This window comes from Leptospira bandrabouensis, from assembly GCF_004770905.1.
In the GTDB taxonomy this organism is placed as follows: domain Bacteria; phylum Spirochaetota; class Leptospiria; order Leptospirales; family Leptospiraceae; genus Leptospira_A; species Leptospira_A bandrabouensis.
This window is the reverse complement of the sequence record NZ_RQHT01000013.1, coordinates 1-57,671: the sequence shown is the minus strand read 5'-3', so window position 1 is coordinate 57,671 and position 57,671 is coordinate 1. Positions and strand designations below refer to the sequence as shown.

Genomic DNA, 57,671 nt, shown 5'->3' with positions numbered 1-57,671 from the left:
CCATGTCGATGCAGGGATTGACTGTGGGCCTTGTCATTGCTGCCGGAATCAGTTATTTTTCTGCATCTTGGGCTGCCTATTTTTCATTGATGGAGGCAAAATTAAATTTTTATAGTAAACAAAATTTATGCGAAGGATTTGTTTATTTAAATCGCGCACCCTCTTATCTTGAATCCAAAATTGCAGCACTACCTGGTATTTCAGATTTTGAAACTAGAATCTCAAAAGAAATAGTTTTAGATTTTGAAAATGAGGTATATCCATCTGCAGCTCAACTGATATCATTACCCGAACATACGAACACCCTGTACTTAAAAAAAGGTTTTTTACCAAAACAAAACCAAGATGTTGTGATTAGTGAAAACTTTGCTAATGCGAATCAATTGGAACCGGGTTCCGTCTTGTCATCTATCATTGGCGGGAAACGCGTTTATTTACAGGTAACAGGCGTTGGATTGTCTCCAGAATTTGTTTATGTTTTTCGACCAGGGAATCCAATGCCAGACGATAAACATTACGGTATCATTTGGATGAAACGTGAAGCTATGGAAACGAATTTTAACTTCGAAGGAGCATTCAATCAAGTTATTTTTCATTTCGCATCAGAAGGAGAAGAGAGGTTACGCACAATGCGTGATCTTGATGCTTTGTTAGATGAGTTTGGTGGTTTAGGAGCAAAAGAAAGAAAACTATTGCCTTCTGATTCTTTTTTGAGTGATGAGTTTAGGCAATTAAGAACTACTGCTGTTTTTTTACCTGGGATTTTTCTAGCTATAGCGGCTTTTTTATTACACATTATTTCAAATCGCATGATTTCTAAAGAAAGGGAGCAAATCGCAACCTTACGAGCGCTTGGTTATACTTCAAAAGACGTAGCAATACATTACCTTAAACTGATTAGTTTTATCACCGCCATAAGCAGTATTTTAGGTGTCATTGTTGGGTATTATTTAGGAAACGCGATGACTGATTTGTATGGAAGATTTTATAAATTCCCACAATTGATTCCAATCTTTCCACCCATACTTGCTTTCTTTAGTTTTAGTTTTGGCATTCTCATTGGCGGAATCGGAACCATTGTCTCATTACGTAGCATTATCAAATTGGATCCAGCACAAGCTATGCGCCCTGCTCCGCCGGGCACATATACCATTTCCTTTTGGGAAACATGGATTACCAATCTTAGAACAATACAAAGGATGGTTCTGCGAAATCTCTTCAAACGTCCAACAAGGACTGCGCTCACAATTTTGGGTTTGTCTACATCAATCATGATTATGATCATTGGAAATTTTATACAAGATACCGTTGGTACTTTGTTAGATTTACAATTTAATACAATCCAAAGAGAAACACTCACTTTAGTATTTAGAATACCTGTGGAAGATTCTATTTTATTTGAATTAAAAGAAAAAAAGGGTGTTTTTATAGCAGAGGGACAACGCTCCATTCCCATTAAAATCATAAAGGATAGAAAATCAAAAGATACGATTTTAACAGGTATATCGGAAGGATCTGATTTAAGACGAATCCTAAACCACGATTTGGATCCAATTGATATTCCCGTATTTGGAATCATGATGAATACTGAACTTGCCAATAGAATGGGAATTCAAATAGGAGAGACCATTTTAATTGAAACACTTGATGGTGAAAAAAGAAAAATTCAGGTTACTGTTTCAGCCTTTGCCAATGAAATTTTAGGTCAGGGAGTTTTTATCAATCGTAACAATCTCAATCGGATGTTAGATGAAGGAAGTTTGATTAATCTCGCACTATTAAAGACTGATTCCTTAGAAGATAAAAACTTAATCGAAGAATTTAAAGACAACCCAATCGTCATTGGTCTATTTTCCAAAACTGCCATTCTTACTGCGTTTAAAGAAGTGTTACAAAGATCTCTTCAATCGACATCCATTGTGATTTTAATATTTACAATTATTATTTCCATTGGCGTCATATACAATACGGCAATGATTACTTTATCTGAACGAATATACGAGCTAGGTAGTTTACGGATACTTGGTTTTAGTTTAAAAGAAGTTTTTGAAATTATTGCTTGGGAGCTAACATGGCAGATACTTGTTGCCATACCAATAGGATGTTTTTTCGGAAACAAAGTTGCCAATCTTATTTTAAATGTCAATGAAACGGAAGGATTCAAAATCCCTGTTGTTATTTATCCTTCCACTTACTATTATTCAATCCTTCTAGCGTTATTTACAGCAGGGATTAGTTTTATCATTGTATATCGAAAATTAAAAACAATGGATTTATTAAGTGTACTCAAGGTGAGAGAATGATATGACAAAAGAAAATATCTTAGAGTTGATTCAAACAAAAAATGCAAAAATAGCCATTGGTGTGATTCTATTTTTAGGGTTTACATTTTTAATTTTAAAAAAAGATCCAAAACCAGTGGAAATATCCATTGTCAAACAAGATGTATATAGGCAAATTTTATCCGTTCAAGGTAAAACAAAAGTCAAAGAACTTTATACTGCCTATTCTCCTGTAAACGGAGTTATGCGTAGAGTAGAGTTACATGCAGGTGACAAAGTTTCAAGAGGTATGACTCTTCTTACAATTGATTGGGACATCGTAAAAACTGTAAAAGCAAGTGCGAATGGTCAAATTTTGAAAGTTTACCGTGAAAGTGCAGGACCAGTCATTATGGGTGAACGTATCTTGGACTACGGAGATGTTTCCAAAATTGATGTATCGGCATTTGTATTATCAGAGGATATGCCTGACTTAGACAAAAAGGATAAAGTCCTAATCACCGGATTTGGTGAACATACGTTGGAAGGGCAAGTTTCTATCATTGAACCTTCTGCGATAACAAAAATTTCATCACTTGGGGTAGAAGAACAACGTGTTCCTATATTTATTGAATTCAATCCACCTCCCGGAATTGGAGATGGTTATGAATTAGAATGCAAAATTATCTTGTTTGAAAAACCAAATGCAATAGTAATCCCAACTTCTGCTTTGTTTCGTGAAGATGGGAAATGGGCTGTGTTTACTGTGGAAAAGAAAAAAGCAAAATTACGATTTGTTGAAGTAGAACATCAAAGTGAAGGTATTAGTATGATCAAAAGCGGACTCTCCGTTGGAGAATCTGTTATTTTATATCCAGGTGATACCGTTGAGAACGGAACCAAAGTTATGCCCGAATAAGCACACTCGATTCTTTAGGTAAGGTGAAGTAAAATTTAGATCCCTTACCTAATTCGCTTTCAACACGAATCATTCCTCCGTGTCTCTCTATAAACTCTCTACACAATATTAAACCTAATGCAGTCCCTCTTTCTCCAAGAGTTCCCGGCATACTAGTTTGTTTTGCATCGATTCGAAATAACTTGTTTTGAATTTCAGTTGAAATTCCAGTTCCAAAATCAGCTATGCATATTTCTAAATCATCACCAATGGATTTTGAAAAGATTTGAATTTCACCACCAGGATTGGAATATTTTATAGCATTTGAAATTAAATTTCTAAGAACAGTTTCAATCATCTTTTCATCAGCATAAACTTTTGAGTTAGGATCTACGAAGTTCTTTAGAACTATCGATTTATTTTGAATCGAAAATGATACGGAAGCAATGGAAGATTCGATGGAATGATACAAAGATATTTCCTCTGGGAAAAAAGCTATCTCACCAGTTTGTGACCTAGCCCAAGTGAGAAGATTTTCTAAAAGAGCATAAACTTCACCAGAAGATTGGAAAAGAATACTTAAATCATTTTTCGTTCGTTTGATAGGACGTGTGTCTAAGTCCTCTAAAATCATACCTGCAAAAGTATTCATTCCTCCAATGGGACCTTTTAAATCATGTGCAATAATGGAAAAAAACTTATCCTTAGTATGATTTAGTAGCTGTAATTCAGAGTAAAACTTATCCTTTTGAATTTCTGCCTTTTTCCTTTGATCAATATTTCTTGAAACACCAAGCACATTAATAGTGCCGTTGGGATTCCTTTGGAATGCAGTATTTGCTTCTATCCATATTGTAGAACCATCCTTACAATATTGTTCTACTTCGTCACTGTATGGTTTTCTTTCGCCAGTGTCTTTATATTCTTGGATACGTTCTGGGAGGATATCAAATATATACTTTAATGAAGTTGGAGTAAATGTGTCTTTTAAGGAACGGTGGATTGTTTCCTCAGAAGTAAAACCAGTAATATTAAAAATCGACTGACTAACATACAAATATTTTTGTTCTTCTAGATTTAGAACCCAAATAACATCTGTTGTGTTTTCCGCAAGCAAACGGTATTTCTGTTCACTTTCTTCTTCGCTTTTGATGAAAATATCAATACACATCATCAGAAATCCGAATGTCATCATCACTGAAGTTATGTAAAAAAATAAATAAGTAATATCTTGAATAGGACCTTTTCCAAAGGCAATCTGGTCAACAGAAACATCGGCAAAGGTATAATAAAAAAATCGGAGAAACAGAAATATCCCACATGATAAATAGAATATAGCAGAAAATCGTGAGGTCAATCGTGACTTTTGATAGGCATATAGAATGGTTTTACCAGAAAGCAGAAGTTGTAAACTAGCGGCTAACGAAATCAAAGAAATTCTATACTTAGGTGCAATGTCAGAAAATTGGTGTAATGCAAGTAAAATAAATACAAGGATTACTGAAAAAACTCCAGATCGCCACATAAGCTTTTTATCAAACATTGAAAGAATTATGTTATTATAATATACCAATGAAAGCAAAATGAGCGAGTTTCCAGCACTAATCGAAAGCCATTCTGGAATAACACCTCTTAAAGCACCCATGACTATCCAACCGAAGGCTTGAAGCAATGTAGCGATCGACCAATCTTTCACAAACCTGAGTTTTTGGAAATACCCTCTAGCTGCAAACCAGAGCCCTCCTGACATTAATATACATCCTATGATGTTAATAAATACGACTGTTCGAGGATCAATGTTCATTTTGAATAGGAGAATCAGAGAGTCTAATTTAACTGTTTTTCCCAATGTAATTTAATCAACTACAAATGGAAATTTGTTAAAGAAATTTACTAAGAAAAAGTAATGGCCTCAAAACAAGGATTAGGTGGTAAATATGGATATCCCTACCCTATAAAGTGAGTCATCTATCACCACAGGTCCCTGGAACACTGAAAACTACTATTTTTTTGAGAATTGGTCCAGAAGATAAGATAACGAACTTTCAAATTCCTTCTGATTTGATATGATTTTTGTTTCGTTATTTTTCACTTTGGAAAAAAGCGAAGCAGAGGCCAATGCATTGCCGTGAATAAAATCAATAATTACATTTAAAATGATATTAACATCAGACTCGGGAAATGATTTTAAAAAGATGTTTTGAAGTTTTTCATTTAATGATATAACAGATGGGAATCCTTCATGAGAATTTTTAACTAAAAATAAAGACATCCCTGGATATTCGACAAATAAATTCCAATAAGCTATCAAAACCTTTTTCAGATTTGTCCTAGGACTTCTCTCGGAAACTACAATTTCCTCTTGGAATCGATTAAAAATTTGTTCCACCATTGCCTTCGTAAGTTCTTCTTTATTTCGAAAGTAATGGTAAACTGCCATTGGATCTAAATTCAATTTTGCGGCTAATTTACGCATACTAAAGGATTCATATCCTTGTTTTTCGCAAATTTTCAAAGCGGTTTGTATAATTTTTTCTTTCATTTTAATCGGATTATTTCTACGGTGTAGAAATAATATGTCTACACCGTAGAGCTGACAAATAATATGATAAAATACAAAGCATTTATTGCAAGCAGTTTAGATGGCTTTATAGCAAGATCAGATGGATCTATCAACTGGTTGGCATCAGAGAAATACACTTTAGAAAATAACGACTTGGGTTATACTTTATTTATGCAAAGTATCGATTGCATTGTAATGGGTAGGGCTACATTTGAAACGGTATTACAATTTGAACCCTACCCTTTCCCAACAGTTCCCGTTTTTGTGCTTACTCACAATTCTGAATACAGAATTCAATCGAATCATCCAATTTCTATTTTTAACGGAACTCTGGAAAACTTAACTTTTGAACTAGAGAAAAGACAATTTAAATCTGTGTATGTAGACGGAGGTCAAGTGATTCAATCCTTCGTAAGCAAACAGATGTTATCTGAAATCATTCTCACGAGAATCCCTGTTTTACTCGGATCTGGATTGCCTCTCTTTGGTCACTTGGCTCAAGATCAAAATTTAAAACATATCAAAACAATTGCTTACGCAAATGGGTTCGTACAATCAGAGTATCATTTTAGTTAATATGAACTTTTTGAGAGAATCTTTCCGGAAATGCATTCTTTGCTTGAAGAAATGATGGATTTATGTTAGGGATTTTAGAACAAACCCACAAGCCCGCCTCCACCACCCTATACAGGGCGGGGGCTCTTCAGGGGCAATGAGACATAATGCAAAATATCCATTCTGCACAGGATCCTAGACTTTCCGCATACCAACTCCTAAAAGCAAAGGAAGAAACATCTGACAAATTCATAGCAGACCATGAGAAAACAGCCGTTAGGCTTCTTACGTCAAACCTCGAAGTGGAATCTGTATTTTGTATGCCAAAGTATTGGGAAAAACATAAAGGCCTAATTCAGTCCAAACAATTGCAACCTAATAAATGTTTTGTTGCCGAAAAATCAGTTTTTGAAAAAACCATCGGATTTTCTGTACACCAAGGATTCATGGCTATTGGCTACCAAAAATGGAGTTCTTTATCTGAAGTGGAATCTCCCATTTTAGCAGTAAACTATATTGTTGATAGCGAGAATATTGGATCCATCTTGCGAACAGCAGCTGCCTTTGGTATCCGAACTGTAATATTTGATTCCCAATCAGCGTCACCTTATCTCAGGCGTAGTGTCAGAGTGTCGATGGGATCTTTATTTCAAATTTCGTTAGTTCGCACTCAAAATTTAAGGGAAACTTTAATTTCTTTAAAAGCCTCTGGAAACCAAATTCTGTCGCTGAGTCTCCCAAGAGAGGGGGATAACCTTATATCCAAAACAAAATCGGTTTACGAACTGAAAAAACAAAACCATTTTGTGTTAGTCGTTGGAAACGAGGCAGAAGGAATATCACCCGATGTCTTAAACCTATCTGACCTCTTGATATATATACCAATGAAAAACCAAATTGATTCTTTAAATGTTTCACACGCACTCGCGGTTGCTTTGTCACATTTAATGATCTGAATTACTAATTTTCCCAATCCCAAAAAAAATCTTTATTTGTCATTTCTGGTTCCGAATCTACCTGGTTATTCGTAATTTCCAAAGATTGCGCTTCCAAATCTTTTTTTGCAGATTCCAAATCGAGTGTTTCTTTCAGCCAATACTCTTCTGTACCAAAATGCGGGAAAAGCGATGGAAAAGAAGGGTCTTCCCAACGTTTAGCAATCCAGGCAGCGTAATGAATGTATCTAATAATACGAAGAGGTTCTACCAGCTGAAACCAATTTTCATCAAAATCAGAAAACATAGTGTAACCTTGCAAGAACTGAAACAAATCATTTCTGCGATCAGACTCACCTAACGGGAGCAACATCCAAAAGTCTTGAACGATAGGACCCGTCAAAAAATCATCAAAATCTAAAATACTGTATCCTTCTTGCGAAACTAGCAGATTTCCTTTGTGACAATCTCCATGAATTCGTTGAAAAGGAATTTGAAATTCGTTGACTAATGATTCAAAAATTTCAAATGATCTTAATGCAGTTGTCTTATATCTTTCCGCCAAAGCACTGTTTGGTATTAGGTGTTTATCTAGAATAAAATTTAGTGATTTCAATCCATAGGAGGGAATATCTAAAATAGGACGATGGATGGAGCTAGATCTTTTCCCAACAGCATGAATTCTTCCGAGCAGTGCACCTACACGTTCTAAATCAGGACCAGAGATTTCCTCTACAATCCGACCATTACGAAGTGGCCAAATAGCAAAAAAGATCCCAGACCATTCAAACAAAGTTTTCCCTTCAATAGCAATAGGAGTGAGTACAGGGATTTCTTCCGAAATGAGTTCCTGCAAAAACCGATGTTCTTCGAGAATTTCATCCCTAGTCCATTTTCCTGGGCGATAAAACTTTACAACGATTCGTCCAGCATTTGCGGTTTCAATGTCATAAACACGATTTTCAACACTATTCAAAGGATAAAATCTTCCGGTTGGTTCATAACCCAATGATTCAAGAGAATTTAAAATTGTGTCAGGTGTTAGCTGGTAAAATGAGTGGTTAATGTCCAATTTAATAATTTAGCTTACGATACGATTTCGACCTGAGGATTTCGCCTCATATAAGAGTTTGTCTGCTGTTCTCAGTAACTCGGCTGGATTGTCTATTTCAGTAATGTCCCCACCTGCGACACCACCGCTAAAGGAAACTTTGAAATTTTCTCCTGCCTCTGATTTTAATTCTATACTAGAAACGGATTCTCTAATTTTATCGAGAACCTTTGTTGCATCATTCACACCAGTTTCTGGAAATACAATGACAAATTCCTCTCCACCGAATCGAGAAATGATGTCTGATTTCCTTAGAGATGTTTTTAATTCAAAAGCTATTCGTTTTAAAACTATATCGCCTGTTTCATGACCATAGGTATCGTTTACTTTTTTAAAGAAATCAATATCTATCATAGCTAATGATAAACTATGTTTATGTCTTTTGCATCTTTGAAACTCTTGCTCTATCCTCTCTTCCATATAGCGACGGTTATATAATCCTGTCAACACGTCACGGATAGCAGTTTCTCGCAGTTGGTCGTGTAAGGATTTCATCCTCAATGCACTGAAAATTCTTGCTAAAAGTTCAATTTCCTTTGCAGGTTTTGTGATGTAGTCAGTAGCACCTGCTTCAATAGCAAGTTTTAAGTTCTCAGGTTCTGTATGACCAGTAACCATTATGATAGGAAGCCAACCAATCGGAGAGGAAGAAAATATTTCGGAAATCAACTCAATTCCAGAACCATCAGGTAATTCCCAATCAAGAAGAACCACATCCACTTGGTCTTTGCTGATAATCTCCCTAGCATCAGAAAGAGAAATTGCTTCCAAAGGAGTGTACCCATGATTTGAAATCCAACGATTGAGAAGTTTTCTTTGTAATTCGGAATCCTCAATGATGAGAATTTTTTTTCTTACTTTCTCCATTCTTCTACGGTTTCATTTTTTCTTTTTTTTACCTAGTATTTTTTCAACTTCCCCCTCTTCTAAAGGAACTTTTACTACAGTTCCCCCTTCTTTGCGGATTTGATCCATATCCACAACCGCTCCGGTCAATAAGCGCGATGCCTTTTTGGAACCATCTTTGACTCCATAAACCACCCACTTACCTCCTTCAAGGGATAACACTAAATATGTACAGTCAGCCACAGCAAGTATAGAATGAGCTGACATATGCGACACAAATTCATAACTGAGTACAATTCCTGATCCGATGACAATACCAGAAGGAACACCCACTGCTTTTGATAATTGATAAACTCCGTAGGTTGTACCAGTACCGAAGGAAGCAGCAGTTCCAACGACACCGACTGTACCTGCAGCAACTCTTGTTGAGGCATAAGTGACCGTTTGCGCAGTGGCAGATGTACCGGCAAATGTTGCTCCGGTAACTGTCCCCGAAATGGCAAGTCCTCCACCTAATACGGTTTGTCCAGAGGTAACACCGACAAGACTCATAGGTGCTAGAATATATTTTCCAGAAGTTTCTGTCACAACAGCAGCCGTTTTTACAGAATATGCAGAAGTTTTTCTAGCAACCGCAGAAGTAACCTTTGCACCTTTCTCCATAGACTGAACTGACTCATTTAATACGACTTCCGTACTATTTAATAGTCCCCCCAAAGCAAGTTCTACACTCGGTGCTGTAATATACACGACTCCTTTCCCTGCAAGTGCAAAGGTTTCCACCAAACAATAAAGCCCTGTTCCCACAGAATTAGTTGCTACAACTGCCGGATAAATGATTCCATTCCAAGTTACATACCCAACTGAAAGCAAGGTCACTTTTCCAATGGGTTTTATGATTCCATCATAAAACAATGCTTTGGTGGTTCGGGAAAATGCCTTGAGTAAGGCTAAAGGAACACCTTCACCATCTGCTATAGATTCTATATCCGCTTTTGCTCGACCCAATTCACTTGCAGTATCTTGCCCAAAAGAAAAAATGGTTTCTTTCCAATTCCCAAAAATCTTTTCAGAAACGGAAGAACGTAAATCTTCAATCTCTGAAAACCGACTTTTCCAACTACCAGACTTGAAGTCATCGTAAGTTTCATCATAAGCTGACTTCAAAGCATTATCTAAGTCCACATAACCATATACAGTTGATTCAAAAACTTTTTGAAATTCTTGTTTATATTGATTGAATCTTTTTGTAGCAGAAGGGGAATTATCTGGTTTTTCTTTATGGTTTAGCTGCATATCTGCCCATTCGTCCCACTCTTTGCGAACAGCTTCCGAATTAGCTACAACCGCCTTATGTGTATCTAAACCTCTTTCCCAGGAAGAACCCACAAGCCCGTAAGATTCCGCAACAGAAGCATACATAATAAATAACCCAGGTTTGGTGGCATTTTCATTCAAATACTGAACTACCGCGTCACCTTTCTCGTTTAGTTTACCAGCAGTAGACCAACTCATCTTTGTCCCATCTTTAACAATGACCACTGACTCTTGAGCCTTTAATACAGACTTAGAAAATTCTTCTCCTGCAAAACCAATTCTTTTCCCCATAACAAATACGGTAGATTCATGAAATGGAGGAATAAATTTGATACTTGTCCCTTTGACGGGAAGTGCTCCTTGGTAATAAAGAGACTTATGACCTTCAATGGCTAACTTTTTTGTATTCTTTAATGGATCTTCTCCTTTTTTATCAGAGCCGGAGCAGTTAAAAAAGAATAAAGATAGAAAAACAGAAACTAAAATAAATTGGTAAATGTTTGATTTCATTTTTTTTCAGATGCCTTTGCATTTGCACGTTTTGTTTGTTCAGCGATTTCCGCGTCTAAAACTTTCTTAATAATTTTGGGATCATCGGTTAAGATTTTTACTTTGCCTGCTTTTTTTGCTTCTTCTAAATTGATTACAGACCCTGTTGGTGCATCTTCAAAGCCTGCATAATTACCTCTCACAACTGCGATTACAACTCGAGGACCATCATAAGTAATCAGTATTGGTCCATCCACTGCTGTAAGCAACAATTGGGAAGGAAGGACTGTGAGTGCCGCATAACCTAAAATCATTCCAGAACTCATGGCATAAAATCCGGCTTCGGCTGTTCCTTTAGACAAATCATATACCATCCCAGTTGCGTAAGCACCGGTATCCAAAGTGGCGCCTCCAACAGCACCAATGGTTCCGCCTGCGGTTGTGGCAGCAACAGAAGTTACTTGGTTAAAGGCGGCAAGAGTAGTTCCTACTGTATATGTTGGGATTGTGGCAGATGCCGACAACAATCCCATAGAACTAAAAAGACCAGCCTCTAAAGTGGGAGAAATCACCAGATAACCAGCCTTAGTTGAATAATAAAAAACTACTCCAGTTGATATCAATGCATTGGAAGAAAAATTCATTGTTTGAGATAAAGGAACAAATACCCCATTGACTACTAGGATCTCACCTGTATTTTTCCCTGTTTTGGCAATGGGCGAGACCAATACTTCTTTAATCGCTACGGTATACCCTTGGAATATATCCACAAGAGCCAAAAGAGAATTTCCACTCTCACCCGATTCCTCGTAATTTTTTGTAAATTCATCGGAAGCTTTTGAAAAGGAATCACTCCAAGCAGCGATTATATTTTTAGAATTTTGATTTAATGTCGAAACAAATAAATCATTCAACTTATCGGTAGTTTCGCCACGCTCATTACCAAAGTTTTTCAATGTGGAAACCATTTGTTCTGTATCAGATTCCACTTTTGGTACCAAATAAATATAACCTAATAAAAACCTGGAACCCGCTTCCTTAAAACTTTCTTTGGAAGTTTTCCATTGCGTTTGGCTCAATTGCCAACCTGCATCATAAATATCTCCCGTTCTTCCAGAAGAGTCTTTATATCCATCACTTGTCCAAGATAAAACCGACTCCATTGTATCCCCAAGTTTACCAGGGAAATCAGCACTTCTTTTTTTCATATGAACAAGTACCATTGCTTTTGCAACTCGAGAGCTCATTCCTCCATTCTCATAAACCAGATCCATACTTTTTGTTCCCGAAGGAATGACAGCCCATCCATGTTCTAAGAGATTTTTTCTGGAACCAAGGGAGTTGGCAGTAAGTGGTGCAATTTTTTTGAATGATTGTGGTTTGTTAGAATTAAATACAGATTCACCAAGAATCTTATCTGTTTTTTTAGAACCAGAACATTGCAGAAATAAGGCGACGGCTAACAAGGAGAAAAAATTTATTGAAACCAGTTTCATAAGATGAGGGAACAATATAGAAACGTTTAAATTATGCAATAGAAAAAAAACAATGTCTTGCTTAATCCATGTTTAGTGAGACAAAAACGCCACAATCTATTATTTACGTGACCCCATAGATTCAATAATAATCATTACATTATGAAGAAACTAAACATATATCTTGCACTCATTGCCTTGGTATTGTGTGTCGTCATCATCATTAGGAAAAACGATCTAACTTTAAATAGAGTGGCTACCCTAATGGCAATTTCCACTCCCCAAGAAGTATTCGATTTCAACAGCGTTGATTCAATGGCAAAACTAAAATTGAAATCAAAATTCAATCCAACTCCTGAATTTAAGATTCCAGGACTGGACGGAATCAGTTACGATGATTATAGGCAAATCGAATACAAACCTGATGTTGCTATTTGGAAAAATCTTGCTTTACCTTACCAACTACACTTCTTCCATCCAGGCCATATTTATAGCAACGGAATTCAAATTTATGAAGTGATCAATGAGAAACCAATTGAAATACCCTATGATGCTTCACGTTTTAATTTTGGTGATTTACCACTCACTGATTCTTTCACAGAACTCACCAAAAATCTACAGTATACAGGATTTCGCGTACATTATCCAATCAACCAAAAGGAAATTTTGGAAGAGTTTTTAGTATTCCAAGGTTCATCTTATTTTCGAGCCATATCAAAAGGACAAGTTTACGGGTTATCAGGTAGAGGACTTGCCATCAACACAGGACCACAAGAAAAAGAAGAATTCCCTATCTTCGAAAGTTTTTATATCAAACGCCCACAAAAAACAGACACAACTATAACGATATATGCAATCATGAATAGTGAATCTGTAGTTGGTTCTTATGAATTTTTGGTTAAACCTGGTGAAGTCACAACCATTGATGTGAAGGCAAAAATTTACCTACGTAAAAAAATCAAACGACTCGGGTTTGCACCTATCACTTCCATGTATTTATACGGAGAATCCGATAACCCCATCTTGGGAAATATTCATCCCGAAGTACATGACTCAGATGGCCTTCTCATTCAAAACAAAATGGGCGATTGGGAATGGAGGCCTTTACTCAATCCTAAAAAAACCCAACTAACAAGGATTTCATTAGATTCTCCAAAAGGGTATGGGCTGATCCAAAGAGATCGGAAGTTCAAAAGTTATCAAGACGAAAAACTAAAATACCATTTACGACCTAGTGTTTGGGTCGAACCAAAAGGAGACTGGGGAAAAGGAAATTTATATTTACTAGAGTTCACAACCAATTTGGATTCTGACGACAATATCACCACTTTTTGGGAACCATCCATTCCACCAAACTTAAACGAAGGTTATGAATTTCAGTACACTCTTCATTATACAGAAAGGTCACCAAAACAACATACACTTGGAAAAGCTTCGGCATTTTATAGAGGTGTTGACCCCCTTTTTCCAAAGGAAAAAGTATTTACCTTATACTTTACCGGTGAATATCTAAAATCCTTAGATAAAAAAACATCAATCAAAGCAGTGATTCAAAACGACAAAATTCCTTCAGAACAAATTCGTTATAAGATCGAAAAAATATCTGAGTTAGATCAATGGCGTTTACAAATCTGGTATCCGGCGTATGCAAATGAGTCCAATTGGTTTATTTTCCTTGAAAACCAAAACCAAAGAATTACCGAAACCTGGATCTATAGAGATGGGCTATCCAAATAATATGGAATACATGAATGAGTTTAGTGAAAGGGTTCGGTCCTACTTGATTTTAATTGGGATTCAGAATGAATACAAAATCTCCGAAATCTTAAGTGATTTTTTTAAGTCCACAGAACTGAAAAAGGAATTCCATGCAGATTGGAAGTTATGGCAAAGTTATTTAACCATCAAAGAGATTAATCCAAAAAACCTCTTACCGATTGCAAGTAGGTCCTGGCAATTCGGTTCAATGATTCCACAATCTGCAGAATGGAAAAGAGATACAAAAGCAAAGAAACAATCTATCATTAGCTCGTTAAAACCTTTATTCATTATTGCTTCCATCTTTCTTTGGAGCCTACTTTATTATTTAATTATCTTTAGGTTGTTATGATCCATATCCATCGCAGTTTATTTTTTTTAGTCTTTATCACTCCTGTTCTCATTGGTTTTAGTTTATTCATTGAAATTATCTCCTTTCGAGGAATTGAAATTTCAGAATACTACCAATTCATAACACTGATATTTCTTTTACCAATGTTGTCTTATGGGGCAAGTACAGCACTATTTGGATTTTTACTTTCGTTAAAAAAGAATGCAGACAGTCTTTTAAAAGCAAAACATATCCCAAAAAGTGATTTGGATTTTGCTTTATTAGAATCTATCAACGTTGCCGTAGTCATGCCTGTATATGAGGAAAATGAAATTTCTATATTTTCCAGAATCAAAGTTATCTTTGAATCAGTAGAAAAAATTCATAAACTACCCAAACTCGACTTTTTTATTCTCAGCGACACTAGAACACCTGAAAAATGGATCAAAGAAGAAGCAGCCTACATAGAGTTATGCGAATCAACAAACAATTTTTTTAATTTCCATTACCGGAGAAGAAAAAGTAACCTCAATGGGAAAAGCGGGAACATCGCAGATTTCTGTAGAAGATGGGGAAAACAATATGAATACATGATCATACTTGATGCAGATAGCCTTGTATCAGGTGACCTCATCATACAACTCATTGCAAATATGGAAAAAAATCCAAAAGCCGGGATCATTCAATCAGTTACAAAAATTTTCCGCACTACAACCGTATTCCAAAAATTAACAGAATTCTCATCGTATTTATTCAGTCCCTTTTTTATAAAGGGTGCTAATTTCTGGCAAATTGATTCTTCAGGATACTGGGGTCACAACGCCATACTGAGGATCAAACCGTTCATGGAACATTGTGCCCTCCCCCACTTACCTGAATATGGCGGTCTTGGTGGAAAAATTTTAAGCCACGACACAGTCGAAGCAGCTTTAATGAGAAAAGCAGGTTTTGAAGTATTATGTGCTTACGAATTAGAAGGAAGTTATGAAGAAAACCCACCTAACCTTATCGATACACTTAAACGGGACCAACGTTGGTGCCAAGGGAACTTACAACATTTTTGGTTTTTATTCGGCAAAAAAATTCCACTGATCAACCGAATCCATATTCTCAATGGTATTTTGTCCTATCTCAATTCACCGATTTGGATGTGTTATATCATTTTAAGTTTATGGAACTATTTGGAAGACAGTAAATATTTAAATTACTCCATGTTACCGGAAGAATATGAATTCTTTAAATCTCAAATTTACGACCCCCTCTATTTAAAATTATTATACTTATCTTTATTATTGTTATTTCTACCGAGATTACTTAGCTTCATAAGCCTTCCTCTTTTACAAATCATAAAAAAATTCCCTGCATTTCTTCTTGAGACCGTATTTTCAATATTGGTTGCACCAATTTATATGATCTATCACAGCATCTTTGTTTTTTCTGTTTTATTAAACAAACGAATCAGCTGGGGCCCACAAAACCGTGACGCCAATTCAGAATATAGTGTGTCTTATGTAGTCTCGTCTTTTTTTGGAGTGACCATTCTTGGTTTTGCTTGTGCCTACATCAGTTACGCACATTCGACTATGTTATTTATTCTAACACTGCCCATATGGATTGGCTGGATTTCTGCCATTCCTTTGGTAATTTTAACTGGAAAAGAATTCAAAAATCTTAACCAAATTTTTAGTACCTCTTTTTGGAAACCAGACATGCATTTAATTGGTAATTTAGAGGAAGAATTAAAGACTCACAAAAATAAATATCTCGAAGGTCGTGAATTGTTTTTTGCCTTAGTCCATCCTATCTTTCACAACAGACACAAACAACTTCAGGGAAACAAACTTTACTCATCCAAACTTCCTAAAACTTCCGAAAAGGATTTCACTATTTTATTAAAACAAGGTCCCGAATTTTTAGAAAAAAAATCTCTTCTAAAAATCCTATCCAACAGAGATCTACTGGATTCCTTTTATTTGAAATTTTGGACATCAAAGAAAAAAGATTGGGGGAATTATTGGAAAAGAATTTGGGAAGACATCAACCCATCTTTTTTTCCATCAACTTCCAATAATAAGAAGAACGATTCAAGTCTTCAATAAATCCACAATGCCCACCCTTTGACTCAATCACCACTTCAAGATAGGATGAAGGAGGGATCTCCGCAAATTCTTTCCATGGAATCACAGGATCATCCATGGAAGTCAAAATGGTTGTAGGTATTTTAACTGACTTAAAAAATAAATCATTTAGAGTATAAGAATTAAAGTATTCATCTACAGAAGAGAACTGCGAAGAATCCTTCACCATCTTTGCAGTTAAATGCATCACCGAATGGTAATCATCCAAATCATGGAACGAATATAAATGAGGAAATAAATTTGCCTTTTTTATTAAAGAAGATTTCCATGAGTTCAGAAAATACTTTCTTAAGAAAGGATGTTCATCCATTTTAATGGTCGCACTTTTGGGATCCAATGCGGGGCTAAAAGCAAAACAATGCTTTAATCCTGGGATTTGGTCTGTAGGTTTCGAGAGAGAGTGGCGAGCCGCCATTCGTAAAACAAAATTTCCACCCAATGAAAATCCCGCCAAATAAACGGGGCCTTTAGACCAAAAATTTTTTACTAATGCCTGCACCGCTTCATAAGTCTCCAGAAGCAAACTCCCGTTAAAGATCCCTTCATTAAGATGATGAGTATCTCCATGGTCTCGCAAATTCAACCTGTATACTGAAAATTCTTTTTTTAAAAAATGTCTAGTGGTTCGAACAATATAACTGGAATGGATACTTCCTTCCCATCCGTGTATCAAAATAACAAGTCCTTTCGGTTCGGGCACTTCATGAATGCGAGCAAGTAACGTAGTACCATCTTTTGCTTTTACCGACCTCCATTCGCCAGCAATAGAATGAGCGTACCTTTTATCTGATTTAGATTTAAAGGAAGCTAAAAAAGACTGAACCAGAGGACCAGAAAAAATAGGTAAAGGCTTAAAAAGGCTCATGGACTATCCCCACGGTAATCGGATTGCTATAATTTTCAATAAATTATCCTGGAGAGACCTACCCACATCCAAGATCGATTGACAAAGTCAAAAAAAAACTTAGGATTTAAACATGAAAAATTTTGCACCATCCCTATTATTCTTTTTCATCGCTTGCCAAAGTTATACGCCATGGAAGTCAGAATGGAGAAATAAGGACGGATTAGAAGTTTTTTATGCGGCTGTTTCTGCAAAAGCAAGCCCACAGGCCATCGAATCAGGTAGTTTAGCCATGAGAAGAAGCACCTGTGTCAATGCCACAAACCTACTTTCTACCTCTCCCAAACTAACCTCTATTCTCCTTGAACAGGAATCGATCCAGTTAGACGAAGTAGAGACTAAGGACCTTGGTCGCCTTATATTTGCTCACAAAATTAAACCCAAACAAGATTCTTGTCAATCCGAAGATACTGGATATTTTTTCGCAAGTTCAGCCTGGGAAACATGCCAATGTATCTACATCATCGAATATCCAGGCGGAAGAAAACAGTTTCGACAAGATTTAACACAAGTTAAATAAAATGACAATAATAAACTTCTAGCTTTTTCGGTCTTACCCCACTCCGCTAATTTTTACCTTGGATTGGCTTTAAACCGTTCCCAATAGGAAAGTTGCCAACCCGTCAACACTTCTGGACCGGGAAGCATAGAGAGCGCCAAACTCGTAGAGAAAGAAAGTTGTTTTTCGCTCCAAGTTAAAAACTCTTTCCAATCAGGATTATTATTTTTTTTAAAAATTGGATTATGTATACTTTTTTGTACTTCGTATTTAAGAGATGAATTCTTCTCCAAAAAAGAATCAGCCTTGGATTCAAGTCCTAATCCGCATTTGATTCCCTTACGAAACTTATCCTGCTGATTTGGATCCAATCCTGAATTAATCTTCTCTTTTACAGGCGTTAAAAAACGCCGTCTCCCATCAAAGCCAGTTTGTTTGATTAAACCTTTTTTCTTCAACTCAGAGATCAAACGCGAAACAGTATCACGTTTTAGTTTTAACACCTTTCCAAAATATTCATTCGATGCAAAACAACCTCCCTTTGCATCCAAAGAAAAAATCTCAGCATATAACCTTGTCTGGTTTGGAGTTAAATCCAAATCTTCCATCCATTGGGCGACCCAAACACCCGTTCTTTTCCATTCACTCATAACTGCCCCTTGTTTCCAACACAAGCCTTCGGCGCTAAGAGAAGAAATTCTTCTCTTAGATTCGTTACACCAAAAAGATAAACCTTCGGTGGTGTTACTTATTTCTTGGAAGTTCTTTCGAACGTCCGATTCGGAATTCATTTGAATTCCAGGTGATGTATATAAGCGGTTAAAATTGTGGAAGACCGCTTTCAGGTATGGGGACACCTCCCCCACCTGAAATCTATTAATACTAAAATCAAAATTCTGTCAAGTTTTAATGTGACATAATCCCTACACAACCCATGGATGTTACCTACCGATAAAATGGAAAAAGTTTGGGGAGAGAGTAGGGTAGAAAGGGAATAAAGAGGAAAATGATGCAAGAGGAGAAAAGTCTCTCTGAACTGCTTCCACACAATTCAGAGAGTTTACATCACCCGGTTAAAGGGGTTAAGAACAGTATAAAGATAAGCAAAAAATAGTACAAGATTTTTTTATCTTTTCTTCAGTAAAAACAAAAGCCAAGGTTTGGGCGCATCGAATGAACCCAGTTTCTCATCTCAACTGAAACGACCAGGCTCTCCGCTCCAATCTTTCCCTTCGGGAAAGGATTTCCGCTTCGATCCTTTGCGCAGAATAAATCCAAAACCCACTCCCACCATAGTTAGCAAATAAATTTTAGAAAATCCCAAAGTACGCCGGCGTACTTTTTAAAAAATATTCCAATTTCTTAATTTTTATTGCACCAAGAAGCAGGAATTTCAAACTCATTTTGCAATGAAGATCATTACTGTTGCCAATATTAAAGGTGGTACTTCCAAATCCACTACCGCCATCCATCTAGCACTAGCACTTTCAAAAAAAGGGTCCACGTTAGCTATCGACATGGATCCACAAGCCGATCTTTCCGACTTTTTTTTCCCAGAAGAACCCGTTGAGTTTTTTGATTCTGGCAATACCCTCTCTGTATTAAACGCAGAAACTACCCTTGCGGAGTCTGTAAAAAAATCCAACAACATAGACGTCCTTCCATCAATCATCGAACTCTCCGATTTAAGTTATTTAGCATCCAAAGATTTTTCCATGATCCCACGCCTCAAAAACATCCTGTTTAAAGCCAGTTACGATTACGTTATCATTGACACACCAGGATCGGGCTCATCAGAAAACATAGCTTCTTATCTCCCAGCCTCCGTGATTCTTGTTCCAGTTACCCCTTCCAAATGGGCAGTCAGAACAGTAGCTCAAGTTTTAAAAAAGGTAAATGAAGCAGAAAGATTTGATGAACAATCGAAGAAAAAATCTGTAATGATCCTCCCCTCTCAATGGGGAACTTCTCAAAAACAAATGGATCTTCTTCAAAAATTAAACACAATAAAGTCTTTAAAAATTCTAGAACCAATCCCAAAAAATGACAGTATACGGGACCGTACTGAAACCGGCAAACCTCTACAAGAAGGAAGTGCTCCTTGGAAGGCTTTCGAAACTCTAGCGGAGAAATTAAAATAAAGTACGCCGGCGTACTTTCATCATGACCATGAAAAATAAAGCAAATTATAACCCAGCAGATATTTTATCAAGAGCAACAGCAAGAACTTCATCCCTTAATCCATTTCTTAAAGAGGAAAGCACCACTCATCACAATGCAACAGAGATCCCAGTCGAAGAAATATTAATCGAAAACAATCCGCGAAAAACTTTTAACGAGTCCACAATCAAAGAACTTGCAGACTCCATTTCGCAATACGGACTTTTACAGCCAGTAGTTGTAAGAAAAAAGGCAGGGAAATATGAACTCATCAATGGAGAAAGGAGATTTCGCGCCCACAAACTTTTGAAAAAAAAGACGATTCTCGCAATCATTAAAAATGTCGAACAAATTGATATTTCCAAATTACCTGAAATCAAATTAGTTGAAAATCTACAAAGAGAAGACCTTTCCGAATCCGATTTAGCACTCTCTCTTCAAGAACTTAAAAACAGACATAAAGAAACCAATGAACAACTAGCAAAACGAATCAATAAGTCGGGGCAATGGGTAAAAACTAAAATCGCACATGCGGAAATTTTAAAAGAAACAAACATCAGCACCACATCAGACAAAAATCATCCTATCTTTCAAATCCCAACAAGTTTATTCACAGAAATTGCACCCCTAGATGTTTCCAACAGGAAAAAGGCAATCGACTATCTTTTAAAAGGTCTAGAAAAAAAAGGGGACTTCCCTTCCCGAAATGATCTTAGGGAATTTGTACGTCCCCTAAAACCCAACAAACAAAAACAATCCAAACCAAAAGTTAACAACTTAGAACTCAAAGACCTAAAAAATAAATTACTAAAAATTAAAGAAAAAATCTCACAGCTTCAAAATGAAAAAACAATCATTGAAGAGGCCATTCGAAAGTATAAAAAATGACTCCCTTGAACAGACACACCACCAAAGCAGGACTAAAAAGTTTTTTCCTATTTGAGAAGAAAAAAACTTGTACTCATTTCGATTGAATCCTATATTGATCTTAATCCTTAACCGGGTTGAACAATAAAAGCCCTAGGAAGTGTGGTAGCGACCTGGGGCCATTTCCTTTCTCCCATCAAATCCAGTTTCCAAAAATCCAGAATCGGACCAGCCAATGAGACAACCCCAGAATTATGTCTCATTTTTCTCTTGACTAAATTTCAAAGTCTGTACAAGTAGGGAACGTTCGGGTCACACAACCGGACACGGCTCTACCACAATGCCGTTGTTGTTCAAACCGGAATTTAAAAAAAGTTCCGAAGGGACGTTCGAAAGAACTTCCAAATTTTCTTATCTCTCGTTTGACCGAAGGTTTACTTTCAACAAAAGTTAAATTTTCTAAAACAGGGTAGGGGAGTTATACCATTAGGTATTGGCAAAATCTAACCAAACGCTCGTAGCCTGAGATGTGTTCGTTTGGCAGAAGGAACCTAAAAATGAAAACAAATCGCACAGGAATATGGATTCCCGTTTGGATAGAGGAATTGAATCTTTCCCATAGCCAAACAAAACTTTACGCTGAAATTGTATCCTTACATGAGAAAGGTGGGTGTTTTGCATCAAACCGCTATTTTGGAGAGTTACTGGGTCTTAAGATGGATACAATATCGAGGCTTATCACTTCTCTCAAAAAACTAGGTCTCTTAGAACAAACTGGATTTGATGGTAGAAAAAGATATTTAAAACCTTTATTCTCAAATCCGATGGCTAAAAAGATAAATGTAACCGAAGAACCATTGGAAAAAAATCCTATAGTATCTCCGGCAAAAAAGGTAGTAACTCTCCCAAGCAGCCTGCCTAAAAAATCCAATGCAGGTTTGGAAAAAATTCAGCCTTCTTTTTATAGTACAATAGAGGTACAAAAGAAAGTACAAAAGAAAAATTCATGGGATGAATTTAAAATTTGGAGTGAAACAACTTTATCAAAATCAACTCACCATCAAATTTCAAGATTGGCTTCTCCGGAGTTTTTACAAGGGACTTTAGGTTTGATTTGGAAAAATTGGATAGAAACTCAAAATCTTCAATGGGAATGAGGTAATCAGTGTTTTTTAAATTTCAGAAATCTTTTGAATTGGATGGACCTAATGTTGATTTATAAACATAGAAAAACTGGTAATTTGTACCTTAAGCTTGGTGAGGCCAAAAATTGTACGAATGCCAATGACGGTCAACAGATGATTTATTATTGTGAATATGGAAAAGAAAATCCAATGAGTTTCGTTAGAGAAAAGTCCGAATTTTTGGAAAAATTTGAAGTAATGGATCTTCAAAACTGAAAGATAATTTTCTAAATCGCAAACCTTAAGATGTCTTCAGCCATTTCCAATTTTGATTTTTTTAGAGTTTTGCTTTCTGTGTCTGGAAATTCAGTTTCAAGGCATAAATTGCTATACCCGTGAACGAGAGACCAAGCCATAAGTGCAAAACTTCTATGATTCTCTTTCTTACGTTTTGTTTTTAGGTAAAATCTACATCCTCTAACCAGTATAGCATAAGATTTTAATTTAGATCGTTTTAAAATTAGAGATTCATTTGATCTTTTGGTCTGAAACATAAGCCTATAATAATTCGGATTTTTTATCGCAAATTGAATGTAAACTAACCCCAATTTGACAAAATATTCGTCAGGATTGGTTTTATTCTGTGGTACCTTTTTTTGTAGTGAACCAAGCTTATCAAATCCGATTGAAGATAAAATTTCTAAAACTTCTTCCTTATCTTGGAAATGCCTGTACAACGCTGCATGTGAGACTCCAGATAGATTTGCCACCTCACGGAGAGAAAAATCAGTAGCACCCTTCTTTTGTAATAATTTATGACAAGTTTTGATGATTGTATTTTTTAGATTACCGTGATGGTAGGAAGCACGTTTCACAACTTAAAATTATAAATTAAGTTACCGGTGGCAACATTTTTCTTGAAAAATATTTATATAATGTTACTATTGGTAACATAGAGGGGATGGTTTTATGCAGACACTCACAACCGAAGAAACACAAAAAATTTTAGATGATATGACAATCAATTTTAATCACGGGGGGCGGAAAATTACGGTTCCTCCTCCGATTTTTGTCGCAATGAAGGCGGAAATTTTGTCTTACACAAAAGGAAAAAGTATAACTGTCTCCTTTCCTGTATCAGAAGACCAAACCAATCCTATGGGAATGATGCAAGGTGGAGTAATCGCTGCAGCATTTGACAATGCCTTTGGCCCACTTAGTTATCTAGTGGCAAAACGTCCCACAACTACAATTGATATGAATATCCAATACATCCGTGGTGTGGCAGTTGGACAAAAAGTAATCGTAAAGGCTTCTGTAGAAGCAAAAGGATTTTCCACCATACATATGGTAGGTGAAATGCGAACAGAAAAAGAGAAACTTTTGGCAACTGCCTCAACAAATCTTCTTATTCTAAAAATACCCGGTGGGTTAGGGGAATAAATTTAATTTTTATAATCGTATCTTTCTAGGACCATTTCAATGATCGTTGGCGTACAAGTCGTTGTGTCATTAAAATGTTGGCTCATAATCACACCATGGAGAAAGGTTTTGATAAGGATCATCTCTTTGTCGGGATCTTTGATTCCGTAGGATCTGAACCTTTCTTTCATTGCTTCTTTAAAAGGGGCAAACCGTTTCTCTACATTTTCTACCATCTTTTTGGAAAGAGAAACAGAACCCGGTTGGAAAAGACATACCGAAATCAAAACCATTGTTTTTCTTTCTTCTTTTGCGAATTGGATGGAACGGTTAAAAAATTCCCTCACATATTCTTTTGCAGAAAGATTGGGTGGAATGTTACTATAAAATTTTTCTTGTTTGGCGAGATGAGAATCGATGATTTGTTCAAAGATTTGGTTTTTGCTTTTAAAATAATTATACGCAAGGCCCTTGGAAATTTTTGCATGATTAGCAATCATCTCCATAGTCGTTTGTGAGAACCCATGTTTTGCAAATAATGCAATGGCAGAAGCAAGGATCCTTTCGATAGATTTTTCCCGGGCTTGCTGCTTTTTGTTCTCTGATTTTAGGGAAGTCTTTCTGGGCACTGACTTCACCGTTCTGGTATTTCCGAAATTCGCAAACACTTTTTAATGGCAAACCGACGAGATTGGCGTTTTGGAATTCACTTGGAAGACAGAGACTAATCTATTTTTTGGTCTTTATGAGTTCATTTACATCCGTAACAGTACTAAAACCAGCCAACATTTACTTCAATGGGAACGTCACAAGCAGGACTGTTTTGTTTCCAAACGGGGAAAAGAAAACTTTGGGAATCATGATGCCTGGAGAGTATGAATTTGGTACAGACCAAAAAGAGATTATGGAAATCCAATCGGGGAAACTATCAGTTCTTTTACCAGGATCCGAAACATGGCTCCAAATCGACGGTCAGTACGTATTTGAAGTCCCTGCAGGATCCAAGTTTAAACTTAAAATTCAAACTGTAACAGATTATTGTTGCTCTTACGTTTGATCGACTATTTCCGCTGATCCGGCATTGTTCTTCACGGAAGCAATTCCGTTTTCACATGCTTGTTTAGAAGAATATCCTTCGCTTGATGCGATGATTTCACCATTGGATGCTTTGAGGCGAAAGCGGAATTCGCCTGCTTTGTCTTTGTAAATTTCGAATTTTGCTGACATGAATCAATCTCCTTGAATTTCCATGAGTATTGATTGTTTCGGGTTTTTGGCAATACGTTTTCTTTTGAAAGTCGAATTTGAATTTCACCCGATATTATCTATTAGAACACTGGCAATAGACCTGTTAATTGCCAATGACCCTAATGCCTAGAATTAATTTATTTTTATTCGTTCTGGCTCTTGTCTCCTGTGGCAATCAATTGCCTAAACGTCCACTCATACAATTCACCTTCGAAACCAAAACTTTGGAAGAAGTTTTATCTGAAAATGTAGTTTGGTCGAAAGCTCATGAAATGAAATACCATTTCGGTTATTGGAAACCATCTGTTTGGGTAAAATTTGAGATAACGAACGCTAAAGAAGAACGGAAAGATTATATTCTCGAGTTAGAATCTCCATGGGTAGATGAAGTCCTTATTGGTTGGTTATCAAAGGGAAAAATTATCAAAAGAACTTTTAATGGATCATCTTCTTTTTCTGAAAGAGAAATTCCGCATAGAAGTCCCATTTATAAACTCACACTGGAGCCGTTCGAAACAAGGACAATCTATGCTTATATTAAGAATTCGGGTATATTGAACGCACCATTTCGTATATGGGAAATAAATTCTTTTTTTGATCGGATCGAAAGAGATTATATTGCAAATGGGGTTTATTTCGGAATTATTTTTGCTCTTTTATTGTATAATCTCTTAATTTACATTAGCGTACGCGAAAAAGCATATATTTATTACTGTTTTTATTTGGCCACATTAATGATTAATTATTTATTGTTAGGTGGTTTTTTTAAGCAGTTATTGGTCCCTGATTTAGAATTATCAATTAAACCTTACCTATATGTATCTGTAAATTTGTCTTTAATGTTTGTGGGTTTATACTCTCTTACCTTTTTGGATCTGAAAAAAATAAATCCACTATTAGATCGTGTGATTCTACTGAGTGTGGTTTGCTTCGCTTTCATGGCACTTTTATCTTTCCTATTGCCGTATAATTGGATGGAAGTGTCTTTTATTTATAGTTTCCCATATATGTTCTTGGTTCTAATGTCTGCAGGTGCTTATTCCTATTTAAAAGGAGTAAAGTCGTCTTCGTTTTTTTTATTAGCTTGGTTCACTTTATTTATAGGGGTAATTTTTGATTCTTTAACAAAAGCGGCACTAATCCCTTTTTCTACCTTTGGTAGATACGGAGTACAAATCGGTACGGCTTTTGAAGTAATTCTGTTTTCTTTGGCTCTTGGTCGGCGTCTTCGTTTTCTATTGGAAGAAAATTTAATATCTAAAAATGAACTAACAACGATTAAAAAGGATCTGGAAACAGCTAGAAAAATTCAAATGCGAATTTTGCCTAATAAGTTACCTCAGAACCTAAAACTTACAATGGAAGTGTCTTACCTCCCTCTTTATGATATAGGAGGTGACTTTTATGATTTTTTTGAATTTTCGGACGGTTTCGGTTTGGTCATTGCTGATGTAACGGGTCACGGTGTAAGTGCTGCACTCGATTCTTCCACTGTGAAAATAGCCTTCCGAAATGCCAAAGAGTATAAAGAGTCACCGAGCGAATTGGTTGCTGCAATGAACCGCTTCCTTTGCACAAGCCTTCATGCTCGTTTTGTAACAGTTGCGTATTTTTATTTGGACCTTGTGAAAATGAAATTACATTTTAGTTCGGCAGGCAGCCCCCCATTTTTGATTATTCGCAACAGAGAAATAGAATCATTTGAATGTCCTGGTCTTTTGCTTGGTGTTAGATCCAATTTTGAATATGAAGAAAAAATAGTTCCCTTACAAGAAGGTGATAGGTTAGTCATTTTTACAGATGGTTTGTACGAAAACTTAAAACCCGGTGCAGATTTTGCTTCCATTTTATATCCGGAAATTTTACCCATTGTTGATCTTTCTCAGAATGAATTTCATCAAAAGCTCCTTGATCGATTATCAAAGATGCGACAAAATGCAAAGGATGATATTACCTTAATTTCTCTTGATCTACATTGATTTTTTGTAAGGACTTTCTATCGTAAGTATAAATAAAGTCTTGCTAAATAGGGTTAGGTTCGTCTAATTACCTGCTAACGGATGGTGGATCTAAAATTTATTTTTATAATATTACGGATAAATCGTTTTTATTTGGGAGTACTAGCATTTTGTCTTCTCCCACTCCTGCTTGTTGGTACATTCCCCGATTATTTTTACAGAGAATACGGAATAGGTTACTTTTTAGTTTTTCATAATGTAACTGAAATCTTTAGTGTTATCGTCTCTTTTTCAATATTTGGACTGGGATATTATTCCTATACACAGAGCCGTAATGCCCATACCTTATTTTTGGGAATTGGATTTCTCGCAGTGGGGATGATTGATTTTATGCATACACTGTCTTATGCAGGAATGCCTGATTTCATTACTCCAAATTCTGGGAACAAGTCTACCCAGTTTTGGATTTTTTCACGTATCATCACTGCTTTAGTTCTGCTTTTGGCTATTTATATTAAACCCAACGAACGGTATCAATGGGGTAATGCAAATCTACTAATGTTTTTAGCAATGTTATTGGTAGGCATTGTTTTCCTTTTGGTAGTATATCTAAATCATTGGATACCTCGAACTTATGAGCATGGGAAGGGATTAACACCATTTAAAAAAAATGCTGAATATGCCATTATAGCCATACTCTTTATTTCCCTGCTTATTTATCGAAAAGTTGGTTTTTATACTTCAAAGAGGCAACTTCAATATTATTTATCTGCCTTCATCGTTTGTATATTTAGCGAGCTGGTTTTTGCAGTATACACTAGTGTATTTGACGTTTATAATGTATTGGGTCATATATATAAAATTGGTGCTTTTTATTTAATTTACAAAGCAGTCTTTATTGCCGCAATTAATGATCCTTATGATAAATTGATACAAACTAACAAATTGCTCTCGAAGGAAATCGAGGAAAACCGTACATACGCTGAGATGATTAAAAAATCATTGCGCGAAAAAGAAAATTTGATTGGTGAAATTTTTCATAGAACAAAAAATTCCCTGCAATTAGTTCGATCAATTTTGATGATTCAGGCATCGGAATTCCCAGAAAACAAAAACATACAATCAATTGTTGAAGATACATCGATTAAGATTCAGACGATGTCTCTAGTACATGATCATTTGTATGCAAATAAAGATTTAAGTGAAATAAAGGTTTCAGAATATTTACTTTCATTGGCAGACATGATCCAACAGAGTTTTCCGCCTGAAGGAAAAGATATTCAGGTTCACTTTCAAGTGGGGGAAGGCACATTATTGTTGGATACTGCTGTTCCACTTGGACTTATATTTACGGAACTACTTTCCAATAGTTTTAAATATGCATTCCCCAAGACAGATGTTGGAAGTATACATGTAGGGTTCTCAATTGAGGATAATATTTGCCATTTTGAATATAGTGATAATGGCGTAGGTTTGCCTAATGAGTTTAATTCAACCCAACAAAAGAAGTTGGGTTTGAGTTTAGCGAAAATTATTGCAGAAAAGCAAATGGGAGGAACCTTGAGTATTGAAGGTACTCAAGGTTTTCAAATGAAACTCGATTTCCCAAGTAATTTATACAAGAGAAGAGTTTAGTTTATCCCTTTTGGTTGCGTATCGGCGTGTTAGCTGATACCAAACATCTGATTGAGGGATTCCTGGTTTTCTTTTTCCAAACATTTGTAGAATTAGGTTGCCTTCTTTATCAAACACTTCTACTGAAGTAACCAATCCATCTTTTGTTGGTTTATCAACAATCCATACAGATTCAATATGGTCTGTGCGTAAGTGTAAATTAAACTCTGGGTCGAGAACATTAAACCAAGGACCCATTGGCTCTAATTTTTGAATTTTCCCAGTATGGATTTGAATCATTCCTGGATTTCCAACAAAAATCATAATCTCCATTTCAAGTTGGCTTACTTGCTCCATTAAGCTAAGAAAGTTCTCTTTTGAAATTTTAAATGAAAATTTGCCATCTGCTGCCACTAAAGAAAATTCACGTGAATAATTGAATTTTCGAAGTAGAGAAAAGAAGTCATGAGTGTCTTCGAGTTTACTCCAGGCCTCTAAAAAATTAGGAATTTCTTTTGAATCGTTGGTTTCTGTTTTCTGTTTTATTTCTGTGGAAGGAGTTGTAAATGTTTGAGTTTCGTCTACAAATTGGTTTTTGACAGTTCCCCAACCATCAATGTCTGAATTTTCCGTTTGGTAGATTTTATGAACTGCTTCTCCCTTTGAATCAAAGAATTGGAAACTACGCATAATTCCGTTATCTCTAGTCTCTTCCACATAGAAACCATACTTCCAATCTTGTAAAAAAATACGGAGGTCTATGTCTTCGCCCACTGCTAACGCAGTTTGTCCATTAACAGATAGGTTTTTATAAACGCCCTTTCTTTCGTGAACACAAGATTCGTTTCTTGTAAGGGCCATTACATAACCTAGGTTAGTGGTGCTTAATAAAAAATTTGCCCAATCTGGTTTCAAAAGTTTTACTTTGGCACCAATCTTTGTAGAAAGAAGCTCTGCTTCACTTACATTTAAGTGTTTCGCGGCGTCGCGGATTCTAAGTTTGGGCATTTCTCTTGTAAGATTTTCCCATTGTTGTTTTAAGTTCTCATTCATATTGATTCTCCTTTGATTTCTGGAATGATAAAATTTCCTTCTGGTGCATTTAGGATTCTAACTTTGATTCCAAATGCGATTTCTAGATTTTCTAAGGTTAAAACATCGTTTGGGTTTCCTGATTTAATGATTTTCCCTTTATGGAGCAGGGTGATTGTATCTGCGTATAGAGCTGCAAGATTTAGATCATGTAAGATCATAAAGACCGCATAACCTTGGTCTGCCATATGACGGCATAGGTTTAGCGTTTTGTATTGGTTGGGAATGTCTAAGGCAGATACAGGTTCATCAAGAAAAATATATCTTGGTGGAGTTTCCCAAACTTGAGCCAAAGTGCGACCGAAGTTTATTTTCTGTTTTTCTCCACCTGATAGAGTGGAATAGTTTTGATCTTTTTGATCAAAAGATTCAGTGATTTTTAAACAGGTTTGAACGATCTCTTTGTCTCGAATCGGATCCGATATGTGGGGATGGCGACCAAGTTTTATAACTTCTTCAGAACTGATCGGAAAGGTGATTGCGGCATCTTGCGTTAACACTGCGCGTAACTTTGCAAGATGGCTTTTGGAATATTTTTTTAATTCAATACCATCTAAATAAATGTTACCAATTTTTGGCATAATATCCCCGCATAATATGTGAAAGAGGGAAGATTTGCCGGCTCCATTTCTGCCCATCAGAACATGCAGTTTCCCTGGAAGGATTTCTAGTTCGATATTTGAAAGGATGGACTTTGTTCCAATCGAATACTCTAAATCAATTGCTTCGATGCTCATATATGGTTCATCCTTTTCCGAATTAAGCTGAGAAAGAAAGGGGAGCCGAGTAGGGCAGTGGCAATTCCTACTGGTATTTCTGATGGGGCAATCACGATACGGCAGATTCCGTCTGCTAAACACAATAATCCTCCACCTAATAAATATGAGGTGAGTAGCAAATACCGATAATCTTGTCCAATAACCATTCGAACAATATGCGGAACCGCAAGCCCAACAAATCCTATATTGCCTACCAGTGAAATGCATGCGCCCACACTCACACCAATTAAAAGGATCACTATTGTTTTTAAAAATTCTACTGACACTCCAAGATGGTTTGCTTCCCTTTCTCCTAAAATGAATACATTCAATTGTTTTGCTATCAATGGACTGATAAATAAAGGTAAAACAAAAAAGATGGAAAAGGATTTTAGGTTGGACCAGGAGGCCCCACCTAAACTTCCCATATTCCAAAGAGAGAGATTTCTGAGTTGGGCTTCGTTAGCAATGTAACTCAAAATTCCAATTGCAGAAAAACAGATTGCATTAACGGCAATTCCTGAAAGTAACAATGAAAAGACATCGGTTCTGCCTTTTGATTTTGCAAAAAAGAAAATGATGAAAGAGGATGAAATCCCACCTATAAACGAAAACACAACTGTGCTCCAGATGGAATGCAATAAAGGAATCGATGCACCGAGTACAATAGCAATGGATGCAAACAGTGAGCAACCAGCGGTAATTCCAATCAATCCTGGATCTACGATTGGATTTCGGAATAATCCTTGTGCCAAGGCACCAGACCAAGCCAAAGAACCGCCAACGAGAATACCAAGAATAATTCTTGGTATTCTTAATTCAAAAAATACACGAGATTCTATACTATCAGTATTCAATAAATCTTCCCATCGTATATTCATTGCGCCAAGTAACGAAGAGATGATCGCAGAAAAGATGGTAAAGATAATACAAGATAGTATAAAGAAAAATTTTTTCTTCATTCTATTTGTTTCCATTTATCGTTTAATGTTTTTAGAGCGATTGGAAGTCTTGGGCCAAAACCTAATAGAAGAAGATCATCTACAAGAATTAGATTTTTTTCTTTTCCTGCTCGCGTGAATTCCATTCCATTAATTTCCCAAATTGCTTTTTCGCCTCCAAAACCTAACGCTGATTTTTCGGGCATTAGAATAATGTCTGGGTTTGCTTTTACTAATGCTTCACTTGTTAACGGTTTAAATTCAGAAAATTCGGTTACAGCATTTTTGGCACCTGATAGTTCAATCATAACATGTGCAGCAGTGTTTGTTCCTGAAATGAAGACAGAACTTGGATTTCTAGAATAAATAAAGAGAACTTTAATGTTGGATTTTTTAAGGTTTAAGTTTTGGATTTGTTCATTTATTTTTTTAGCAAGGGCTTTTGCTTCTTTTTCTTTACCAAATAATTTTCCGATTTCTAATACTCTGTAGTTGGGTGTTTCTAGTTTATAATCATCTACAAATAGTTTAATTGGGATGCCTGCATCTTTTAGGTTTTGAATTGTTGTCGGTGGACCTGCGGATTCAAGTCCGATCACTTGTGTTGGTTTAAAATTTAAAATTCCTTCTGTAGTTAATGTTCTTTGGTAACCCACATTCGGTAAGGATGTCGCCTGTTTTGGGTAATACGAAGTGGAATCTACTGCCACTAAGTGGTTTTCCAAGTTTAAGGCGTAGATGATCTCAGTCACTGTACCATTCACAGAAATGACGCGTCGGTTTGTTTCTGCAGCTGTCTGGAAGGTAAAAAGGAAAAGAGTAAAAAATAGAAATCCTATTTCTCTGGTAATCTTAAAACGAATCATGCGCCAAGAATCAAAGCAGGCGAGTGCTTGTCAAACTCAAAAGAGAGTGAGTCTCAATATAAAATAGTTGTGATTTTCTTAAATGAGACTAAATCTCATTAATGAGTTGACGAAAAATCCGCTATTTAGAAATTGAGAATCAAAATCAAATAAATGGGAGAGTCTATGAAACAGCTCTACAAATTCTCAGCTTTTACTTTGGCAGCTTGTCTTAGTTTAACACTCGTTTCCTGCGAGCAGGAAGATCAAAAAGGAAACAATAATACGGTACTATTAGGTCTTATCGGTTTTATGGAGGCAGGTAAAACTTGTGAAACTCCAGGAGCTACACTGACGATTGGGACACCGGTCGAAATCTGTAATCCTGCTGGAGGAGCTGGAGTTCATTTTGTCATTCATGATCTTTCCAATGCATTCAGTCATAGTGTTGTGTTCTCTGGTGGATATAAATCAAAAGATTATGCATTGAATGCACCTACAGCTGGAAATGTTTTAGTAAATAATTTTAATGCATTTCAGTTTTGGATGTACGATGGGCGATCTACCTCTGGTTCTCCAGCGTCTGCTATTCGATACGAACCAAATTATGCAGCTACCTCAGCAGTTAGGGTGAACACTGGTTTGACGGCATCTGAATTGCCTATAGCTGTTGTGACAGATGCGCAGTGTGATACGTTTGGCGGCATTGCAGCAACTTGTAAGGCAAATAAAAACGGTGGTGAGAAAAAAACATTTTGTTTGGATGTGACTCAAACCACCACTGGCGCATCTAGAATTACACTTTGGTTAGATGGAAAGAATGGCGCTAACTGTAACGTAAAATCATCTTTGACAGCTGAAAATGCCGTGGTTCACAAGTTGCCTACTGATTTTTCTAACAATCAATCTCCACTTGATACTAGAAATTTTTATTTAGCAGCGGGAGCAGCAGGTTCTAACTCCGGTTCTGTGAGCTTTGGTAAAATTACCGTTTCTACAGAGACTGCTATCAAATAAAAACATTTTGGCTTAGCAAAGATTAAGAGTTGTAATCTGAATTTAAAGTTTGGGTGGCAACTCTTTGTATTTTGTATTCCAAACAAAAGTAAGGAGGTAATACTTATGAAAAAAATAAATCATCATATCTTTCAAAAAAAATCCTATAGGTTTGCTGTTTCTATAATCGTAACAGTATTTTTTACATTTTGCCAAGAGAAAGTAAACTCTGATGAGACAAACCTGTTGCTCCTGGGGGCACTGGTGAATGCGAATTCTGGTCCATCTACTGTCTGTAAGACGAACAGTGATGGTACTGTAGAAACAACAATGCCAACAATCAAAAAAGGTACATTCGCTCTGTGCAGGCCATCGACGGGAGCAGTTCGACATTATAGAATCGAAGGTTTGAAAATCACGGGAGGACATACTGCTGTTTCTCTTTATGTTGGTTTGCCTGAGAATTATTCTGCCGAAGTGAACAGGAATAGTACTTTAGCAGCCGGTCAATTTGGAATGAATTTTTATTCTGGTAGTGGTACAGGTGGATTTGTTCCTGCGTACTCCTATGCTAATTTTGGTCCTAATGAATCGAATATAAAAAATCTTACTTCAAATGGAAACAGTACAGCAGCAACTGCTCCAACTGTGTCCGGAACTTCTCTTATTAATTTCGTTGACCAAGAAGTTGATCTTTGTTTTGACCTTACTGCATCAGCTCCGCCTCGTTTTACCGTTTGGGTCACAGGAAAGAACTCTGCCAATTGCAAAAGCAGAACAAATTTAACAACCGGCAATGCTTTGTTAAACGAAACTACCTGGACAGGTGGTGATCCCTCTGTAGCGACTGGATTTTCGTTTATAGGGTTAAGTGCTAATTCAGGAATTTCTTTTTCAAAGATTGTCACCTCAATTCAATTGGCTGTTCCTTAAGGTAGGTAACTATAATGAAATTTTTAAAAATAATATTAATCGGTTCGTTTCTTCTTTTTATCATAAACTGTAATCCCGAAAAAACATCCGACGATGGTTCTTCTGCTGCGATGTTACTTTTGATTACGGAAGCAGTATCTTCAACTGATGGAACAACGATCAATGCTTCCTCATCTACTAACTGGGTGTATGTAAACTTAAAGGCAAATGCTTCTGTCGTTGGTTCTACTGATGTTTGGGATTTGAGATTTAAAAGATATAATATCGGTACTAACAGTGGTACGAGCGGGAACGGTAATGGAGGTGCTTGTTTTACTGGCTCCACAGATTATTTGGCAACCTTCACTGGTTCAGAATGTACGAAGGTGGTTGATGTGCAATTATCTTCCAGTGGGGGAGGTCCAATCTCAGGTTCCACGGAAAGTATTAACCCAGTCATATCTGCTCCTTTGGATCTCGATCCGATGCCTGCGGGTTATGGGACTTGGTATACATATTCCAATACAATCCTAACTGCAAAACCTAATGTTTATATCATTACAGGAGAAAATGGATCAAAATACGTATTGCAGATGTTAGACTATTATAATGCTGCGGGCACATCTGGGTATCCAAAATTTCGATGGCGAAAGTTGTAAATACGATGAATCACCTTTGGTTTGTAAATCTAATCAATATAAAATTTAATTTTCGAATCCTTGTTGGATATTTCTTTTTTGGATTTTGTTTGTTCGTTATAGAGGTATCTGGTGGTATTTCTGCTCAAACAAATTTTCCTAAAAAAGAAGAGGATTCTTCGAAGAGTCAAAACTCTTTGGAAACACCAAAAGAATCAAAACACGGGGAGTCAGGCAAACAACCTAATGAGGTAAATGTTGATAGGACTAATATCATAACAGTTACAGGGACAAGAAGGCGTAATCTACTTAAAGATTCGACGATTACTACTGAAGTGATTACTAGAAAAGATATTGATGCCATGGGTGCAAGAGACCTGTCTCAAACTTTGGGGAATGTTCCTGGAATAGAAGTAAGGCCAGCACAAACAGGAGAGAGGGGACAGACAGTTCGTTTGCAGGGATTATCCGCACAGAATGTACTCATTCTTGTCGATGGGCAAAGAACAACAGGAAGATTCAGTGGCTCTATTGATTTAACTCGATTTAAGGCAGAAGATATCGAACGTATAGAAATTGTAAAAGGTGCTTCTTCTGCTATTTATGGATCAGATGCCATTGCTGGTGTGATCAATATCATCACCAAAGAAGCACAAGATCCATTGTACGCTGAGTTTCGAACTCTTGGAGGATCTGGAAGCGAAAAGTATTATGGCCCTTATACAGAGTTTAGAAATTATGCTTCTGTTGGAGCTAAAAGTGAAAAGTTATCAACTTTGTTTACAGTGGGTTGGCATAAGGGAGAAGGGTATGATTTAACTCCAGATGCAACCCCAGGACCTAGAAATGGACGTTACGCATCCTTAGCACCATCTTATAATCCTTATCCTTCCCATCTTCCTTTTGCTAATTCCTATTTATTTACAACAAGACTACCCAATAATTCTCCACCACTTGAGTCTACTTCTGGTAGTGCCTTTAATGATATGAATTTATCTAATAAAACGGTTTATCATGCATCTGACAACTTAACAATGACAGGTCAGTTTTATTATCGCCATTTGGACCAAAGTGCAGTTGATGCCTCACCGCCAAGAACAGTTTATGATAGAAGGAATAAAACACATGATTTTATGGGAGCCTTTAACGTTGATTGGGTAGCAAATCAAAAGGTGAATGTGAATCTAAATGCAAATTATTCCAGGTTTCAAGACTTATATACAACTGATCAAAGAAAGGCTGACGATCTGGATTCCCAACAAAGAACAGACAATGCTGTGACAGAGTTTAGATCAAGAGTGGATTATAAATTTTCAGAAAACCATGTAACCTCTGTTGGTGCTGAAAATTTACAGGATCAAATTTCCTCGGCACGGATTGCTCCTGATTGCCGAAGAACATTTCCTAATGTCTGTTATGAGGATTTTAATCCTGAGTTGACGAAAGGACAAACAATCAATGGAAATGCATATCGATTTCGTAATGCATTTTATGTACAAGATGAATGGCGTGTTTCTGATAAACCAAGAATTCAAATTGTCCCGGGAGTTCGTTATGATCATGATTCGATTTATGGTGGTGAATGGCTTCCGAAACTGGCCATCCGGTATGATGTAACAGATCAGTTTCGATTTAGAGCAGCGAATGGACTTGGATATAGAGCTCCCAGTTTCCAAGATTTATATTTTAATTTTTTGAATCCAGGGGTGGGTTATCGTGTTGTCGGAAGTTCCAATTTAAAACCCGAACTTTCAAGAAGTTATAATTTCGGCTGGGAATGGGATATTACTAAAAGAATTTGGTATAGTACCAATTTGTTTCATAATAACGTAGATAATTTGATTGGGTTTAGAACCAATCCTGTTCGAGATTCATCAGGACTTATGGTTTACCAAACATCAAATTATCAAAAGGCAAGTACGCAAGGAATTGAATCATCTATTAATATTCGTCTTACAGAAATTGTAAGTACTAGTGTTGGATATACTTATACTGATACAAGGGATGAACTAACAAAACTTCCTCTTGAGGGAAGGGGACCACATCGTTGGAATTTCAGTGTTCGGGTAGATGAAAAATCTAGCGGAATTTCTTTGTCTGTCTTTGCTGTTGTATTTGGCAAACAACCATATTACTGTGTGAAAAATCCATTTTGGTGTAATCCAGATCTCCCAACAAATTTTGATGGTTTAGAAGCTGCAATCAATGCACAGGCGCAATCTAACATAAATAATGCGCTTGGCACTTTGCCTGCGGGAATTTCCGAATATTGTACTGAAAATAATCTCTCATATTGTACAACAAATTCCACTTATGGATATAGGATGGTGAATCCACATACCAATTTGAATTTACGTTTGTCTCAAAGATTTTTTGGTCATTTTCAATGGTTTGTTGGTGTGGATAATGCCTTAGATGCCTGGGATTTACAATATAATCCACAAAGGCCTCGATTTTTCTATTTTGGATTGGATGGTAAATTTGCTTTTAGTGAAGTGAAGTTAAGTCCGGCGGAGACTCAGGTTAATTAAAAAATTCTTTCCATCTATTTCCGGTCCTAATTATATTTAAGAATGCAAACTATCTATCTTGCTGGCCCGGAAGTTTTTTTACCCAATGCATTGGATGTTCTTTTAAATTCCAAAAAACTTTGTGAGACATTTGGGTTCAGAGCCTTAACTCCCTTTGATGGAGAAATAACAGATAAGGTGCAACTGGCAAAAGCAAATCAAATTTTTGTAGAGAATGTTTCTCTTATCAATCAATGTGATATTGTCATTGCAAACTGTAATCCTTTTCGAGGTGCCTGTGTTGATGATGGGACAGCTTTTGAAATCGGTTATGCATACGCAAAAAATAAATCTGTATATGGTTATATAAATGATAAACGGAATCTACCTGAAATTGTTAAATCAAAGATCCCGACAAAACCGCATCCTTCTGGTTATGCCATAGACGATGATGGATTTTTATTAAATGAAGATTTTGGCAATAGCATTAATTTAATGTTAGAATTCTCCATTTTAAATTCCGGTGGAGAATTAGTTCTGGGGGATTTAGAATCTGTTTTGCAGCTTTTAAAGAACCGAAGTTAGCGAAACACCTGTGTTTCTTTTTTGAAATGTATTAAGACCCAAATTCCAAGTTTCAAAGTTTCCCATTATGATGACTCTTTTTTTGGCTCTCGTTACCGCTGTGTATAAAATCCTTCGGTTGAGAATCGGGACTTCTTTGTTGTCTACAGAATCGAAAGAGTTTATCGGTGGTAAATAAAGTAAAACTGTATTGTATTCGGAACCTTGGCTTTTGTGAATGGTAAGAAAAAAAGCTGGCTCGTGTTCAGGTAAGGTATCTAAAGCAAATGAATAAAGGCGATTTTCAATGGAAAATACCGCCCTGAGTTCGGAATCAATTTTTAATACGAGTCCGATGTCACCGTTAAAAAGTTTTCTTATCGGATCGTTTCTTTTAATAATGATAGGCATTCCTTCAAAATAGAATGATTTTGCTAAATGTCGATACTCTATGTTTTGTGGGTTAGTATGAGAAGATGTAAGTTGTTTTTTAGCAAGTTCAAGAATTCGATTTTGTATTGCTTCAATGCCATAATATCCATTTCTTAAAATACTCAAACATCGATATTCTGATACCATCTTTTCCAAAGTCTCTTTGTGGTCGTTGGTTAATAGATCTTCCTTTTTCCAGTCGAGAGTCGTGGAGAGTATGGCTGTGGGTAAAAAGAAACTTTTCCATAAAAATTGAATGAGTTCCTCTCCTTTCCAATCTTTGAAAGGTGCTAAGTCATTGGGTTTGGGTACTTCTTTTTGGAGCCAAATAAAATCATCGTTTTTGTTATTCTCTATAGAATTTAAAATTTTTGGATTTGGGAAGGTTGTACTTGTTTTGGAGGAATCAAAAGAGTCTTTCACTAAATCGGCAAATTTACTGAACTCAGATGATAAAGAAGACCTATGGTTTGTTTTTAGCTCAGATACAAATATTTTTTGTTTTCTAAACTCTGTCAGTAAATCTGCTAATACTTCCCCTTGTCCCACAGAAGGTAATTGGTTGGGATCACCTAACAAAATTAATTGAGTATTTTCGCTAACGGAATCTAAAAAGAGATTCATCAACATCATGTCCACCATCGATGTCTCATCCATGATGATTAAATCAAAAGGTAAGTATCTTTTTTCTCCATAGTAAACATTAGTGGATTCTGGAAAGAATTTCAAAAGATTATGAATTGTCTGTCCCCTTAAAGAGGAAGTTAATTCCATTGTGTTTTGAAAATGGCTTAAGTTTTTTTGTATAGATTCGGTAAGCCTTTGTGCGGCTCGACCTGTTGGTGCCACAAGAGCAATACGATTGGTACTTGGAAGTTTTTTCAATGTATCTAAAACTTTAAGAATAAAAGAAACAACGGTTGTTTTGCCGGTTCCTGGTCCCCCAGCAATAATACGCAAAGAAGAGAGGATGGATTCGACCACCGCTTTTTTTTGTTCTTTTGCCAGTGGGTTTTTAAACTGAGTTTCTAATTCGGTAATGATGGATTCTATTTTTCCGATTTCTAAATTAGATTGTTTTTTATTATCTTTATGAGTTTGGATTAAAGATTTTACTTTAGTTTCAAAATGAATTTTTTCTTTATATGTTTTTTGAAAATAAAGTCTTCTTTCGTTTCCTGAAGTTTCTATATAAAATGGAAATGATTCTTGTAAGTGATCAATTGAATCAGATTCTTTCAGTGGTAAGTATAAATCGCCATTTTGATTTACTTCGATTAAGTTTGCAATGAGCAGGCCATTTCCTTTTTCTATTTGAGGAAAATAAGATAATATTTCGTTCGCAATTTCGAGATATGATGGATCTATTTGTTTCATAAATATAATTTCTCCAAACTTATCGCAGCATCTCCTATATAAGTTAGAATTTCTTTACGAATCTCTGAAAAAGTTTCAGAAGTCCAAACTTCACTAGATGATTTGAGATCAGCGTAGATACCTGATTCTTGATCCATTCCCATCCCACGTAAGAAAAGATAATAAACACCTCCAAAACGTTCTAAGGCCAAATCGTTCCCGAATAGGGAAGACAGATAATCGTAAAGAATTAAAGCATAAACTGATTTTTGGATCATATAACCTTTGTCTATGACTGCGGAAGTGACGGCGTTTTTGTCATAAATTTCATTCGGTAAAAGATTTGATTTGTAATCCGCGATATAATATTTTCCATTTTTATAAAATACTAAATCAATGGCGCCTTTTAAATAATTTTCAAACCCTGGAGTTAAAGGAACACCTGACTTTTCTAACATTTTCTGAATATATAAATGAAATTTTAATTCAGAAGACTTATCTTCCGGATTCAACTCAGTTAGCGAAAAAGAATCTCCATCAGCGAGAGTGATTTTAGCCGTCATAGCTCGTTTTAAAAGTGTCACTACAATCAATTCTAAAGACTCTTTAGTGTCTGATTGGAATGGAATAGGGTATTGACGATATGCTTCTCTGTAAGCCCAAATCCAAGATGGGTGTTCTAAAATTTTTTCTATTGATAATTTGAAAATTGAAAAATCGCATAACTCTAAAATGCGATGTAAGAAGTTTCCGGTTTTGGAATTAGAAGGGAGTTTGGTTTTTGTTGACTCCGGCTCAAGGGGTTCTTCAATTTCTTTATAGGATTCCTCTTGGACTTTTGTTAAAAGGTTTTGAGAGGTTTGTAAACTAGTATAACTATGTTGTAAAAGTATTCTTCCTGCTTTAATCTCTGTAGATAGAACAACGGTTTTTAAATTTCCTTGATTCGAAGGTTTTGAAATTGGAATTTCTCTTTGTATTTCGAATTGTGGGGGATTGATTTCATTGCGAAATAAAAACCAATGATTAGGGTTGGATTTGTTGTCTCCTTCGATCCGTTCCAATTCTGTAAATAATATGTTCCCATACCCTGATTTTAGCAATGAGTCTTTGCCCCAAGAAAGTTTGGGAAGATAAAGTCTCAAATTAGGTCTTGTCAATGCAACGTATAACAATCGTTTTTGTTCGTTTAAAAAATGCCTATGTTCATTTTGTTTTCCGTTTTTCGAATCCCAAAGGCTTAGGATCCACTTTCTTTCATTTTTGTTATTACTTTGTATGAGTGTTGGATATTCATAATTCGAAAGATTTTGTGGTCTAGTGCCAAAGTAATATAAAAAAACGATTGGCCATTCTAAACCTTTTGAAGCATGGATCGTTAAAATTTGAACTGCATCATCTTCTGTTTCTCGATCAAAGAGTGGTTCTTCTTCGGGTGAAGTTTTTGTTTGTTTTAGTTGTTTTAGTTCCACTAGTAATTCGGAAAGGTTTGCGTTGGTTCGAATTTGGAATTCAAGTAATCTTTGAAAAATTTGTCGATAATTAGTTCTTTTTCTTTCCCATTCTAAATTTTTAAGTTCATGATTCCAGAGGATTTTGGTTTCATCCATAACCGATCGAAAAAAAGCAGCGTAACGATTGTCTCGAATGAGTTTTAACCAAGTATCAATAAGAGATTTTTCATAAGAATCAATAGAGTGTTCGTCGTATTTAGATAAGTCTTCTGGACGTACACCAAAAAGATCAGAAAAAAGAATTCGTTTGTATGATCGTGAACTATTCGATTGGATTAAACATTCTAATAAATTTTCAATTTGATCCGCTTCCCTAGATTGAAAAATTCCCCTTTGTTTATAAATAGAACAAGGGATGCCTGCTTTTGATAGGGTTTTTTCAATAAGTTCTGTTTCTTTTTTACTCCCACATAACACGGCAATGTCTTTTAGTTGAACAGATCGGGTAGTTGTTTCTCCTTTTTTAAAGTAGGAGAGGGATTGGTCTTTTTGTTGAAAGGATAAAATTTCTTTTTTTATAGATTCTGCCCATGCATTCCTAGCTTTATTCACATTTGAGAAATGGTCCGCGTATTGAATCACATGAATCCCAAATTCATTTGGATTGGTATATTTGTATTTTATCTCTGAATCTTTGGGAGCTTTAACAGGATGGTAAAGGTAGTTTTCTTTTTTGGAACCAGGCTCCTCGATGGGGAAAAAACTAGTTTCTCCTAATTCTTTTTCCCTATTGTAAAAAAGTAAATTTAGTCCTTCGATGATCTCTTTGGTAGAGCGATAGTTAGTCGATAAACTATCCTTAGAATCAAAAAAATCGTTTACTGCTTCTAAGTAAATTCCAATATCGGCACCTCTAAATCCATAGATACTTTGTTTTGGGTCCCCAATACAAAATAACATTCTAGTTTTGTCATCTGAGTTTAAAAATAGAGTTTTAAAAATTTGGTATTGGTTTTTGTCTGTATCCTGAAATTCATCTAAAATACAAACTTGGTATCGTTCTTTTAAGGATTGGATCAGGGTTGTGTTGGGAGAAGTAACGACTGTCTCATGTACTTTTAAAATCATTTGATCGTAAGTGAGTAAATCTCCCGATTTTAATTGAAGTTTCGTATCCTCTACCAATTGGAGTGCCGTTTTTTGTAAAAACCAATCTCCATTTAAATCGATTTTATCGATGGGGAAAGTTTCATTTAGTAAAGATATGAGATTTTCTATAGAAGATTGAAGAATGGTTGCTTCTTTATTTAAATTTTTTGTAATGGTTTTACCAGATAACAATAAATAATTGAAACCTTGGTACGCCACTTTTTCTGCAGTCCTTTGGAATGACCCAATTTTTTGTAATTCAGTTTTAAGTGTTTCAGTATCTTTTCTATTAAGGGCATCCAAAAACATATCGAGAGAATACCAACTTTCGATCCACTTTTGAATGGTTCTTTTATCTCCTTGGTCAACTATAGAATCTCCTACTGGTCCTTTCAGAGTATGGATCACTTGTGTTAGAGATGAAATTACCTTATCCAGATTGGGTGAGTTGATGGTTTTTTCTAAACTTAAAATCTCTGGGAAATAATAATCTTTTGTATTGGAAAGAAGTTTGGATACTGCAAAAGTTATAGAGGATTCTTTCTCTAAGGTTTTTGATTCCGTTAGATTCTTTGCCAATTCATCAATATTGGGTTCTCCCCAATGGTTACGTTTTAAAAGGTAAAAACTTTTATCTATGATTTCATCTGCATTTGTTAGCCGAACATTGGGGTTGTTTTGGGTTTCAATAGGATATTCTTTCAAAACCATATTACAAAATCCATGAATTGTGGATATGGTAACTTGGTCTAAGTCCCGCAAATAACGATAAAAACCGGGTTTGGTCCCATTCTCCGAGAGCTCTAAAATTTTTGATTTGAGTCTTCCTTTCAATTCTCCTGCAGCTTTTTCTGTAAAAGTGAGGATTAATGTTTTTAGGATTCTATTTTCGGGAATATTGTTTTCTACATCATAGGTCATAATCTCACCTAACATTTCCATGATAAGATGAGTTTTCCCTGTGCCGGCAGAGGCTTCTATAAACTTAGGTTTATTTAGGAGAGGGTGATCCATTGATTAAAAACCTTTTTTTAGAAGTGGAATAAAAATTTTAAATACAGAACTAATGGAAAAACTTTCCAATAAAACTTTTGTATATGGAGATAGTTTCATCAATTGGTTTTCAAACTGCAAAACTGTATCTGATTCTTCCAATAAGAATTCCTTCCACAAATGTTCAGCCATTTCAAAATCTTCTCCTATTTCTTCAAAATTATGTTTTGAAAAGAAAAGGTTTAAACCTGCAGTAGGAATGTACTTTGGATTCTCGGAGGTTATCAATCGGTAAATGGATTCTAAATAAGAACTACAATCTTCTGTTCTAAGTCCAGAGAAATCCAACCAACTGTCATTTTTATATTCTTTTGCATTCGCAGGAATAATTACCAATCGGTTTCCGGTAACACGGAATAAACAAGCACTGAGCAGTGCATAAGCCATTTTACCTAAGTAGTCTTTTAAATAATCGTTTGGATATTTTGGTTTGTCATATAAACTTCCAGTATAAAACCAATAATAGATTCCATCTTTTTCAATTATGTTTTCCCATTCTCCAACAATTCGATGTGAATCTGAGATCTGATAGGGTTGTAGTTTTTTACAATCACGAAGGCCTGTGTCTCCAATGGAAATTGCTTTAAAATAGGACAAGTTCTCTCTATTTAAAAAAAGAGATTCTTTTAGAAAACGAAATCTTTCCGCAACCACTTCCAATTCATCCAATAAAACTTCAGAAGAAACGATATGGAAGGCTCCATAAGGGAATTCAGCATTTTGTTCTGACTTTCGTGTAATTTCCTTTAGGTGGGATTGGATTTTATTTTTATCCCAAATCCATTCATGATCATTCACTAATGATTCAGTAAAAATTGGTATAAAAATAGTTTTGATAGTAAATATCTCTAATGAATTCAGCCGGAAAGGTTCTTCTTTCACATTTTCCTCTTCTTCCCAAACCTTACCAAGATTTTGTATGAGAGGACGAAGGATCGGATTTTTTAACCCATTTGTAAGTTCCTGGATTGAGATTTCATCGGTTTTGATTTGGATCAATTCATCTGTTGTTAGTTGTTTTGGATCTGAAAAATCCGGATTTGGAAGGATTTCATTATTTTCTCTAAATCTTTCTAAATTACGAACATAGTCAAAAGAAGGGAAATGTTTCTCATCATAAAAACGACTATACGATGTTAGTGGCAATTCAACAGCTTCCTGAATTCCCATTGCAGTCATTACTTCGAAAAGAGTAGAACAGGGACCGAATTCTTTATCTTCTAAAGTGTTTTTACCTACATAAGAAAATGTGATACTTTCTTCAGCAGAAAGTATTGATTCCCAAAATAGAGATTCTTGAATTTCCCTTCGATTGAGATCCCATGGTTTGGAATCAAACCTTCTTAAGTTAAATCTGGATCTGTCAACGGAACCTGGAAATTTCCCTTCACCAAGTCCTGCTATGTACACATGTAAAAAAGGAATAGGGCGCATTGGTTGTAAAAGAGATACGGTAACCCCTTCTGTTAGATAGTTACCTCGATGCATGGGGATGTCAGAAAAAACTTCTTCAGTGATTAAAGAAATCATCTCTAAAAAATCTTTTGTATTGTTCCAATCGGAGTGACACCAAGTCTCTATAGACTTTAACCATTGGTTGAAATAGATTCGTTCTCTCTCCAGGTCTCCATCAAAAGAAAACAGATTTTGGAATACACTTTCAAAAGTGATATAACGTTCTTCTTTTGGATTTTTAAATAGCTTATCTATAATTTCTGATTTAATTTGTTTTATGCGATTCCAAATTTCTACAAATCGAATGATGGTTTTGTCCGAAGAGATTGGTTTTGTAACAATATTTAGTTTTTCCCAAGCTGATTCTTCATCCACAATCATGGAAACCACTGCTCGTTTTAAACCAAAAGATATTGTATAAGGATTGTATTCTTTTTCTTCTTCATAAATAGAACCTAAAGAATCAATTAGATCTAATACTTTAATAGAAGTTTCTTCTCCATCAGTTTCCTCACTACCTACGATCAGTGGATTTTTAAACAAAATATGAATATCTTCTTTTTCGAACCTATCATTTTTCAAACAACGAAACAGTGTAGATAAAGCTAAATACAATTGTGATGTATCTTTAGCAACTAAGTCCGTAATGGAGTAGGGAATTTTCAGTAACTTGGGTAATTTTTCTTTTTCTTGAGTAGTATAAATCCCACCATCAAATACCCATTCAATGGCTGCGCGATATTCGTTCATATTCGGAACCAAAATCGCAAAGTCTAAAAGATTAAGTTTTCCTTTGTGTAAACTTATTTTATTTAGTATATCGTGGGCTATTGATTCTATCTCTCGATATACAGAAGGTGCATTCCAAACTCGCACAGTTTGGTCTTCCAAATAGTTTTCTTCTTTTAACGGTTCTTCTAATAGAATGGTTTTCAGTTTGGAAAGCATTCCACCATTTACAAATTTTGATTTTTGTTTGTTATCGTTTTCTCTTGAAAATTCTTTTGCTAAATAGGATTGAGGTTTCGAAAATTTAGAGAGGTAGTTTTTGGTTTTTTCTGGATTTTTGCCAATGATCTTTCCGTTATGAAATTGATAAATATGCACCGTTAGTTTTGAATCCTTGGGCAGTGCTGTTTCTTTCAAAAAATCTATATAAGTTCCCGACAAGTTAGATAAACAAAACAAGTGTAAGTCGCCGCTTAATGGAAGTTTTTTTCCATCTTCCAAATATCGAAATAGGTTTTTTGGTTTTGTATTCTCTTTATAGATTTCATTATAAATTTGTTTTTCCAATTCCCAATACGGGTCTTTTTTTAGATCATTGGGAACATTTTTACTTTCTAAGCCAATCCAATCTTTAATCCACTCTTCTCGGTTGAGTTCATAATCTTTAAAATATTTTGTTAATACATCCGAGAGATAATATAATTTTGGAATCTCCTCTAGATACTTTTTCATTTCAGGAAAATTTTTTAACAATTGATTTTGTTTTTGGTAAAGTAATGAAAAACAATCTCTTTTTAATGTTTCGTATTGGTATAACGCTGAGTTTTCCTCGTAAGTTTGTATATTCAAAGATTTGAATATGATTTTTAAAATTGCTTTTTCTAAAAACGTAAATTCTATATTTAAGGAAAGATGTGAGGCATCAAACTTTGGTAAGTTTAACCTTAACCAAGGAATTAAGTTTTGATTCGGTACCACAACAAGTGGTCGTCGGAGTGGGTTTACTCTTTGGTCGTTTGAGATTTGTTTCCCAAGTTCGGTGGTGATTTCACCAAGATGAAGGCCAGCATAATAATGTATTGGCAACGCAGTTCCCTTTATTTATGAATCGTACAAAGTCTGACCTTGGAACGAACCAAGTCCATTCTTATCTGATATAGAATAAAGAAAAATAAGTTCAGTGGGGCGCCATTTCCGGCTATCCGCTGCAATCTTTCGCATCGGCGAAAGGATTTCCGCTACTATCCGGGGCGCTCGTATCCGAGGATTCTTTAAAAAGAAGGGGAGAGGAAATCCTCTCCCGATCGTTAGTTTAACAAGTGAAAGTTGAATGTACTTTCGTTTGTAGTATTACCTTTATAATTGGCAATATCATCTTATGAATGATGCCTTTTATTTCAATTCTTTCCCTGTCCAATTTTATCATTCACTTTCAAAACGTAGTGTCGATGCAGTTGAAGTGCTATGTTTGAAAGATGTTGTATAAAGAGAAATTGGTTTTGGTACAGCATACATTGGATCCAAATTATCTATCGCAAGACCAATACGACTTCCTACAGGAAAGTCATGGGCTACCGCTTGTAAATCAACATTGAGATCGGTATCTTTTCCTTTGACTCCGAAAAGTGTAGCGGTTCCATGAGATATCAGTTTTCCTGTACCCCAAACATCCACTTCATACAAATATACCACAACATGAGGAGAACTGTCAGAACTATTGATTCTGCCTTTATAAAAGGTGCGTCCTCTTACTTTTAGCGGGCTTGTTAGTTTATCGGAAAGATAAACCATAGCATTTGTGCGATCAATCAAGTTGACATTGGTGGTTACCGGTACAGAGACAGCTCCATCCAAAATTTCTGAGAGAAGGGGAACACCTGTTGTTGCATTCGTTCCACCAGATAGAATGGTATCGGTTCCGTTGGTTGTATTTGCTTTGGTTGTGATTTTTCCCGGGCTTAGTAAACCCATAGGTCTTAAGTGGAAAGTTCGTTCTACTTTATTTGGATTTGGCCAAGCAGAATAAGTGACTCTTGTGTCGGAAAATCTTTTTTGGATAGAGACTTTGGGTTTTGACATGATCCCGTTTTGAATCCCTTTTAACCAATAATCAAACCAATCGTAAGTATTGGTCCAAACATAATTTTCAATTCCAAGGACTCCTCCAATTTCTGCTGTAGCATGAATTCCATTGTTCAAATCTAATTTTTTTGGTACAGTTAGTTGTTCAAAGTAAGGAAGGATTTGGTTTGGTTGGAAAAGATTATCTTGCGAATTGTTGGAGATGTAAACAGGTTTTCCTGCTGCATTTAATGCCGCAACAGCACTGTTTGGTGAACGTTCGCTAGCCCAAGTCAAAACCGTAGCCACATCTCTTGTATCTAACAATTTTCCAAAGTTTTCTGCAATGATTGGATCCATCCTTCCAGTAATATAACCAGCTGTGACAAGTAAAAGTCCCCAAACCAGTCTTGGAGTTTGATTGCCATAAAGAGAATCAGGTAAACTTCCCCATCCACTCATAGCAACGGCAGTTTTGATCCTTGGTTCTTTACTTAGTCCGAGTAAAGAAATTCCTGCACCATAAGAAATCCCCGCAATACCAATGTTTGTTGGATCAACTGGAGCATTGGAAAGCAAAAAATCAATTCCTTTAGAGAGGTCTGACATATCTTTTGGGCCAGCAACATTGATAAGCCCTCCAGAAGTTCCAAATCCTCTTGTGTTGTAACTAAATACAACGTATCCTTTTTTCGCAAGTTTTGCCGCAGGCACAATGTATTCATATTCATTGAGAGCCCAACTGTTGACAAAGATGACTGCAGGGAAGGGACCAGTTCCTGATTTCGGAATGAACAAATTCCCTGTAATTTTGACTCCATCATTACTGACAAAGGAAATGTTGTCATTGAAACTGAAACTTCCATCATTCTCTTTTGCAAATGCCGATTGAATGTCTTTGGAAAGTGCAACATTACTTTGTTTTAAAACTTCTGGAGATACAGAAGTTCCTGAGTTCACTCCATCTAACACAGCAAGTACGGCTGCATTTCCACTAGAGTTTTGGTTTCCATTTTGTCCGCAGGCCATCAGGAGGAAAACTCCCAGTGGTAAAAGTAGACGGTAGATTTTTTGCTTTTTCATAATTCGCCTCTGAATTGACTCAAATTTACCATAAATGACCTTTGCATGCGTCTAAGATGACAATTTTGGACAAATTTTTAGGTCTAATATCATGATTTTGTACTAATTCTCTTTACAAAAGGCATCCAAAAGGTTGACGTATGCGTGCATTTCGTACGATTTTTCGATCATGTGGGAATTCTTCGGTTCTTGGCTCCAGTTTGGAGCTTGGTATCACTTTATTTTGGGGATCGGTATTTTGGTGAAAGAAAAGGGATCCAAAGGGTTTCCCTTTGCCATGATCGCCGCTTTTTCCGGTGGGATTTTGATTTTATACGCCTATCGTTTATTTGCAGGTCTAGAATTTGAAACTCCTATTTTAAACCAAGGGTATGTTCCTATCATTTATTTAATCCCCGGGAGTATGCAATATACCATCGAACAGTTTTTGAGTACAGAACCTGTCCCTTTGAAAAAACTTTATCGTTTGTATCCTACCTTTCTTGTGATACTTTTTCTTCTAACATTAGAATGGTTTGCACCAAACACTCTTTCACAGACCATGAATCAGAGTTTTGCGGGAGCTCCAATGTCTCTTCCCGAAATTACATCCATTTTTGGCTGTCTGTATTGGATTGGTATTTTTTTGGGAATGATTTACCAATATAGAAATATCCTTTATAATAATCCAAACAAAGAAGCAAAGTTAGGTGTTCAGATACTCGGAATGATATTAAAAGGAAACATTACCTTTGCAGGTTTTATCCTTCTCAGCACAATTTTACGTTGGCATTCCGGAATTTATTTTACAGCAGGATTGGCTACACTGATGGCTGTCATTGCCTTTATCGGAACAGAAATCAATCACGAGTTATTTAAAGATATTCTTCCTGGACTTAGGCAATCTTACCGCACCTCTCGCATTCTAAACCTAGATTTAGAGAAATTACAGAAGGAACTCGATTATTTATTAAAAGTTGAATGTGTATACCGAGAGGAAGATTTAAGTTTGGCCTCTCTATCGGAAAAATTAGGAATCAAAGATTACCAACTCAGCGAATACATCAATGCATTTTTAGGAATGAACTTCAATCGTTTACTAAACGAATACCGTATTGCCGAAGTTTGTCGGTTGATAGAAAAAGAACCAAAGGCAAATTTACTCTCTCTTGCATACCAAGTTGGTTTTAATTCTAAAGCCAATTTTAATTTAGCATTTAAATCTTTGAAAAAAAAGTCACCTAGTGAATATGCAAAATCAATGAGGAAGGGCCAATAACCGTAATCATCACATTCCATAGGGAAACTAACTGCCAACAGAACTGTGATGATTACGATCATGAGTGACTCTATCGCTATTTTTTTCCTTTCGGTTTTTTCTTTGATACCGTGTAACCTAGAATATGTGCCATTTTCCAAACAATTTCTAAATTTGTTTTGGAAGCCGGCATACTGGATTCTGTTTTTGAATCAGGTAAAACAGAGTGTAGGTGAAATTCATTGGTTCCAAATCGTATTGTCTCTGGAGTCAAATGGATCCATGTATGCCATCCATATTCCCTTTGTTCAGGATAAAATGTGAGTAAAATCCCAGGATCTTTGATCTCGTTCATTTCAGGGATTTTGTCATTTAACTTTCGTCTGGCTGCCATCTCTAACATAGTAAAAGTTTCAGAACTTTTTTTTGCTTTTTTCCAGAAAGTTTCGATAAATTCATCTCCTCTTTTGCCAAACCATCTCCAAAGTAAAGGCAACCGTAGCCCAAGCGCTTCTTCATAAATACTAGAATCATAAGATTCATGATTTGTCATCTCTAGTCGCCGAATGATCACTTGAGAGATAGTGTCAAAAGATGATTCACCATCTAACAAAAATAATCTTGCCGCTAATAAATCAGTCCATACATACCATTGGGGAGTAGGTTCTTCTAGTAGCTGTTTTATTTCGTTTCCTTCCATCGAAAGAACCTTCTTCCATTTTAAAGATTCAGGCTCCATCACTCGCATAAACTGTAATAAATATGCCTTCCATGAAGGTGCTGCATAAGGCAATTGGAAAATTTCCAAAAAGTAAGGATACACTCCCGGACCTTGAAAGAACAAAGCTTTGATTGCTTCCCACCTGTCATAAGATCCAGAATATTTATATTCATCCAAGGAATACCGTAATGATTCGACAAGCCATGGTCCTCCATAACGAATTACATCTTCATGTTTGTATTTGGTTTCTCGAATTTTTTCAAACACATGTTGGATGCTATATTTTTCAGGATGGAGAATCGCCTCGGGTAACAAAGTTTTATTCTTAGAAAGTGATGTAGCATATTTATCAGATGAGTCAAACGTAGGAGCATCTTCTCCAGTGAGCGTAATCCAAGCGCGTCTTGCTTCCACTTCGATATAACTCCAAGAATAATCAACCATAGGATCGGGATCGGCATAAATGTGATACCAAAGATGATCTTTGAATTTTTCAACTTTTAGTTTTCTAATCCATCGAATGATTCCATACACACGGACTTGGTCTCCTTTGTTTCCTAGGATACGTTCCGCAAAAGTCAGATATTCATTGTTTTCCGGCTCCAAAAGTAATAATCCGGCTACATAACAAGCTCTTAAATCAATTGCAATACCAGGATAATTCGATCCTTCTAATTTTACAAAAAATTCGTGTAACTCTTGTTTTGCCTTTTCAGGTTCCATTTTGGCCCAGGCTAAGGCTGCTTCCGAAATGTTTATGATCTGACTCAATTCGAGGTAAGACTTTCTGTCTCCTCCTTTGATCCGAAAGCTATTTCTCGCATAGTTGGCAATGATTTCTGTATGTTCTTTTAGTTCTAAATGGGCACATACCGAAAATGCATTCCCTGCACTAATTCCAAAAAAACCAAGATGATCTTTATAAGTAAATAGTTTCTGTATGAGCTGGACTGAAACATCATCTAATGTTAATATTCGTTCTTGTAAAGCTTGGTTTAGGTGAGTATAGACTGTGAACATATTGTTCAAAGTCGGTCCTTCTTTTTGAACCTTTTCTCTAATTTCTTTAACATTGTCCAAAGTTTCAAAGGTTCGCCAAGCAGCATCCGCCAATATGGAATTGGCATCTTTATGTTCACTACTGATCAATGCCTCAATTACATATTCTAATCTTGGATCATCTTGTTTGAGTTTACGAACTGCTTCTCTAAACGAAACCATTGCTTGGTCGTCATCTAACATCCCAACCGTTTTTGTAATACCGCAATATGCTTTTTTATTCTCAGCGTCGTATTTCAAACCTTGTCGAAAGGCGGCATTGATCGCGACGGAAAGGCGTTTGTCCAATTTTTCCGGGTTGTATGGCCAAGTATTATAAGCACTATCGGTTCGTTCCCGGAAGTAATCATCGATCAGTTTTTTAAGGTTCGTGTCTTTTTTGGAAATTTCTTTTAATACTAAGTCATGTGCATTAACATCATCAGGGTAATCTTCGATTATTTTGAAAAGGTTTTCTTCAGTCTTGATCTTTGATTCCAGGTCTTTCTTTGAAATGGTTTTAAGATTGGAAAGACCTAAACTTTCATTGTATAATTTAATATTTTTTGGTTCAATTTGTTTGGGGTCAGCGTTACTAAAGGTTTGTGACCTTATTTTTTCTACCTTCTCTGTTGGTAGATTGAATAATGATTTGGATTTTCCATCCAGATAGGCAATTATATGTTCACAAATTTTTGGAATTATTTTTCCTTTTGATTTGTTTGCAAGTTTGATAGTTTCTCTACAAGCATCCTCATTCTTTAGATAAAAATGATGAAGTATCCAATAAGCAGCTAAATTCGGAAAGTTTTTGATATCTTCTTTTTCTTCTTCCCAAAGAGTATAGGAGGGAGCTTCCGCTAGTTTTTCTGTAAAGGCATAAGCAGGGTCTCCATAACTATGTCCAAGTAACCAAGCCGACCTTTCAAACATATCTAGTGAATTGTTATAGATAGGTTTCTTTTCGTAGAGTTTTGTGGCTTCTTTTTCAAAAGCTTTAATTATACTGTCTTTGATTTGCGTAGTTAGAATGGGTTCTTTTACTTTTTGACCTGCATCTTCTTCTTCGAATTCTTGTTCCTCATCTTCATCATCATAACTTTCATTTGATTCATTATTCCAATTTTCAGCAATAAAATGTGAGATGGAAAAAAATGGCAGGTTTTCTAATTCACCAATTTCATGATTATAATAATTTACCTCGACGGATTCATTTTCATTGGGCAAAAGATTGATCCAACAAGTGTCCCCACCTCCATCCGAAGCAAAAGCATAAGAACCGTTGAATAAGAACATGAGCCCGCTGTAAGTGCCAACCAACCAGGAAAGTATTTCATCAGGGTCTTTAATTTTAACTAATCTTTCCGCAGAGGAAATGGCATAATCAAATCCTCCTTCGTCATCTTCTTCCATTTCCTCTTCTTCGGCAGAATGATGGTCAATCATGTTCCAAACATCGGCAACTTCATACATAACGGATTTGTAAGCAGATTTTATGTTTTCCCATTCCAAAATTTCCTTTCCAGGTCGAAATCCATATATGGATTCAAATTCTTTCAAAAAACTTTGGTCTAGTTTATTTTTGGATTTATCAAATACCTTCTGAAATTTATCTCTAAGTGATTGAAACACTAACATTCTATCTAGGATGATTTCTTTTAAACTTCCTGAGTAAAGATCAGACTTTTGTATATTGAGTTGAGTAGGTTGTTTCATGTTGTTAGTTCCGCATTGAATGTTATAAAAGATTCTGAGTAATGGTTCCCATAAATTTTAAACCAATAATCCCCCGAATTATCGATTTCAAACTGCAGTAAATTCAAATCCGCAGTCAACTTTTCATTCAGGGAGTGTGGGGTAAGAGTCAATGTATCCAAGTTAAAGTTTAATAAATGTTTTTTAGCAGGTTTTTTATTTCTTTCCTTTAACAACAAAACCAGATTTGATTCATTTTGAATGAATATATCTATAAATTCTAAGTATGAACCAAAATAGGCCTTCATTGCTTCATCATACAAATCAAGGAGACTGATTAGTTCTCCATCGCTATTCCTTACTTCCAACTTTGAATCAGAGTATAAAAATATTCTTTTCGAATTTATTTTGGCTTTCATGGGGGCACCACTCGGTGTAAATTCAGAAATTACCTTCCCATTTTGATCTAAGATATAAGCAACTTCTGAATTTCCTTCTGTAACCAAAATTCTATCATTCCCAATTGATTTTAAGTTATAAAGATTTTGAAAATCCAAATCAAAATTCAAGATTTCCCAATTAGTCCCATTCCACCTATGGATCTGTTTTCTTCCGCTTGTATTGGCAAAGATAACGTAAGTATAGTTTACAAGATTCAAAATCTGGTAGGGAGAAGGGTTTGCTAACTTCGGAGATGGGAGGCTGAAGAACCTATCATCTCTAAAGTATAATACAGAATTAGATGATCCAAACAATACATGATCAGAATTAGAATCAAATGGATTATCACTTGCTAGGTAAAAACCAATTGGAAATTCGAATCGTGTGATTTGATTTCCATCGATTCTATAAAGAATAGGACTTTGATTCCAAGAACCAATCCAAAGATTTCCATTGTAGTCTCTTTCAAATAATAAACTTTCGAAACCAGTGATGATAGAATCTCTTTTGATGTTATGAGTTACAGTTGTTTTTATTTCTTGCATTTTTTATAAAAATATAAATGCAAAATGAAAACCATGTTTGATTAGGCAATTTATTTTTTATTTTAAGATTTTTGAATATAGGTGCCATGGATATCACTACAAGCTCGCCGATTCGTCTTAAAATTTATAACATAGTATGTGAATATTTGAAAATGCATTAGTCTCATAGAATTCTTTGAGACAATGCGGTAAAAAAAAATATTTTTTAGAGAGAATTAAAAACGTACTAATTGTTATAATATCGGTATCTCTTACGTTCTTACATTGGTTTAACTCTACTTAGTTTACCATTTGGAATCGTAGTTTATGATGAAGAATTGTTCCTTTACGTCTGGACCAGGATTTCTATGATCCTTTTTGTAAAGTATGTATTGAGACAAAACTGTAAAGAATGTACGAGTACACTCAAAAGCGCTAACGCATGTTATGCGACATAATGTAAATTATAGGAAGTTACTCAATGCATCACGTAATAATTTACCCGAAACACTAGTCGTTCCATCATCTTAAAATCTACTCCAATTACTAATCGTAAATTAAGGGTTAAGTTTATGCCAATTCGATATAGTTCTTAGTAAGTAACTATATTGGCTTTATTCCTTGAGTCTATAGATTTCTTCACAATAATTTTATTTGATTGGTTTAATAACAATGCGTTTTTCCCATCTCCGCCACCGCAATCTGCCGGCAGAAATTCGAGTTGTGAAATGTACGGAATATAAACTGGAGGCTGAAAATCTATTTGGTCCTTGTACTCTCTTGCTTCTGCAACAATGGTAAATTCATCAAAATTTTCCGGAGTGAGGTTTTGAAAACAGATACAAACTTGTTGACCTGCTTTTAAATCAACATCTAACGTAGCACTTTCATTTGAAGTATAAGTATCAATGACTCTATTTTTGGCATAGTTATGAATACGGACATCAAAGTATGCTAATCGGATTTTGTGTTTTCCTGGAGTTATATAGAATTGCGATTTTCCATCAACTTTTCCAATTCCTATGATTCCTAAAGAAAGCCCGTAATCTTGAAGATTTTCTTCAAAATTTCTTTCATCAATGCTAAGGATTCGAAAATTTGAGACCCTTAGTTCGGTAAGCATCGATTTGTCCATTGGCTCAGGATCTGCGAAGTGATTTGGGTAAACGTAATATTTGGTACAATTCGTGCCAAGGAGCAAAATCACTACCACTATAAATATGCGAGTAACTTTGGAATGCGATATGATAAAATTGTTTGGGTTAAACATTAGATATTATTTTTAAGATTTTAATTGGGAGGTCAACTAGTTCTTATTGTTTAGACATGATAATAGAAATAATGTGCGTTCATCTTTTGGCGCCTCGAATTCGTTAGTTGATTGATATTTTCGTCTAGAAACGACCGCGCTATTCGCTTCAATCTTTCCAATTGGTTTGTTGGCCAAAATAATTTTGTTTATGGAAAGGATTTCCGCTGCTATCGCTGGCGCAGGGGACTAGATCAGTATCTCACAAAAATAAAAACTAAGGTGTATAAAAAAATTGATTTGTATCCCAAACGAGATACAGTGAATCTCGGGAAGTTAAGAGTATGGCTAAAACAGCAATGATTCGTGCTAGAGTAGAAGATAATTTAAAAAAAGATGTAGAAAATATCCTTGAACGATTGGGTCTTTCTACCTCGGAAGCTATTAATATTTTCTATCATCAGATCAAGCTAACACGAGGGATTCCATTTGCCATAAAGGTACCAAATAAAATAACTAAAAAGACCTTGGAATCTACCGATAAGAACAAAGCCCTAAAAACATTTAAATCTAAGAAAGAATTATTTGAGAATTTGGGGATATGAAATTTATTCCTAGTTATACTAATCAATTCAATAAAGATATTAAGTTACAGAAAAATCGAAAAGAATGTCACATTGAACCTGACTGGTTACTTATTTATAAATTAGACCAAAATTCTATTATTTTTGAACGGACTGGAACGCATGCTGATTTATTTGAATAATTTTTGATCCGAGTCGTTTAGAAGACCCCCCACCCATCCGATCCCCAAAAGGATGGTTTCTCTTCTCCTCTGTATTTCCCTCCTCTTTAACGAGTTCAGTATCCCCCACTCCTGCCAGCGTCCCGTCCGGGTCCGACTGGCGAGCTTAGGCCATCCCTGACCACGCCACCGTGACGACGTCTTCACTTGGTTAAGAAAAGAATTTATGAGTAAGGGTTTGGGCGCCTCGAATTCGTTAGTTGATTGATATTTTCGTCTAGAAACGATCGCGCTATTCGCTTCAATCTTTCCGATCTGTTAGTGAATCAAAATAATTTAATTTATGGAAAGTATTTCCGCTACTATCGCTGGCGCGGGGGATTGGGGGAAATCTTCTTCGATGGCTATCTAGTTTTTAATTTTAAAGTTTTCCCAAAGAATGAAATGACTTGACGAATTCAGAATTTATATAAGAATTTAGGAGTGCTCGATTATAGAAAATATATTTCATTTGATAAGGACGTTCGAGGTGGTAAGCCTTGTATTCGTGGAATGAGAATTACCGTCTATGACATTCTTGACTATCTAGCTTCGGGTATGGAATATGATGAAATTTTACGAGAGTTTCCTTATCTCACTAAAGAAGATATTTTGGCGAGTCTAGCTTTTGCTGCTGATCAAAATAAATCAATTCTTGTAGCCTAAATGCTATTGTATGACGCAAATCTATCTCCAAATTTAGTCGAACATTTATCTGACATTTTTCCAAATTCAAAACATGTTTTTTCGCTCGGTATCCAGTCATCAGATGAACTCATCTGGGAAAAAGCGTATGAAAAAAATCTAATTATCGTTACTAAAGATAATGATTTTAATAAGATTTTAGAAAAGAAAGGTTTTCCACCCAAAATAATTCAAATCAAACGGGGGAATTGCAGCACATCTTCCGTTGTTTCGTTGCTGAAAGAAAATTGTGAGACGATCATAGCTTTTACAAAAAATCCAGAAGCTGGGATTCTATTTTTAGTTTAACAAAATCGAATCTAACAAATCAATTCCATCTCAGACAAAGAAATAAACGATATACTTAAAGAATTTTTTTAACGAGTTCAGTATCCCCCACTCCTGCCAGCGGAACTTCCTGTTCCGACTGGCGAGCTTAGGCCATCCCTGGCCACGCCACCGCGGGGGACACTTCACTTGGAGAAACTTATCGAAAGGATATAACTTATATCTAAAAGAAGGCTTGGAAAAGATTTATGATAAAAATTGATATTTAATAAATGTTTAGTTTGTTATATGCCTAACAATTGATAAATGATATCTATACAAACTACAGATAAACTCTGAGAAAATATCAGCTATATGCATTGCGTATATCACCCGCCTTTTCTCGAGGTATCCGTATTGCAATTAAACGCCGCCTAAATTCCCCATCCCCTCACCAATCCTCCACAAACCGCGAGATGGAAACTGCCACTTGGAATCCACTCCCGTATTAGGCGGTCTCTACCACACCT

General features: G+C 35.9%; 47 protein-coding genes. 25 read left to right on the top strand and 22 right to left on the bottom strand.

All coding sequences use genetic code 11. The features are described from left to right. The first annotated feature begins 2 nt into the window (after positions 1–2). The gene (locus tag EHR07_RS07065; protein ID WP_207767049.1) at positions 3–2,303 is read left to right on the top strand and encodes an FtsX-like permease family protein; all 2,301 of its coding nucleotides are present in this window, start codon (positions 3–5) and stop codon (positions 2,301–2,303) included. A 1-nt stretch (position 2,304) separates the two neighbouring features. After that, on the top strand, positions 2,305–3,180 hold the full coding sequence (locus tag EHR07_RS07060) for an efflux RND transporter periplasmic adaptor subunit (protein ID WP_135744442.1): 876 nt from the start codon (positions 2,305–2,307) through the stop codon (positions 3,178–3,180). Here EHR07_RS07060 and EHR07_RS07055 read toward each other — a convergent pair. Further along, positions 3,167–4,909 (bottom strand): PAS domain-containing sensor histidine kinase, encoded by a 1,743-nt coding sequence (locus EHR07_RS07055; protein WP_100728391.1) that lies wholly within the window; start codon positions 4,907–4,909, stop codon positions 3,167–3,169. The two genes, EHR07_RS07060 and EHR07_RS07055, sit on opposite strands and share 14 nt — an antisense overlap. A 252-nt stretch (positions 4,910–5,161) precedes the next feature. Continuing rightward, positions 5,162–5,701: a TetR/AcrR family transcriptional regulator gene (locus EHR07_RS07050; protein ID WP_100728392.1), complete on the bottom strand. Its 540-nt coding sequence runs from the start codon at positions 5,699–5,701 to the stop codon at positions 5,162–5,164. A gap of 63 nt (positions 5,702–5,764) precedes the next feature. On the opposite strand from EHR07_RS07050, the gene EHR07_RS07045 reads away from it, so the two are divergent. Both EHR07_RS07045 and EHR07_RS07040 read left to right on the top strand, forming a co-directional pair. Further along, positions 5,765–6,298, top strand: coding sequence for a dihydrofolate reductase family protein (locus tag EHR07_RS07045; RefSeq protein WP_135744441.1), 534 nt, complete (start codon positions 5,765–5,767; stop codon positions 6,296–6,298). Positions 6,299–6,444: 146 nt separating this feature from the next. Beyond that, on the top strand, positions 6,445–7,233 hold the full coding sequence (locus EHR07_RS07040) for a TrmH family RNA methyltransferase (RefSeq protein WP_135744440.1): 789 nt from the start codon (positions 6,445–6,447) through the stop codon (positions 7,231–7,233). A 4-nt stretch (positions 7,234–7,237) separates the two neighbouring features. Here EHR07_RS07040 and EHR07_RS07035 read toward each other — a convergent pair whose 3' ends face one another. From EHR07_RS07035 to EHR07_RS07020, 4 genes are read right to left on the bottom strand one after another with little or no spacing between them, the layout of a single operon-like run. Further along, positions 7,238–8,284: a serine/threonine protein kinase gene (locus EHR07_RS07035; protein ID WP_135744439.1), complete on the bottom strand. Its 1,047-nt coding sequence runs from the start codon at positions 8,282–8,284 to the stop codon at positions 7,238–7,240. A gap of 9 nt (positions 8,285–8,293) precedes the next feature. Next, positions 8,294–9,190, bottom strand: a complete 897-nt coding sequence (dgcR, locus tag EHR07_RS07030; RefSeq protein WP_135744438.1) for a diguanylate cyclase DgcR — start codon at positions 9,188–9,190, stop codon at positions 8,294–8,296. A gap of 12 nt (positions 9,191–9,202) precedes the next feature. Further along, positions 9,203–10,996 carry a hypothetical protein gene (locus EHR07_RS07025; protein WP_135744437.1) on the bottom strand — a complete coding sequence of 598 codons (1,794 nt, stop codon included), beginning with the start codon at positions 10,994–10,996 and terminating at the stop codon, positions 9,203–9,205. Next, on the bottom strand, positions 10,993–12,471 hold the full coding sequence (locus tag EHR07_RS07020) for a hypothetical protein (RefSeq protein WP_135744462.1): 1,479 nt from the start codon (positions 12,469–12,471) through the stop codon (positions 10,993–10,995). Before EHR07_RS07020 ends, EHR07_RS07025 begins: the two co-directional genes overlap by 4 nt. A gap of 141 nt (positions 12,472–12,612) precedes the next feature. Here EHR07_RS07020 and EHR07_RS07015 point away from each other — a divergent pair, with 141 nt between their 5' ends. The 3 genes from EHR07_RS07015 to mdoH are packed head-to-tail and all read left to right on the top strand — an operon-like array spanning position 12,613 to position 16,638. Next, positions 12,613–14,187 carry an OpgD/OpgG family glucan biosynthesis protein gene (locus EHR07_RS07015; RefSeq protein WP_135744436.1) on the top strand — a complete coding sequence of 525 codons (1,575 nt, stop codon included), beginning with the start codon at positions 12,613–12,615 and terminating at the stop codon, positions 14,185–14,187. After that, on the top strand, positions 14,171–14,560 hold the full coding sequence (locus tag EHR07_RS07010; RefSeq protein ID WP_135744461.1) for a hypothetical protein: 390 nt from the start codon (positions 14,171–14,173) through the stop codon (positions 14,558–14,560). Before EHR07_RS07015 ends, EHR07_RS07010 begins: the two co-directional genes overlap by 17 nt. Then, positions 14,557–16,638, top strand: a complete 2,082-nt coding sequence (mdoH, locus tag EHR07_RS07005) for a glucans biosynthesis glucosyltransferase MdoH (protein WP_135744435.1) — start codon at positions 14,557–14,559, stop codon at positions 16,636–16,638. Before EHR07_RS07010 ends, mdoH begins: the two co-directional genes overlap by 4 nt. Here the strand turns inward: mdoH and EHR07_RS07000 are convergent. Then, positions 16,577–17,542 carry a YheT family hydrolase gene (locus EHR07_RS07000; RefSeq protein ID WP_135744434.1) on the bottom strand — a complete coding sequence of 322 codons (966 nt, stop codon included), beginning with the start codon at positions 17,540–17,542 and terminating at the stop codon, positions 16,577–16,579. The two genes, mdoH and EHR07_RS07000, sit on opposite strands and share 62 nt — an antisense overlap. A gap of 112 nt (positions 17,543–17,654) precedes the next feature. Here EHR07_RS07000 and EHR07_RS06995 point away from each other — a divergent pair, with 112 nt between their 5' ends. Continuing rightward, positions 17,655–18,101, top strand: coding sequence for a hypothetical protein (locus EHR07_RS06995; RefSeq protein WP_135744433.1), 447 nt, complete (start codon positions 17,655–17,657; stop codon positions 18,099–18,101). Positions 18,102–18,154: 53 nt separating this feature from the next. Here EHR07_RS06995 and EHR07_RS06990 read toward each other — a convergent pair whose 3' ends face one another. Next, entirely contained in the window at positions 18,155–18,730 is a 576-nt protein-coding gene (locus EHR07_RS06990) for a helix-turn-helix domain-containing protein (RefSeq protein ID WP_100728428.1), read from the bottom strand. A 759-nt stretch (positions 18,731–19,489) separates the two neighbouring features. Here EHR07_RS06990 and EHR07_RS06985 point away from each other — a divergent pair. The 3 genes from EHR07_RS06985 to EHR07_RS19345 all read left to right on the top strand — a co-directional run bounded on the left by EHR07_RS06985 (position 19,490) and on the right by EHR07_RS19345 (position 22,264). After that, positions 19,490–20,221, top strand: a complete 732-nt coding sequence (locus tag EHR07_RS06985) for a ParA family protein (RefSeq protein ID WP_100728404.1) — start codon at positions 19,490–19,492, stop codon at positions 20,219–20,221. A 28-nt stretch (positions 20,222–20,249) separates the two neighbouring features. Continuing rightward, the gene (locus EHR07_RS06980) at positions 20,250–21,128 is read left to right on the top strand and encodes a ParB/RepB/Spo0J family partition protein (RefSeq protein WP_100728429.1); all 879 of its coding nucleotides are present in this window, start codon (positions 20,250–20,252) and stop codon (positions 21,126–21,128) included. A gap of 536 nt (positions 21,129–21,664) precedes the next feature. Then, positions 21,665–22,264, top strand: a complete 600-nt coding sequence (locus tag EHR07_RS19345) for a helix-turn-helix domain-containing protein (protein ID WP_135744432.1) — start codon at positions 21,665–21,667, stop codon at positions 22,262–22,264. Between the two features lie 254 nt (positions 22,265–22,518). On the opposite strand, the gene EHR07_RS06960 is transcribed toward EHR07_RS19345, so the two are convergent. Continuing rightward, positions 22,519–23,106: a TetR/AcrR family transcriptional regulator gene (locus EHR07_RS06960; protein ID WP_135744431.1), complete on the bottom strand. Its 588-nt coding sequence runs from the start codon at positions 23,104–23,106 to the stop codon at positions 22,519–22,521. 94 nt (positions 23,107–23,200) lie between these two features. Between EHR07_RS06960 and EHR07_RS06955 the strand changes: the two genes are divergently transcribed. Continuing rightward, positions 23,201–23,674, top strand: a complete 474-nt coding sequence (locus tag EHR07_RS06955; RefSeq protein WP_100728406.1) for a PaaI family thioesterase — start codon at positions 23,201–23,203, stop codon at positions 23,672–23,674. A gap of 2 nt (positions 23,675–23,676) precedes the next feature. Here EHR07_RS06955 and EHR07_RS06950 read toward each other — a convergent pair whose 3' ends face one another. Next, complete coding sequence (locus EHR07_RS06950) at positions 23,677–24,291, bottom strand: TetR/AcrR family transcriptional regulator (RefSeq protein WP_409035779.1); 615 nt, start codon at positions 24,289–24,291, stop codon at positions 23,677–23,679. A 107-nt stretch (positions 24,292–24,398) separates the two neighbouring features. On the opposite strand from EHR07_RS06950, the gene ppnP reads away from it, so the two are divergent. Next, positions 24,399–24,710, top strand: coding sequence for a pyrimidine/purine nucleoside phosphorylase (ppnP, locus tag EHR07_RS06945; RefSeq protein WP_100728408.1), 312 nt, complete (start codon positions 24,399–24,401; stop codon positions 24,708–24,710). Here ppnP and EHR07_RS06940 read toward each other — a convergent pair. Beyond that, positions 24,701–24,880, bottom strand: coding sequence for a YegP family protein (locus EHR07_RS06940; protein ID WP_100728409.1), 180 nt, complete (start codon positions 24,878–24,880; stop codon positions 24,701–24,703). The genes ppnP and EHR07_RS06940 overlap by 10 nt on opposite strands. A gap of 143 nt (positions 24,881–25,023) precedes the next feature. Between EHR07_RS06940 and EHR07_RS06935 the strand changes: the two genes are divergently transcribed. After that, positions 25,024–26,880: a 7TM diverse intracellular signaling domain-containing protein gene (locus EHR07_RS06935; protein WP_409035780.1), complete on the top strand. Its 1,857-nt coding sequence runs from the start codon at positions 25,024–25,026 to the stop codon at positions 26,878–26,880. A 132-nt stretch (positions 26,881–27,012) separates the two neighbouring features. Next, the gene (locus tag EHR07_RS06930) at positions 27,013–28,494 is read left to right on the top strand and encodes an MASE3 domain-containing protein (RefSeq protein ID WP_238778690.1); all 1,482 of its coding nucleotides are present in this window, start codon (positions 27,013–27,015) and stop codon (positions 28,492–28,494) included. Here EHR07_RS06930 and EHR07_RS06925 read toward each other — a convergent pair. The 4 genes from EHR07_RS06925 to EHR07_RS06910 are packed head-to-tail and all read right to left on the bottom strand — an operon-like array spanning position 28,474 to position 32,130. Beyond that, positions 28,474–29,526, bottom strand: coding sequence for a hemin-degrading factor (locus EHR07_RS06925; RefSeq protein WP_135744428.1), 1,053 nt, complete (start codon positions 29,524–29,526; stop codon positions 28,474–28,476). The two genes, EHR07_RS06930 and EHR07_RS06925, sit on opposite strands and share 21 nt — an antisense overlap. Further along, entirely contained in the window at positions 29,523–30,302 is a 780-nt protein-coding gene (locus tag EHR07_RS06920) for a heme ABC transporter ATP-binding protein (RefSeq protein ID WP_135744427.1), read from the bottom strand. Before EHR07_RS06920 ends, EHR07_RS06925 begins: the two co-directional genes overlap by 4 nt. Beyond that, a complete protein-coding gene (locus EHR07_RS06915; protein WP_100728414.1) occupies positions 30,299–31,285 on the bottom strand; it encodes a FecCD family ABC transporter permease in 987 nt (328 codons plus the stop codon). The genes EHR07_RS06920 and EHR07_RS06915 overlap by 4 nt, the downstream gene beginning before the upstream one ends. Next, the gene (locus EHR07_RS06910) at positions 31,282–32,130 is read right to left on the bottom strand and encodes a heme/hemin ABC transporter substrate-binding protein (RefSeq protein ID WP_135744426.1); all 849 of its coding nucleotides are present in this window, start codon (positions 32,128–32,130) and stop codon (positions 31,282–31,284) included. The genes EHR07_RS06915 and EHR07_RS06910 overlap by 4 nt, the downstream gene beginning before the upstream one ends. A 165-nt stretch (positions 32,131–32,295) precedes the next feature. Between EHR07_RS06910 and EHR07_RS06905 the strand changes: the two genes are divergently transcribed. The 5 genes from EHR07_RS06905 (at position 32,296) to EHR07_RS06885 (ending at position 37,750) form a co-directional block, all read left to right on the top strand. Further along, positions 32,296–33,126, top strand: a complete 831-nt coding sequence (locus tag EHR07_RS06905; RefSeq protein ID WP_135744425.1) for a hypothetical protein — start codon at positions 32,296–32,298, stop codon at positions 33,124–33,126. Between the two features lie 105 nt (positions 33,127–33,231). After that, positions 33,232–34,038, top strand: coding sequence for a hypothetical protein (locus EHR07_RS06900; protein ID WP_100728416.1), 807 nt, complete (start codon positions 33,232–33,234; stop codon positions 34,036–34,038). A 14-nt stretch (positions 34,039–34,052) separates the two neighbouring features. Next, on the top strand, positions 34,053–34,676 hold the full coding sequence (locus tag EHR07_RS06895; RefSeq protein WP_100728417.1) for an HmuY family protein: 624 nt from the start codon (positions 34,053–34,055) through the stop codon (positions 34,674–34,676). A 5-nt stretch (positions 34,677–34,681) separates the two neighbouring features. Then, the gene (locus EHR07_RS06890; protein ID WP_244288922.1) at positions 34,682–37,186 is read left to right on the top strand and encodes a TonB-dependent receptor plug domain-containing protein; all 2,505 of its coding nucleotides are present in this window, start codon (positions 34,682–34,684) and stop codon (positions 37,184–37,186) included. A gap of 42 nt (positions 37,187–37,228) precedes the next feature. Next, positions 37,229–37,750: a nucleoside 2-deoxyribosyltransferase gene (locus tag EHR07_RS06885; protein ID WP_135744424.1), complete on the top strand. Its 522-nt coding sequence runs from the start codon at positions 37,229–37,231 to the stop codon at positions 37,748–37,750. Here the strand turns inward: EHR07_RS06885 and recD are convergent. The 4 genes from recD to EHR07_RS06865 form a co-directional block, all read right to left on the bottom strand. Beyond that, the gene (recD, locus tag EHR07_RS06880) at positions 37,733–39,538 is read right to left on the bottom strand and encodes an exodeoxyribonuclease V subunit alpha (RefSeq protein ID WP_135744423.1); all 1,806 of its coding nucleotides are present in this window, start codon (positions 39,536–39,538) and stop codon (positions 37,733–37,735) included. The two genes, EHR07_RS06885 and recD, sit on opposite strands and share 18 nt — an antisense overlap. Further along, positions 39,535–43,134 (bottom strand): UvrD-helicase domain-containing protein, encoded by a 3,600-nt coding sequence (locus tag EHR07_RS06875; protein ID WP_135744422.1) that lies wholly within the window; start codon positions 43,132–43,134, stop codon positions 39,535–39,537. Before EHR07_RS06875 ends, recD begins: the two co-directional genes overlap by 4 nt. A 3-nt stretch (positions 43,135–43,137) precedes the next feature. Beyond that, positions 43,138–46,443, bottom strand: coding sequence for an exodeoxyribonuclease V subunit gamma (locus tag EHR07_RS06870; protein ID WP_135744421.1), 3,306 nt, complete (start codon positions 46,441–46,443; stop codon positions 43,138–43,140). Between the two features lie 336 nt (positions 46,444–46,779). Further along, a complete protein-coding gene (locus EHR07_RS06865) occupies positions 46,780–48,501 on the bottom strand; it encodes a CocE/NonD family hydrolase (protein WP_135744420.1) in 1,722 nt (573 codons plus the stop codon). A 169-nt stretch (positions 48,502–48,670) separates the two neighbouring features. Between EHR07_RS06865 and EHR07_RS06860 the strand changes: the two genes are divergently transcribed. Continuing rightward, on the top strand, positions 48,671–49,759 hold the full coding sequence (locus EHR07_RS06860; RefSeq protein ID WP_135744419.1) for a helix-turn-helix domain-containing protein: 1,089 nt from the start codon (positions 48,671–48,673) through the stop codon (positions 49,757–49,759). Positions 49,760–49,835: 76 nt separating this feature from the next. On the opposite strand, the gene EHR07_RS06855 is transcribed toward EHR07_RS06860, so the two are convergent. The 3 genes from EHR07_RS06855 to EHR07_RS06845 all read right to left on the bottom strand — a co-directional run bounded on the left by EHR07_RS06855 (position 49,836) and on the right by EHR07_RS06845 (position 55,427). Next, complete coding sequence (locus tag EHR07_RS06855; RefSeq protein ID WP_135744418.1) at positions 49,836–53,213, bottom strand: hypothetical protein; 3,378 nt, start codon at positions 53,211–53,213, stop codon at positions 49,836–49,838. Continuing rightward, the gene (locus EHR07_RS06850) at positions 53,210–54,178 is read right to left on the bottom strand and encodes a hypothetical protein (protein WP_135744417.1); all 969 of its coding nucleotides are present in this window, start codon (positions 54,176–54,178) and stop codon (positions 53,210–53,212) included. The genes EHR07_RS06855 and EHR07_RS06850 overlap by 4 nt, the downstream gene beginning before the upstream one ends. 571 nt (positions 54,179–54,749) lie before the next feature. Next, complete coding sequence (locus EHR07_RS06845; RefSeq protein WP_135744416.1) at positions 54,750–55,427, bottom strand: hypothetical protein; 678 nt, start codon at positions 55,425–55,427, stop codon at positions 54,750–54,752. A gap of 323 nt (positions 55,428–55,750) precedes the next feature. On the opposite strand from EHR07_RS06845, the gene EHR07_RS06840 reads away from it, so the two are divergent. From EHR07_RS06840 to EHR07_RS06825, 4 genes are all read left to right on the top strand, one after another. After that, positions 55,751–56,011 (top strand): type II toxin-antitoxin system RelB/DinJ family antitoxin, encoded by a 261-nt coding sequence (locus EHR07_RS06840; protein ID WP_135744415.1) that lies wholly within the window; start codon positions 55,751–55,753, stop codon positions 56,009–56,011. Beyond that, entirely contained in the window at positions 56,008–56,172 is a 165-nt protein-coding gene (locus EHR07_RS19300; protein WP_135744414.1) for a type II toxin-antitoxin system mRNA interferase toxin, RelE/StbE family, read from the top strand. Before EHR07_RS06840 ends, EHR07_RS19300 begins: the two co-directional genes overlap by 4 nt. Positions 56,173–56,634: 462 nt before the next feature. Beyond that, positions 56,635–56,856 carry a DUF433 domain-containing protein gene (locus EHR07_RS06830; RefSeq protein WP_100728990.1) on the top strand — a complete coding sequence of 74 codons (222 nt, stop codon included), beginning with the start codon at positions 56,635–56,637 and terminating at the stop codon, positions 56,854–56,856. Next, on the top strand, positions 56,857–57,183 hold the full coding sequence (locus tag EHR07_RS06825) for a DUF5615 family PIN-like protein (RefSeq protein ID WP_100728991.1): 327 nt from the start codon (positions 56,857–56,859) through the stop codon (positions 57,181–57,183). Positions 57,184–57,671 lie beyond the last annotated feature (488 nt).

What these genes read in the sequence shown, in the direction of transcription:
- EHR07_RS07065 (WP_207767049.1), top strand. Translation starts at nt 3, where the DNA reads ATGTCGATGCAGGGATTGACTGTGGGCCTTGTCATTGCTGCCGGAATC.
- EHR07_RS07060 (WP_135744442.1), top strand. Translation starts at nt 2,305, where the DNA reads ATGACAAAAGAAAATATCTTAGAGTTGATTCAAACAAAAAATGCAAAA.
- EHR07_RS07055 (WP_100728391.1), bottom strand. Translation starts at nt 4,909, where the DNA reads ATGTCAGGAGGGCTCTGGTTTGCAGCTAGAGGGTATTTCCAAAAACTC.
- EHR07_RS07050 (WP_100728392.1), bottom strand. Translation starts at nt 5,701, where the DNA reads ATGAAAGAAAAAATTATACAAACCGCTTTGAAAATTTGCGAAAAACAA.
- EHR07_RS07045 (WP_135744441.1), top strand. Translation starts at nt 5,765, where the DNA reads ATGATAAAATACAAAGCATTTATTGCAAGCAGTTTAGATGGCTTTATA.
- EHR07_RS07040 (WP_135744440.1), top strand. Translation starts at nt 6,445, where the DNA reads ATGCAAAATATCCATTCTGCACAGGATCCTAGACTTTCCGCATACCAA.
- dgcR (WP_135744438.1), bottom strand. Translation starts at nt 9,190, where the DNA reads ATGGAGAAAGTAAGAAAAAAAATTCTCATCATTGAGGATTCCGAATTA.
- EHR07_RS07025 (WP_135744437.1), bottom strand. Translation starts at nt 10,996, where the DNA reads ATGAAATCAAACATTTACCAATTTATTTTAGTTTCTGTTTTTCTATCT.
- EHR07_RS07020 (WP_135744462.1), bottom strand. Translation starts at nt 12,471, where the DNA reads ATGAAACTGGTTTCAATAAATTTTTTCTCCTTGTTAGCCGTCGCCTTA.
- EHR07_RS07015 (WP_135744436.1), top strand. Translation starts at nt 12,613, where the DNA reads ATGAAGAAACTAAACATATATCTTGCACTCATTGCCTTGGTATTGTGT.
- EHR07_RS07010 (WP_135744461.1), top strand. Translation starts at nt 14,171, where the DNA reads ATGGGCTATCCAAATAATATGGAATACATGAATGAGTTTAGTGAAAGG.
- mdoH (WP_135744435.1), top strand. Translation starts at nt 14,557, where the DNA reads ATGATCCATATCCATCGCAGTTTATTTTTTTTAGTCTTTATCACTCCT.
- EHR07_RS07000 (WP_135744434.1), bottom strand. Translation starts at nt 17,542, where the DNA reads ATGAGCCTTTTTAAGCCTTTACCTATTTTTTCTGGTCCTCTGGTTCAG.
- EHR07_RS06995 (WP_135744433.1), top strand. Translation starts at nt 17,655, where the DNA reads ATGAAAAATTTTGCACCATCCCTATTATTCTTTTTCATCGCTTGCCAA.
- EHR07_RS06990 (WP_100728428.1), bottom strand. Translation starts at nt 18,730, where the DNA reads ATGAGTGAATGGAAAAGAACGGGTGTTTGGGTCGCCCAATGGATGGAA.
- EHR07_RS06985 (WP_100728404.1), top strand. Translation starts at nt 19,490, where the DNA reads ATGAAGATCATTACTGTTGCCAATATTAAAGGTGGTACTTCCAAATCC.
- EHR07_RS06980 (WP_100728429.1), top strand. Translation starts at nt 20,250, where the DNA reads ATGAAAAATAAAGCAAATTATAACCCAGCAGATATTTTATCAAGAGCA.
- EHR07_RS19345 (WP_135744432.1), top strand. Translation starts at nt 21,665, where the DNA reads ATGAAAACAAATCGCACAGGAATATGGATTCCCGTTTGGATAGAGGAA.
- EHR07_RS06955 (WP_100728406.1), top strand. Translation starts at nt 23,201, where the DNA reads ATGCAGACACTCACAACCGAAGAAACACAAAAAATTTTAGATGATATG.
- ppnP (WP_100728408.1), top strand. Translation starts at nt 24,399, where the DNA reads ATGAGTTCATTTACATCCGTAACAGTACTAAAACCAGCCAACATTTAC.
- EHR07_RS06940 (WP_100728409.1), bottom strand. Translation starts at nt 24,880, where the DNA reads ATGTCAGCAAAATTCGAAATTTACAAAGACAAAGCAGGCGAATTCCGC.
- EHR07_RS06935 (WP_409035780.1), top strand. Translation starts at nt 25,024, where the DNA reads ATGCCTAGAATTAATTTATTTTTATTCGTTCTGGCTCTTGTCTCCTGT.
- EHR07_RS06925 (WP_135744428.1), bottom strand. Translation starts at nt 29,526, where the DNA reads ATGAATGAGAACTTAAAACAACAATGGGAAAATCTTACAAGAGAAATG.
- EHR07_RS06920 (WP_135744427.1), bottom strand. Translation starts at nt 30,302, where the DNA reads ATGAGCATCGAAGCAATTGATTTAGAGTATTCGATTGGAACAAAGTCC.
- EHR07_RS06915 (WP_100728414.1), bottom strand. Translation starts at nt 31,285, where the DNA reads ATGAAGAAAAAATTTTTCTTTATACTATCTTGTATTATCTTTACCATC.
- EHR07_RS06910 (WP_135744426.1), bottom strand. Translation starts at nt 32,130, where the DNA reads ATGATTCGTTTTAAGATTACCAGAGAAATAGGATTTCTATTTTTTACT.
- EHR07_RS06905 (WP_135744425.1), top strand. Translation starts at nt 32,296, where the DNA reads ATGAAACAGCTCTACAAATTCTCAGCTTTTACTTTGGCAGCTTGTCTT.
- EHR07_RS06900 (WP_100728416.1), top strand. Translation starts at nt 33,232, where the DNA reads ATGAAAAAAATAAATCATCATATCTTTCAAAAAAAATCCTATAGGTTT.
- EHR07_RS06895 (WP_100728417.1), top strand. Translation starts at nt 34,053, where the DNA reads ATGAAATTTTTAAAAATAATATTAATCGGTTCGTTTCTTCTTTTTATC.
- EHR07_RS06890 (WP_244288922.1), top strand. Translation starts at nt 34,682, where the DNA reads ATGAATCACCTTTGGTTTGTAAATCTAATCAATATAAAATTTAATTTT.
- EHR07_RS06885 (WP_135744424.1), top strand. Translation starts at nt 37,229, where the DNA reads ATGCAAACTATCTATCTTGCTGGCCCGGAAGTTTTTTTACCCAATGCA.
- recD (WP_135744423.1), bottom strand. Translation starts at nt 39,538, where the DNA reads ATGAAACAAATAGATCCATCATATCTCGAAATTGCGAACGAAATATTA.
- EHR07_RS06875 (WP_135744422.1), bottom strand. Translation starts at nt 43,134, where the DNA reads ATGGATCACCCTCTCCTAAATAAACCTAAGTTTATAGAAGCCTCTGCC.
- EHR07_RS06865 (WP_135744420.1), bottom strand. Translation starts at nt 48,501, where the DNA reads ATGAAAAAGCAAAAAATCTACCGTCTACTTTTACCACTGGGAGTTTTC.
- EHR07_RS06860 (WP_135744419.1), top strand. Translation starts at nt 48,671, where the DNA reads ATGTGGGAATTCTTCGGTTCTTGGCTCCAGTTTGGAGCTTGGTATCAC.
- EHR07_RS06855 (WP_135744418.1), bottom strand. Translation starts at nt 53,213, where the DNA reads ATGAAACAACCTACTCAACTCAATATACAAAAGTCTGATCTTTACTCA.
- EHR07_RS06850 (WP_135744417.1), bottom strand. Translation starts at nt 54,178, where the DNA reads ATGCAAGAAATAAAAACAACTGTAACTCATAACATCAAAAGAGATTCT.
- EHR07_RS06845 (WP_135744416.1), bottom strand. Translation starts at nt 55,427, where the DNA reads ATGTTTAACCCAAACAATTTTATCATATCGCATTCCAAAGTTACTCGC.
- EHR07_RS06840 (WP_135744415.1), top strand. Translation starts at nt 55,751, where the DNA reads ATGGCTAAAACAGCAATGATTCGTGCTAGAGTAGAAGATAATTTAAAA.
- EHR07_RS19300 (WP_135744414.1), top strand. Translation starts at nt 56,008, where the DNA reads ATGAAATTTATTCCTAGTTATACTAATCAATTCAATAAAGATATTAAG.
- EHR07_RS06825 (WP_100728991.1), top strand. Translation starts at nt 56,857, where the DNA reads ATGCTATTGTATGACGCAAATCTATCTCCAAATTTAGTCGAACATTTA.